A 54828-nucleotide genomic window follows, 5' to 3' on the forward strand; every position below is an offset into this window, starting at 1 on the left:
CAACCAATCCGCTTGGCGCTGCGGCGGACGCATAGGGGGAGAGAAGTGTCACCTATGTATCCGGTTCAAAGTGTTACCCATCTATCGGCTGGACAATTAAACCAGCGGCTTTAGCGCCACCCACAGCGCACCGCCGATCAGGCCGATGAAGATCAACCAGCCGACCTGGTTGTTGGATTTGAACAGCCGCAGGCATTGATCGGGATCGTCGATATCCAGAACCGCTATCTGCCGCGCCATATGGGCGCCGGCGGCGATCAGCCCGGCCAGCGCCACCACCGGCACCTGCGCCGAGGCGAAGGCGATGGCGAAGCAGACCAGCGTGCCGCCATAAAGCCCGACCAGCCAGGTCTTGGTGTTGTCGCCGAACAGCCGCGCCGTCGAGCGCACGCCGACGATTGCGTCGTCTTCCTTGTCCTGATGTGCATAGATGGTGTCGTAGCCGATCACCCACAGGATCGAGCCGATATAGAGCATGATGGCCGGGCCATCGAGATCGCCGAACTCGACCGCCCAGCCCATCAGTGCACCCCAGGAGAAGGCGAGCCCGAGCACCAATTGCGGCCAGTTGGTGAAGCGCTTCATGAAGGGATAGACGGCAACGATGACCAGCGAGACGATGCCGAGCGGAATGGCGAAGTCGTTGAACTGCAGCAGCACGACGAGGCCCAGCAAGGCCTGGATGACCAGGAACGCCCAGGCTTGGCGGCGCGTCACCTTGCCGGCCGGCAATGGCCGCGAGCGCGTGCGCTCGACCTTGTTGTCGATGTCCTGGTCGACAATGTCGTTATAGGTGCAGCCGGCGCCACGCATGGCGACGGCGCCGACAAAGAACAGGAACAGGAACCACGGCGACGGCAGCAATGTGAGCAACGGGTCGCTTGCGCGCGGATAGGCGCTGGCCGCAAGCGCTGCCGACCACCAGCAGGGCCACAGCAGCAATTGCCAGCCGATCGGCCGGTCCCAGCGCGCAAGCTGCGCGTAAGGCCACAGCCAGCGCGGCAATATCTTGTAGACCCAATGGCCGCTCGGCGCGTCGGCGACGCGGCCCTGTGCGGCTTTCGACTGGATGGTTTCCATCGTGCTGGAGTGGCAGCAGCGGCGTGCCCCGTCAAGCGGCCGCATTGTCGCTCAGGCGGTGAAAATATCGTGGCTGGCAAACCATTCCTTCGCCACCTCCGTGAAGGCCAGCGCCGCCTTCGACAGCCTTTGCCTTGTGTCATGGGTGAGGATGATGCGCTGCATCGGCAGCGGATCGGACAGCGGCTTGCAGACCAGCGGCAGCCCGTCATAACTCCTGTCGCCATAAGGCCTGGTGTAGCTCACCGCGACGCCGAAGCCGTTGGCGACCATGCTGCGCTGCAGTTCGAACGAACTCGCCGTCGATTGCGAGACCGGCGACAGGCCGCGGCTGAGGAACAGGTCCAGCATATGCTGCCAGCTGTGCGGCTGGTCGGTGGTGATCAAGGGATGGGTCGCCAGCTCCGCCAGGCTGACGCTGGCCTGGCTGGCCAGCGCGTGGCCTTGCGGCAGAAGCGCGTGTGGCCGCAGCTCATGCAGCAGGATGCGGGCGAAGTGCGAGGGCAGGCCGAGATCGTAGGTCAGGCCGAGATCGATTGCCGCATCGCCGAGCCGCCGGCCCAGCGTCTCGAAGGTCTCGTCGCGGACCACCACGGTGACCGCCGGGCAGCGTTGCGAAAAAGCGCGGATCAGCGCCGGCGCGAAATAAGGCGCCAGATCCTCGAAACAGCCGAGCACAAGTTCGCCCCCGACATCGGCGTCGCGCGTCCCGAGCCCAACCAGTTCGTCCGCTTCGGCCAGCACCTGCTTTGCCTTCGCCACCGCGCTGCGGCCGAACGAGGTCAGCGCGATGCCGCTGCCGCGCTGGCGCACGAACAGTTTCTGGCCGAGCGTCGCTTCGACATTGTCGATCGCCACCGAGATCGAGGGCTGCGAGACGTTCAGCATCCGCGCGGCCGCGGTGACGCTGCCATGCCGTGCGACGGCGACGAGGTAACGCAGCTGGGTGAGGGTCAGATTCATAGTCTAAAACTATAAGAGAGATGAGAAGTTATTATTTTACGCGATGTGCGGCGGCTGCGATAGTCGGTCATCGAAACAGGGAAGACATGAGATGGCCGCCAGACATATCGATGCCGCAGCGATTGCCGACTACCAGCGCGACGGCGCGGTCTGCATACGCGGCGCTTTCAAGGACTGGGTCGGCACCATCGGCGCCGGCATCGAGCGCAACATGCAAAACCGCAGCGCCACGGCGTCGGACATCGCCAACGGCAAGGGCAGCTTCTTCGACGATTACTGCAATTGGGAGCGCATTCCCGAATTCGTCGACGTGGTGCGCAATTCCCCGGCCGCGGAACTCGCGGCAGCGGCGATGCAGTCGCGCAGCGCCCAGTTCTTCCACGACCATGTGCTGGTCAAGGAACCGGGCACGCAAAAGCCGACGCCTTGGCACCAGGACATCCCGTATTACTTCGTCGATGGCACCCAGACCGTCAGCTTCTGGATTCCGATCGATCCGGTCAAGGAAGCGACGCTGCGGCTGATCGCCGGCTCGCACAAATGGGACAAGATGATCCTGCCGGTGCGCTGGCTCGATGACAGCAATTTCTATGCCGGCAAGGGCGATTATCTGCCCGTGCCGGATCCAGACAAGGACCCGTCGCTGAAGGTGCTCGAATGGGAGATGGAGCCGGGCGACGCCATCCTGTTCGACTTCCGCACCGCGCATGGTGCGCGCGGCAATCCGACCGCGGCGCGTCGCCGGGCGCTGTCGCTGCGCTGGGTCGGCGACGATGCGCGCTATGTCGAGCGCCCCGGCCGTACCTCGCCGCCCTATCCCGGCCATGACATGAAGCCCGGCCAGAAACTGCGCGAGGACTGGTTCCCGGTCGTCTTCCAGAGCTGATACCGGCCGGGGACGCCGTGCTCTCGGCGCGACGTTCCCGTGCGCAACCGGTATGGCGCAAGGTAAAACTCTTGACCCGCGCCGCCCGGGGCAATAGCGCAGTCCCTGTCGTGAAATGACAAGGGACATCGGCATGCGCGTTTTGTTGATCGGCTCCGGCGGCCGCGAACATGCCCTGGCCTGGAAGATCGCGGCCTCGCCGCTTTTGACCAGGCTCTATGCCGCGCCCGGCAATCCGGGCATCGCCCACGAGGCCGAACTGGTCAAGCTCGACATCGCCGACCATGCCGCTGTTGCCAGCTTCTGCAAGGACAACGCGATCGACCTCGTCGTCGTCGGGCCGGAAGGCCCGCTGGTCGCCGGCATTGCCGATGACCTGCGCGGCGAAGGCATCCGCGTCTTCGGACCGTCGAAGCGCGCCGCAAGGCTCGAAGGCTCGAAAGGTTTTACCAAGGACCTCTGCGCCAAATACGATATCCCGACCGCTGCCTATGGCCGCTTCACCGATCTGACCGCGGCAAAGGCCTACGTCGAAAAGATGGGAGCGCCGATCGTCATCAAGGCCGATGGGCTCGCTGCCGGCAAGGGCGTCACCATCGCCATGACGCTGGACGAGGCGCGCGCCGCCCTCGATGCTTGTTTCGACGGCGCATTCGGTGACGCCGGCGCTGAGGTCGTGGTCGAGGAATTCATGACCGGCGAGGAGGCGAGTTTCTTCTGCCTGTGCGACGGCACGACCGCACTTCCCTTTGGCACCGCGCAGGACCACAAGCGCGTCGGCGATGGCGATACCGGCCCCAACACCGGCGGCATGGGCGCCTATTCGCCGGCGCCGGTGATGAGCCCCGAAATTGTCGAGCGCACCATGCGCGAGATCGTCGAGCCGACCATGCGCGGCATGGCCGAGCTTGGCGCGCCGTTCGCCGGTATTCTGTTTGCCGGGCTGATGATCACCGACAAGGGGCCGAAGCTGATCGAATACAATACCCGCTTCGGCGATCCCGAGTGTCAGGTGCTGATGATGCGGCTGAAGGACGATCTGCTGGTGCTGCTCAACGCCGCCGTCGACGGCCAGTTGGCGCACAGTTCGATCCGCTGGCGCGACGATGCCGCGCTGACCGTGGTGATGGCGGCACAGGGCTATCCCGGGACGCCGGAAAAAGGCTCGGTCATTCGGGCTCTCGACGAAGCCGCTGGCGAAGGCGTTGAGATTTTCCATGCCGGCACTGCCATCAATGGCGGCGCGCTGGTCGCCAATGGCGGCCGCGTGCTCAACGTCACGGCATCAGGCAAGACGGTGGGCGAAGCGCAAAGCCGCGCTTACGCCGCGCTCGACCGTATCGACTGGCCGCAAGGCTTCTGCCGCCGCGACATAGGCTGGCAGGCGGTGGCGCGGGAAAAGGCCAGCGCCGCCACATAAGCCTCAGCGCTCGCGAACCAGTTCCGTCGAAGCGGTGCTGACCGGGTCGGCGGCCTGCGAGAAGGCGGCCTCGAGCAGAGCCTCCGAACGATACGTGGTCCGCTTCCAGGCGACATACTCGGCAATACCGAAGCGCGCGCGGCGCGGCACCGTCTTGACCACCGGCATGCGGAAGGCGGCGCGGAATGTCTGCCAGCGCGCGCCGAGCACCGCCACCATTTCCTCGACCGTCGGTGGCGTCGCCACATCGGCGTATGTGATGGTGACTTTGCCGGCGAGCCCGGCCGCGCGCGACACCGGCACCGGTATCGAGGCGAGGTAGTCGGGCGGCACGTCGATCAGGCCGCCGAAGGGCCATTGCTGGCGCAGTGCCGCCGCGTCCATCGGCGCGACGTTGACGTCGATGTCGTTGGGCGTGCCGGCGACGCGGTAGGGGCAGCGCAGGCGCCCGCAATTGGCCTGCGCCGAGAACTGCCACAGCGCATAGCCCTGCCAGTTGCCCATCGGAAAATGCACGTCGATGTCGGGCTTGTAGCGCGCATACCAGAGGGGCAGCCGCGACAGCAGACGGTATTGGTAGCGGTTGTCGGCGATGTACTGGGCGGTCTTGCCGTTGGTGTAGAGGATCGGGAAACGGCCGAGCCGCCGGTGCACCTGGCGCACGAATTCCTCGGCATCCTCGAGCGACATCCATTGCGAGGGGTCGTTGCCTTCGAGATCGAGGGCGAGCAGATCGTCAGGGGCTGGCTCGGCGCAATCGATGAAACTGTTGGCCTGCTCGAGCGGATTGCCGGGGCGGGCAAGATGATAGGCGCCCCATTTCAGGCCGAGCGCCTTGGCCACCACCTTGCGCGTCTGAAACAGCTCGCGCGTCACCGCAAAGCGTTTCCACAATGTCTTGCAGAGTTTGACCGTAGGCTCGTCGCCGTAGCAGAAATAGGGCGGCGGCAGCCCGTCGGAGGCCTTGTTGATGAAGCCGACAATGCGCTTGTCGGTGGCAAGCTGCGCCCAGTCGATGGAATTGTATTCATAGGCGTCGACCACCAGCGCGCGGTCGCCATCCCGCCAAGGCTCGGAAAAGTCCGAGGCTGTAGCCGCTGACGTCAGCGCCATCATCGCCGCGAGAGCGATCGCTGAGCGGCGAAGAAGATGCGCCGGCGTTTTCAAACAGGGGATCCCCGCTGACCAAACACCGATGGTGGACCGGTATGGTTAAGGAAGTGCTTTCGGGCAGGAGTCCTGTCGCTCTCGCGATTTCGTCATTCTATGGCGAAGCAAGGAGCGAAGCGACGCGGCGCGGACCATAGTATGCATTCCGCGACTTCGAAGCGTTGCCACGGCGCGGAATTCTGCACCGTTGCGCCCCTGGCGCGAGGTCGCGACATGGTACTCGGCATCCGCTACGCTCCCGCTCCACCTGTGGACGACGAAGTTCGATGAAAATCCGCGTGACAAAGTTTGACGTTTACGTAAAAAGAAGGTCGGAGGCCGCCCAGAGGCGGATGGTTTTGCATCGGCCCGGGTCCTAGGATCGAGCGGTCGGAGCAGCGGAGGAGAAAGCGGCATGTACAAGGCCCCGGTCGACGACATTTCGTTCACGCTCAAGCATGTCGCCGGGCTCAAGCCGGCACTCGACAGCGGCGCGTTCGGGGACCTCGGCGAAGACCTTGTCGACGCCATCCTGTCCGAGGCCGGCCGCTTCGCCAGCGAGGAAGTGGCGCCGCTCTACAAGATCGGCGACGAGCATGGCGCGGTGCTGAAGGATGCGACCGTGACCACGCCGCCCGGCTGGAAGGCGCTTTACCGCAGCTGGATCGACGGCGGCTGGAACGCGCTGTCCGGACCGGAAGAATTCGGTGGCCAGGGCCTGCCGGCCATGCTCGGCGTTGCCGCGCTCGAAATGTGGAACTCCGCCGCCATGGCCTTCGGCATCGGCCCGACGCTGACCATGGGCGCCGTCGAGGCGCTGGACAAGCATGCCTCCGAAGCGCTGAAGGCAAAGTATCTGGCAAAGCTCGTCTCCGGCGAGTGGATGGGGACGATGAACCTGACCGAGCCGCAGGCCGGTTCCGATCTCGCCGCCTTGCGCAGTCGCGCCGAGCCTGCCGGCGACGGCACCTACCGCATCTTCGGCCAGAAAATCTTCATCACCTATGGCGAGCATGATTTCACCGACAACATCATCCATCTGGTGTTGGCGCGGCTGCCCGACGCACCGGCCGGCACGCGCGGCATCTCGCTGTTTTTGGTGCCGAAATTCCTGGTCAATGATGACGGGTCGCTCGGCGCCCGCAACGACGTCTTCTGTTCGGGCCTCGAGCACAAGCTCGGCATCCATGCCTCGCCGACTTGCACCATGATCTATGGCGACGGGTTCCAGGGTGCTGCGCCCGGCGCCATCGGTTGGCTGATCGGCGAGGAGAACAAGGGGCTCGCCTGCATGTTCACCATGATGAACAACGCGAGGCTTTGCGTCGGCATGCAGGGCGTGGCAGTGGCCGAAGCCGCGACGCAGAAGGCGATCGCCTATGCCAATGAGCGCCGCCAGGGCAAGGCATCGGACTTTTCAGGCGCCGGGATGGCGCCGATCGTCCATCACCCCGACGTGCAGCGCAATCTCTTGACCATGAAGGCTTTGACCCAGATCGCCCGCGCCATCTCGTATTCCTGCGCCTATGCCATCGACCTCGCGCGAGTCTCGCCCGGCGATCAGGCCGCGCATTGGCGCGATCGCGCCAATCTGCTGACGCCGCTGGCCAAGGCCTTTTCCACCGATATCGGCGTCGACGTTGCGTCGCTGGGTGTCCAGGTCCACGGCGGCATGGGCTTCATCGAGGAGACGGGCGCGGCCGCGCTCTATCGCGACGCCCGCATTGCGCCGATCTATGAAGGCACCAACGGCATCCAGGCGATCGACCTTGTAGCCCGCAAATTGCCGCTTGGCGGCGGCGAGCATGTGCACGGCTATATCGCCGAACTGAAGGCCATCGCCGACGAGGTGCGGACCTCGAACCTGCAGGGCTTCGGCCGCACCGCCGAAGCGCTTGACCAGGCGTTCGACGATCTCACCGAGGCGACGCGCTTCCTGCAGAAGCTGCTGGCCGACGGCCGTCTGGACGAAGCGCAAGCCGGTGCGACCCCCTATCTCAGGCTGATCTCGCTTGCTGCCGGCGGCGCTTATCTGGCGCGTGGCGGACTTGCCCAGCAGAGCCGCATCGCCCTTTGCCGCTTTTTCGCCGAAAACCTGCTCGGCGAAGTCAGCGCCTTGAAGGAACGCGTCATCGATGGCGCCGAGAGCCTCGCTGACGCCGGCAAGGCGCTGATAACGGCCTGAATACCAGAGCGCTCACCAGGGAAGAATGACCGTGACAGACCATATTCTCGTCGAGCGCCAGGGCGCCATCCAGATCATCCGCATGAACCGTCCCGACAAGAAGAACGCACTGACGCGCGCCATGTACGCGACAATGTCCAAGGCGCTGGCCGATGGCGATGCCGACCCGGCGGTTCGCGTCCATATCTTCCTCGGTGTTTCTGGCGCCTTCTCTTCCGGCAACGATCTCGCCGATTTCCTGGTCATCGCCACCGGCGGTGAGGGCGGCAACGAGGTCTGGGACTTCCTGATGGCGCTGGCCAAAACGGAGAAGCCGATGGTCTCCGGCGTCGACGGCATTGCGGTCGGCATCGGCACCACGCTCAATTTGCATTGCGACCTGACTTTCGCCACGCCGCGCACGGTGTTCCGCACACCCTTCGTCGACCTCGGCCTGGTGCCGGAGGCGGGCTCCAGCCTGCTGGCGCCGCTCATCCTCGGCAGGCAGGGCGCCTTCGCCCTGCTTGGGCTCGGCGAAGGTTTTTCCGCCGAGCGCGCCAAGGCCGCCGGCCTGATCTATGAGGTGGTCGAGGAGGACGGGCTAGAAGCCGCGGTACTCGCAGCGGCCGGCGAGATCGCCGCCAAGCCGCCGCAGGCGCTGAAGATCGCGCGTGACCTGATGCGCACCCCGCGCCACGAGCTTGTCGCCCGCATCAAGGTGGAGAGCGAGCATTTCTCCGAGCGGCTGAAGTCCGACGAAGCGCGCGCCGCGTTGACCGCCTTCATGACGCGCAAGAAGGCCTGAACCTCTCCTCAGGGATAAAGCCGTGTCTTGTCCCAGCCGCCTTCGGCGTTGCGCGAAAAGACCAGCCGATCGTGCAGCCGGAATGGCCGGTCGTGCCAGAACTCGATCGCCTGCGGCACGATGCGGAAGCCCGACCAGTGCTTTGGCCGCGGGATTTCGCCGATAGGGTAGCGCGCCGTGTATTCGGCCACCGCCTTCTCCAGGGCAAAGCGGCTTTCCAGCGGCCGCGACTGTTTCGAAGCCCATGCGCCGATCCGGCTGCCGCGCGGCCGCGTCGCGTAATAGGCGTCGGCTTCAGCGTCGCTGACGATCTCCACCGGACCGCGTATGCGCACCTGGCGGCGCAGCGATTTCCAGTGGAAGCACATCGCCGCCTTCATGCTGCCAAGAATCTCGCGGCCCTTGGCGCTCTCGAAATTCGTGTAGAAGACAAAGCCGCTTTCATCGAAACCCTTGAGCAGCACCATCCGCACATCCGGCATGCCGTCGGCATCGACGGTTGCAAGTGCTACGCCGTTGGCGTCGTTGATTTCGCTTTTCTTGGCGTCCTCCAGCCACTCAGCAAAGAGCCGGAACGGCTCGGCGGCTTCGGTAAAGTCACTACTTGTTAACTCAGTGTCACTCATAGTTTTTCTCAAATTGTCTCGAGCTTCAGGAGGTTGCCGATTGTCGCGTATCGCGCAAGCTTTTGACAGCGGGCAATGGAGCGTTATCGCTTCGGCCAGTTCGAAAGCCGTGATCGTGATTATCGCACTGCCGCTTGCCGCCTGCGGCGCCGGCGGCTTCAGCCTGGAAAAGGCCGAGGTCGATCGTTCCATCGTCACCTCAAGCGCGCCGGCGAGGGTGACATCGACGGACGCCGACAGCGCTTCCGACCAGACCACGATCGGCAATGCGGTGTCTTCGGCCGACATCGAGGAGCTTCGCGGCCAGGCCGTGCCGTGGGCGAATGCCGACACCGGCTCGCGGGGCTCCATCACCGAACTCGCCGAAGTGCAGGACAACGGCCAGGCCTGCCGCAGCTTTACCGCCTCGCGCGAAAGCTTCGACGGCGTCGCTTTGTTCAAGGGGCAATTGTGCATCGCCGCGGCCGGCGGCTGGCACATGCAGGACTTCAAACCGCTCTGATTTTTCGAGGTTTGCGGGCGCTGCAATTTCAACCCTCGATAAGCCTGTGCGCCACTGGAATTTCTTCCTATGGGAGCGCATATAAAGGCCAACGTGGATTTAACTCATTTTCCAGGGCAGGACGCATGCGCGACCCCTATGAGGTGCTGGGCGTTGCCAAGAACGCATCGGCCAAGGACATAAAATCGGCCTACCGCAAGCTCGCCAAGAAGTATCATCCGGACCAGAATCCGAATGATCCCAAGGCCAAGGACCGTTTTGCCGCCGCCAATCAGGCCTATGAGGTCGTCGGCGACGAGAAGAACCGTGCGGCCTTCGACCGCGGCGAGATCGACGCCGACGGCAAGCCGAAATTCCAGGGCTTCGAGGGTGCAGCCGGCGGCGGCGATCCGTTCGGTGGCTTCCGCCGCCAGCAGGGCGCCGGCGGCTCGCGCTTCGAATTCCGATCGGGGCGTCCGGGCGGCGATCCGTTCGACGGCAACAGCGACATTTTCAGCCAGATCTTCGGCGACGCCTTTTCCGGCGCGCGTGGCGCCGGAACAGGCGACCGCCGCCAGCAGGCGACCGCCGCCGATCTCAACGTGACGCTCGACGTCACCATCGAGGAGATAGCGACCGCCGAAAAGGTGACGGCGATGTTCCCCGACGGCCGCAAGATTGCGGTCAAGCTGCCGGTCTATGTCGAGGACGGACAGACCATCCGGCTGAAGGGCCAGGGCGAGCAGGGGCCGGGACAGCCGGGCGATGCGCTGGTCAAGATCCGTATCCGCAGGCACCCGCGCTACCGCATCGAGGGCCGTGACCTGCATGCCGATCTGGAGGTAGCGCTTGCCGATGCGGTGCTGGGCGCCAAGGTGCCGGTCGACACGCCGACCGGCAGGCTGGCGGTCAACATTCCGGCCTGGTCGAGCTCCGATAAGGTGCTGCGCCTGAAGGGCAGGGGCTTGCCGGAAAAGGCGGGTGGCCATGGCGATCTCTACGCCCATGTCCGCATCATGCTGCCGGAAGGCGGCGACAGCGAACTCGAAGCGCTGATGCGCAGCCGCAAAGGCTGACGCGGCTGGACTTGTCTGGCTAGCTGCCGGGCGCTGCTTCCTCCATCCGCCGGATGGTTTCGCCGAAGCGGCGCAACGCCTGCCGCACCGGGACATGCGGGCTCTCGATCTCAAGCAGGATCATCGTCTCGCTGCCGAGGAATGCGGCGCTGACCAGGCTGGTTACTTCGGCGGCGGAGAATGGCCCGAGGCCGCCGAACCGCCGCTCCGCCTCTTGCGCCAGTCCGTCCAGCAGTTCGAACCAGCCGCGCAGGTCGCGGCGCACCGCCTTGGCGATCTCGGGGCTCGACAGGCTTGCCGCGATCATCTCGTGCAGGATCCGGACATAGCCGGACGCCAGATCATCGTCGAGGAAATCGCAAGCGCGCTCCCAGCGTTGCCACAGCGGCATAGGTGCCGCAAAAGTCTCCGCCTGGCGCTTCAGCAGGCCCTCGTTCAGATGGTCGAGCAGGGCCAGGAACAGCCGTTCCTTGGAGCCGAAATGGTAATGGATCTGGCTGAGCGGAACGCCGGCGATCTCGGCAACGCGGCGCGTCGACAGATCGGCATAACCGCCTCGATGGAGGCATAACTCGGCGGCCGAAATCAGTTCGGCGCGCGTGTCGCGCTTTTGCTTGTTCTGCGGCGGGGTAACGGCTTCGGCAGCGTCCGTCATGCGGCGTGGCTGCCGCTGTTAGCGGTGCAATCTGGGCGGATCATAGCTTCTCCTGTCCGGGGCTGGACGTCCCTCCACTCTATCTCGGTCGAGCGACCGATCAAGTTGACTCGCTAGAAAATTTATGGTTTTTGACGCTGAATTCGGTCGACCGACCGAATCCTGATGCTTGCATGGAGGGCACTCATGGCGGGCGTAATCACCCTTATCTACGGCGTTGCCGCATACCTGATTTTTCTCGGTTCGTTTCTCTATGCGGTCGGTTTCGTCGGCAACATGGTTGTGCCGAAATCGATCGATTCCGGAGTCGCTGGAAGTCCGGTCGAAGCCGTCATCGGCAATGCACTGCTGCTCGGCCTTTTCGCCGCCCAGCACAGCATCATGGCGCGGCCGGTTTTCAAGCGCTGGTGGACACGGATTGTCCCGCACGCGGCCGAACGCAGCACCTATGTGCTTTTGGCCAGCCTCATCCTGCTGCTGCTCTACTGGCAATGGCGGCCGATTCCCGGTCTCGTCTGGACGGTCGAGAACCCGGTCTGGGTCGCCGTCATCCATGGCGTGTTCTGGCTCGGCTGGGCGGTATTGTTGACCAGCACCTTTCTGATCAACCATTTCGAACTGTTCGGCCTGCGCCAGGTTCTCGCCGCTTTGCGCAAGAGCGAACCGGCGCCGCCCGTGTTCAGGACGCCGCTGTTCTACAAATGGGTCCGGCACCCGCTCTATGTCGGCTTTCTCCTGGCCTTCTGGGCGACGCCGTCGATGACATGGGGCCATCTTCTGTTCGCGGCGGGCAGCACCGGCTACATCCTGCTCGGCATCTTCCTCGAGGAACGCGATCTCGTCGCGATGTTTGGCGATCAGTACCGCCTCTACCGCAAGCAGGTGGGAATGCTCATTCCCTGGCGCAAAATGGCTGGATAGGGCCGATGCGTTGCCGACCAGCCGATTCGGCTGGTCGGCCGGGCCTGGGCCATCAAGGCGCGCTGGCCGCAGTGAGGTGTTCAAATCTCACAACAACGTTATTATCCCCCATTCGTTGTCACGCCGAGTGTCTGAATTGAACGCGCGCCCCGTCTGCGCTTGATGCGCCTTTCTGCCTGTGCGATAGGCACTCCAAAGCAGAAAATCTTTCGGAGAGCGCTGACATGGCGGGTGGACAGGGCCTTATGGCCGGCAAGCGCGGCCTTATACTGGGCGTCGCCAACAACAGATCGATTGCCTACGGCATCGCCAAGGCCTGCGTCGACCATGGCGCCGAGATCGCGCTGACCTATCAGGGCGAGGCGTTCAAGAAGCGCGTCGAGCCGCTGGCTGCGGAATTGGGCGCCTTTGTCGCCGGTCATTGCGATGTCACTGATCCGGCGAGCCTCGACGAGGTGTTTGCCAATGTCGCCAAGCATTGGGGCGGCAAGCTCGACTTCCTCGTCCATGCCATCGCCTTTTCCGACAAGGACGAGCTGACCGGACGCTATGTCGAGACGACGCGCGACAATTTCCTGCGCACCATGGACATTTCGGTCTATTCCTTCACCACCATCGCCAAGCGCGCCGAAGCGCTGATGACCGACGGCGGCTCGCTGCTGACGCTGACATATTACGGCGCCGAAAAGGTCATGCCGCATTACAACGTCATGGGTGTCGCCAAGGCCGCGCTCGAAGCCAGCGTGCGCTATCTCGCCGTCGACCTCGGCGGCAAGAAGATCCGCGTCAACGCCATCTCGGCCGGGCCGATCAAGACCTTGGCTGCTTCGGGCATCGGCGACTTCCGCTACATCCTCAAGTGGAACGAATACAATTCGCCGCTGAAGCAGACCGTCACCCAGGAAGAAGTCGGCGATTCCGCCGTCTATTTCCTGTCGGACCTGTCGCGTGGCGTCACCGGCGAGGTGCACCATGTCGATTCCGGCTATCACGTCGTCGGCATGAAGGCGGTCGACGCGCCGGATATTTCGACCGTCAAGGAATAGTTCTGCCGCGGTTTCCGCCCGCCTGTCCTGATTTCCGGAAGACCTGATGGTTCCGCTCGTCTACATCGTGCGCCATGGCCAGACGCAGTGGAATGCCGAGTCGCGGCTGCAGGGCCAGGCCGACACCGATCTCAACGCGCTCGGCCGCGAGCAGGCGACCCGCAATGGACGGCGGCTGGCCGAACTGATCCAGAACCCTGAGGATTTCGACTTTGTCGCCAGCCCGATGAAGCGGACGCGCGAGACGATGCAGCGGCTGCGCTTGGCGATGCAGCTCGATCCCGATGGCTACCGCACCGACCCGCGTCTGGTCGAGGTGCACTTTGGCGACTGGCAGGGCTTTACCTATGCCGAACTCGATGCGCGGATGCCGGGCTCGGCGAAGGCGCGACGACGCAACAAATGGAATTTCCAGCCGCCGGGCGAGGGCGCCGAAAGCTACCAGATGCTGCTCGAACGGGTGAAGCCGTGGTTCGACGCGCTCGACCACCAGACGGTCTGCGTCACGCATGGTGGCGTCGTGCGGACCCTGTTTCGGATGGTCAAGGGTGTTTCCGAACACGAAGCGGCAAACCTGGAAGTGCGGCAGGACCGGGTGCTCAGGCTGCAGGACGGGCGTCTGGATTGGCTTTAGGTTCGAGCAGATAAACAGGACGACTGTCCTGTTTATCCGTGCAGGGCTCCGCCGAGCGGCAAGACCCTGTTCGGCGTCGGTCTTATTCGGTGTCGGGCAATTCCATGTCGGTGACGACGTTCTCGCCATTCGTCACGTCATAGGCAATCACGACATCCATGCCCGGCTTCAGCGAATCGAGATCGGTCTCGGCGTTGAGCTTGAAGGACTTGCCGTCCTCCAGCGTCAGCGTCAGTGCGTCCTTGTCGACCTTCTTGATCAGGCCTTCGGTCTGGCCGGCATAGGCGGCGGTGGAAATCAGCAACATGGCGGCAGCAGCGCCAATCAGGGTACGCATCGTCGTCCTCTTTGTCATTGCGCCTGCACGGATGGCGGCGAGCTTTCAACGGGCGGATGGAAGAGAGCAGAAACCAACCGAATGTGTCAAAACTAAAACCGCCGGATCACAGTTTGACCGCTGTGGAAAACGCCAATAGAACGCACCTTTGATCCGGTCCGCTGCCGGGCAGGGCTAAAATTCATGTCTCACAACACGTTCGGCCATCTCTTCCGCGTCACCACCTGGGGCGAAAGCCATGGCCCGTCGCTCGGCTGTGTCGTCGACGGCTGCCCGCCCGGCATCCGCTTCACACGGGCCGAAATTCAGGCCGAACTCGACAAGCGCCGCCCCGGCCAGTCACGTTTTGTGACGCAGCGCCGCGAACCGGACGAGGTGAAGGTGCTGTCCGGCTTCATCCTCGACGAGGACGGCGAGTCGATGATCACCACCGGCACGCCCGTCTCGATGCTGATCGAGAATGTCGACCAGCGCTCCAAGGACTATGGCGAGATCGCCCGCCAGTACCGTCCCGGCCACGCCGACTACACCTATGACGTCAAATACGGCCTGCGCGACCATCGCGGCGGCGGCCGTTCTTCGGCCCGCGAGACCGCCGCTCGCGTGGCGGCCGGCGCCTTGGCGCGCAAGGTGGTGCCCGGAATGGTGGTGCGCGGCGCGCTGGTCTCGATGGGCGAAAAATCGATCGACCGCGCCAACTGGAACTGGAATTTCATCGGTGACGCCGAAAACCCGTTCTTCACCCCCGATCCGGCCTCGGTTCCGGTCTTCACCAGCTATCTCGACGGCATCCGCAAATCCGGCTCCTCGGTGGGCGCGGTTATTGAAATCATCGCCGACGGCGTGCCAGCCGGCCTTGGCGCGCCGATCTATGCCAAGCTCGACCAGGACATCGCGTCCGGCCTGATGTCGATCAACGCCGTCAAGGGCGTCGAGATCGGCAACGGTTTCGAAGCCGCGCGCATCACCGGCGAACAGAATGCCGACGAGATGCGCATCGGCAATGACGGCAAGCCGGTCTTCCTGTCCAACAATGCCGGCGGCATTCTGGGCGGCATCTCGACCGGCCAGGCGATCGTCGCCCGCTTCGCCGTCAAGCCGACCTCGTCGATCCTGACGCCGCGAAAATCCATCGACAAGGACGGCAACGACGTCGACGTCATGACCAAGGGCCGCCACGACCCCTGCGTCGGCATCCGCGCCGTGCCGATCGGCGAAGCCATGGTTGCCTGCGCCATCGCCGACCATTATCTGCGGCACCGGGGACAGACAGGCCGGGGATTAGGCAGTAGGGATTAGGCAATAAGCCAGCCCGTACTTCCTTCCCTAACTCCTACTGCCCAACCCCTATTCCCTGCGAGCGAAGCGAGCCAATGCCATACGATCAGAAGAAAATCGTCGAAGCCATCCGCGCCTTCGAGCGCGGCGAGATCGTCGTCGTCATGGACGATGACGGGCGTGAGAACGAGGGCGACCTGATCGTTGCCGCCGTGCATTGCAGCCCGGAGAAAATGGCCTTCATCATCCGTCACACCTCCGGCATCGTCTGCACGCCGATGCCGCGCGAGGAGGCCAAGCGGCTCAATCTGCAGCCAATGGTCGCCGACAATGATTCCGCCCACACCACGGCCTTTACCGTCAGCGTCGATTTCAAGCATGGCACCACCACCGGCATTTCGGCCGAGGACCGCACGCTGACCGTGCGCAACCTGGCCAACGGCAATGTCGGCGGTTCGGATTTCGTTCGCCCCGGCCACATCTTCCCGCTGATCGCTAGGGAAGGCGGCGTGCTGATGCGTTCGGGCCATACCGAAGCCGCGGTCGATCTCTGCAAGCTTGCCGGCCTGCCGCCGGTTGGCGTGATCTCGGAGTTGGTCAATGACGACGGCACCGTCAAGCGCGGCCCGCAGGTGGCGAGCTTTGCCGAGGAACATGGCCTCAAGCAGGTTTCGGTCGCCGACCTCATCGCCTACCGGCAGCGCAAGGAAACGCTGGTCGAACGCGTCGCCTGCTCCGAAATCGACACACTCGGCGGCAAGGCACAGGTCTTCACCTACACGCTGCCCTGGGATTCCATGCACCATGTCGCGGTCGTTTTCGGCGACATCCGTGACGGCGAGGACGTGCCGGTGCGGCTGCATTCGGAGGATGTGGTGACCGACGTGTTCGGCACCAGCCACCGGCTCGACGCCATTATGAAGGCGATGGGCGAACGCAAGCGCGGCGTCATCGTTTACCTCCGAGAGGGTTCGGTCGGCGTCGCCCATCAGGAGCGCAACCGGCCGATGAGTGCCGACCGTGAGGACCACGAAGAGGCCCGCCGCCGTGAGAACGAGTGGCGAGAAATCGGCCTCGGCGCGCAGATTCTCAAGGATCTCGGCATCTCCTCGATCAATTTGATCGCCTCGCGCGAACGCCACTATGTCGGGCTTGAGGGCTTTGGCATTCATATCGCCAAGACCGAGATTTTCTAGGGGACAGGGGGCGGTCGGATGAGCTTCGAGGCCTATCTCAATTGCTTTGAAGATGGAAAGAGAGCTACTTCCCCACATCGATCGTCGAGGATGCCTTCGCGCCGTTCGTCACCAGGCGTGAACCTGAATTCACCTGCTGGGTCGTCGCCTATGACGATGCGTCGTCGGCCGACCTCTATCTCAATTTCGACCCCGGCGATGCCTCGCGATGTTCAGGCTTCACCGTCGCGCGGCCGCCCGACGATCCGCGCCTCTACGAAGCGCTGTGGAAAATCCTGCGTGTCACCAGCTCGGTCGTGTATTGCGCCGGAGAATGTCCGCCGATGGTCGGGCGCGCTGAAACAATACCCCATCTGAACCCGGATATGGTCGAGACACTGGGAAGTCCCGTCGTCGTTGTTGATGGGGACGAGATTCGCAACAGGTTTGAACACTCCTAGGAAGCCCGGCTTCTTCAAGGTGAACGGCGTCCGTTCCGTGAGCTGAACCGGACGCTTGTGCTCCTATTCCGCGGGAACGGCGGCCGCGTCGCATCCGTCCAGCTCGCATTCATGGGTGGCCAGGCTGCGCTGGCCGGCGAGCACCGTGACCAGTGCGATAGTGCCGGCCGCCACCGAGACCCAGAACCCGTTCTGAGCTCCAAAGGCGTCCACGACGGCGCCGGCGGCAAACGAGCCCAGCGCCATGCCGATGCCAATCCCGGTCATCACCCAGGTGATCCCCTCGGTCAGCATCGCTTCCGGCACGTGCCGCTCGATCAGGCCGAAGGCGGTGATGAAGGTCGGCGAAATCGCCACGCCGCTGATGAACACGGCCAGCGCCAAGAGCGGCACGGTGCCGGCCGTTAGGGGCAGCAATGTGCCGAGCGCGACAAGAGCGACCGCGATGGCCAGTTGGCGCTGCAACGGTGCTTTCAGATTGAGCGCGCCGACAACGAGGCCGAGCACGAACGATCCCAGCGCATAGACCCCGATAACGAGGCTGGCGGCGCCCGGTTGGCCGAGTTCCTTGGTGATCGCCACCGTGCTCACTTCCGTCGTCGCGAAGGTGGTGCCGACGAAGATCAGGGCGAAGGTGATGATCTGCACTGGGCGCAGCCGGATTGCCGAGCCGCTTGTGACACGATCCACCGGCCGCACTTGCGGCTCGGTCGAGCGCTGCAGGATGAAAGCTGTCGAGCCGATGGCGAGGAACAGCGTGCTCACCAGAACACCAGCTTCGGGGAAGAGGGCGGCGCTCAAGCCCACCGACAGCGATGCGCCTGCGATGTAGACGAGTTCGTCCGCAGCCGACTCGAAGGCGAAAGCGGTGTTCATCTGCGGCCGGCCGCGGAAAATCTCGGTCCAACGCGCGCGCACCATGGCCGGCATGCTGGGCATGGCGGCAGCCGCCAATGCCGACACGAACAATGTCCATAGCGGCCAGTCCTGATTGGCTGCCGCAATCAGCACCGCAAAGGCGATCACGGTGACAATGGTGGTGGGAACAACGATACGCGTCTGGCCGAGCCGGTCGACCAGCCTTGAGATTTGCGGCGCCACGAAAGCATTGCTCAGCGCGAAGGTCGCCGCGACGGCGCCGGCCAGCCAGTATTCGCCATGCGTTTGCGACAGCATCGCCACGAGTCCGATCGGCGCCATGGCGATCGGCAGGCGCGCCAGGAAGCCGGCGCTGGCAAAGCCCTTGGCTCCGGGGGCACGAAAGATTTCGGCGTAGGGGTTTTGCATTGCGGGCTCCTCGACAAAGGCCAATTCAACAATTACATACGATGCGTATGATTGTAAGATAGTGCATACGCGGCGTATGTCAATTGGCATACGATGCGTATGTGAATAAGGCCAGAACCATGCACAGACCCCGCAAGGAGATGATCGCCGAAACGCGCGCCAAGCTGATCACGGCGGCCCGCCATGCCTTCGGTACGATCGGCTATGCCGAGGCGTCGATGGACGATTTCACCGCCTCGGCCGGGCTGACGCGCGGCGCGCTCTACCATCATTTCGGCGACAAGAAGGGGCTGCTGCAGGCGGTCATCGCCGAAATCGATGGCGAGATGGCGGTTCGCATAAATGAGATCGCGTCGAAAGCGCCGACCCGCTGGCAGCATTTCGTCGACGAATGCACGACCTATATCGAAATGGCGCTGGAGCCCGAAATCCAGCGCATCATGTTCAGGGATGGCCCGGCCGTGCTGGGGGATCCGGCGCAATGGCCGAATGCCAATGCCTGCGTCGGTTCAATGACCGATCATCTGACCGCTCTGCAGCAGGAGGGGGTGGTCGTCCCCGGTGTCGACCCCGAAACCGCCGCGCGGCTGATCAACGGCGCCAGCAGCCAGGCGGCGCAGCGCATCGCCAATTCGAGCGACCCCGAAGCGACGTCGAAGACCGTGGTGGCGGCCTTCAAACAGTTGCTCGAAGGGTTGCTGAAGAAGCAGGGTCCTCAGCCGGTCTGAAATCTCACCGCCGAGACCCGGCATTTTGGCAGTGGATCAGTTTGAGATTGCGGACATCGTTGCGCTGATCGAGGCGAAGGAAGCTGAGAAGCCGATGGTGCGGGCACCTATAGAAAGCGTGGAGAATTGCCCCTATGAGAGCACAATACAAGGGTCACCGAGTTGTAGAGACCAAAGCTGGCACATTCGCCCTTGACACGTGGAAGCCGCGCGATCCCACCGACTTTTCCATTACTATAGATTTCTACGCGGGCCCAGAAGGAGATGCGAGCGCCGACGCATTTACGGCGACAGTCTGCTCTCCGAACTATTTTCTTCGCTCGCAAAGCGGCAACGTGTTTTCTGGAGACAGCGTAATTTTCATGCTCAGATTCGACTACGCTGAACTGGAAAAGTTTCTCATAGATCGTTGCGCAGCTACCGAGGGCGATACATGGGACGCGATAGCTGCGCAACTAACGAGGCTGGGACGCTGGGAGTTCGACTATCACCTTCAGATTTCAAACTGACCCACGACTCGGGATTTGCCGATGTTGACAATTCCAGGCCCGGGATCATCCTCGCCGTCCATTCTCTGAGGGGAGATTCGGGCGCATGTGGGATTTCGAAATCGGCAGGTCGGTGTCCATCATGATCAGGACATGGCCGTTCATCGTCTTTCGCATGATCGTCTATTTCGGCATCACGCTGGCTTATATCGTGGCGACCGGCAGCGGCGCCTCGGTCGGCTATGGCGTCGGCCACATCTCCACCGATCCCGACGGGCCGCTGTCCTTTGCACTCTGGGGCGGCATCGTCGGCATTGGCGTCGTTTCGATCGCGCTTTACTGGATCCGCGAATACATCCTCTACGTCGTCAAAGCCGGCCATATCGCCGTCATGGTCCATCTGATCGACGGTAGGGACGTTCCCAATGGCCAGGACCAGATCGCCTACGCCAAGGATGTTGTGAAGGAGCGTTTCGCCGAGGCCAACATCCTTTTCGTGCTCGACCAGCTGGTCAAGGGCGCCATCCGCGCCATCACCGGCCTGATCGGCGGCATCGCCGCCTTCCTGCCCATTCCGGGCCTCGGCGGCCTGGTCGCTTTCATCAACACAGTCATCCGCCTGTCGCTGACCTATGTCGACGAGATCATCCTCGGCTACAACATCCGCATCAACTCGTCCTCGCCCTTCGAGACGGCGCGGCAAGGCGTCGTGCTCTATGCCCAGAACGGCAAGACCATGGTCAAGAACGCCGTCTGGCTGGCGGTGATCATGTGGGGCGTGTCCTTCGTCATCTTCCTGCTGATGCTGGCGCCGGCCGCCGCCATCATGTGGTTCATCCCGGGGCAGCTCGGCGGCTGGGCCTTCGTGCTGGCGATCCTGCTGGCCTGGGCCTTCAAGGCGGCATTCATCGAACCCTTCGCCATCGCCTGCCTGATGCAGGTCTATTTTAGGACGATTGAAGGCCAGGTGCCGAACGCCGAATGGGACCAGCGGCTGGCCGAGGCGTCGTCCAAGTTCCGGGAGCTCAGGGACAAGGCGCTGGCCTCATTCGGCGGCTCGCGCTGGACGCAGCCGAGCACCTAAACCCTGTTGAACGTCGGGGCGGCGCGGCGTCAAACCATGGTCAAAGCGGCCGGGCGCGCCTATATCGGGTCATGGTCACAAGGCTCTACACCCATCCGATCTTCCTCGAACATCTGACGCCGCCCGGTCATCCGGAGCGACCCGACCGCTTGCGCGCCATCGAGCGCGTGCTCGATGACGAGGCCTTTGCGGCGCTCGATCGGGTCACGGCGCCGCAAGGCGACGAGGCGACGATCCTCTATGCCCACCCTGAGGATTTCGTGGCTCGGGTCCGCGCCGCGATCCCTGAAAGCGGCATTGCCCCGATCGACGCCGACACCAGCGCCAGCCCGAAAAGCTGGCAGGCGGTGGTGACCGCCATCGGCGCGGCCAATGCCGCCGTAGACGATGTCTTCGAGGGCCGTGTCGCCAACGCCTTCGTCGCCGCGCGTCCGCCCGGCCACCATGCCGAAAAGACCACGGCGATGGGCTTTTGCCTGTTCAACACCGCGGCCATCGCCGCGCGTTATGCGCAGAAGAAACACGGCGCTGAGCGCGTCGCCATCGTCGACTGGGACGTCCATCACGGCAACGGCACGCAGGACATCTTCTGGGACGATCCGTCGGTGCTCTATTGTTCGACGCACCAGATGCCGCTCTATCCCGGCACGGGGGCCAAGACCGAAACCGGCGCCGGTAACATCGTCAACGCGCCGCTGGCGCCACAGACCGGCTCAGAGGTCTTTCGCGATGCCTTGCTGTCGCGCGTCCTGCCGGCGCTCGACAATTTCGCGCCCGATCTGATCATCATTTCCGCCGGTTTCGACGCCCACCATCGCGATCCGCTGGCCGAGATCAACCTCAACGAGGGCGATTTCGACTGGGCGACCGGCCAACTGCTGGAGCGCGCCGGGCGCCACAGCGGCAACCGGCTCGTCAGCCTGCTCGAGGGCGGCTACGATCTGCAAGGACTGGCATTTTCGGTGGCCGCCCATGTCGGGCGGCTGATGAAGGGGTAAAGTATGGCTGGCGAAGCAAATGAAGACGTCAAGGCGATGAGCTTCGAGCAGGCACTCGACGCGCTGGAGAAGATCGTCGATGATCTCGAACGCGGCGACGTGCCGCTCGACCAGTCGATCAAGATCTATGAGCGCGGCGAGGCGCTGAAGGCCCATTGCGACCGGCTGCTGAAGGCGGCCGAAGACAAGGTCGAGAAGATCAGGCTGTCGCGTGATGGCAAACCGGTGGGAACGGAGCCGCTCGACGCGGAGTAGTGGAATGGGGCGGGCATAAAGCAGATAGGAGTTCAAGCATGTGCAGAAACATCAAGACCCTGTTCAATTTCGAGCCGCCGGCGACCCATGACGAGATCCGCGACGCCGCGCTTCAATTCGTGCGCAAACTGAGCGGAACGACGCGCCCCTCGCAGCGCAACCAGGTGGCCTTCGACCGTGCCGTCGAGGCGATCGCCGAATCGGCGCATGAATTGCTGCATTCGCTGGAAACCACGCATCATCCGCGCAATCGCGAAGAGGTGGCGGCCAAGGCGAAAGCCAAATCGGCGCTCCGCTTCGCCTGAGGACATCCAGATGAGTTTCTTCCCCGGCAAGGACCCTGAGCCTGGCGACGCCTTCGCCAGCGACCAGATCGAGTTGATGGTCATTCCGAATGCCAAGGATATTGGCGGCTTCCAGGTTCGCCGCGCTCTGCCGACGGCAAAGCGGCGGTTGGTCGGTCCCTTCATCTTCTTCGACCGCATGGGGCCGGCGATCTTGCGTGCCGGCCAGGCGATGGATGTGCGCCCGCACCCGCATATCGGGCTTTCCACCGTCACCTATCTGTTCGACGGCAATATCAGGCACCGCGATTCGCTCGGCACCGAGATGGTCATCCAGCCGGGCGACGTGAATTTGATGACCGCCGGCCGCGGTATCGTCCATTCCGAGCGCACGCCCGAAGAACTGCGCGGCGCGCCGATGTCGGTCTCCGGCCTGCAGACATGGCTGGCTTTGCCCGACGGCAAGGAGGAAGTGGCGCCGGTGTTCGAGAACACGGCCGCGCTCCTTCTGCCCGAGATCGACGCCGAAGGTGTTTCCGGCCGCGTGGTGATCGGCGATTTCCAGGGACTGCGCTCGCCGGTAAGAGCCGACACCGAGACGCTCTACGCCGATCTGAGGCTGGCGCCCGGCGCCAGCGTCAAAATTCCCGCCGACGCCGAGGAACGCGCCATCTACACGCTGGACGGCGATGTCTCGGTTTCGGGCGACCGTTTTCCGGCCGAACGGCTGCTGGTGTTCCGGCCTGGTGACGAGATCGTCGTGTCGTCCGAGCGCGGCGCCCATTTCATGCTCTTCGGCGGCGCTTCGCTCGGCTCTCCGCGCCACATCTGGTGGAACTTCGTCTCGTCGTCGAAGGAACGCATCGAACAGGCCAAGCAGGAATGGAAGACGGGCCGCTTCGATATCGTTCCTGGAGATGAGGAAGAGTTCATTCCGTTACCGGACAATTAACGTCAGCATCACCCGCGTCACTGACACGCATTTACATTCCGGCGACGCAGGCATATTTCGCCATGATCGACGCGCATCATAGCTGAGCAGGCCCTTTAACAGTGAACGCAACGCTGCATACGCCGCTTCTCGACAAGGTCCGCATTCCAGCCGACCTGAAGAAGCTTGACGAAAGCGAGCTGCCGCAGCTGGCCTCGGAGCTGCGCGCCGAGCTGATCGATGCCGTCTCGCATACGGGCGGGCATCTCGGCGCCGGCCTCGGTGTCGTCGAACTGACGGTGGCGCTGCACTATGTCTTCAACACGCCGGAAGACCGCGTGATCTGGGATGTCGGCCACCAGGCCTATCCACACAAGATCCTGACCGGCCGCCGCGACCGCATCCGAACGCTCAGGCAAGAAGGCGGCCTGTCCGGCTTCACCCGTCGCGCCGAGAGCGAATACGACCCGTTCGGCGCCGCGCACTCTTCGACCTCCATTTCCGCCGGCCTCGGCATGGCCATGGCGCGCGACCTCTCGGGCGGCCACAACAATGTCATTGCCGTCATCGGCGACGGCGCCATGTCCGCCGGCATGGCCTATGAAGCCATGAACAATGCCGGCGCGCTCGATGCCCGGCTGATCGTCATCCTCAACGACAACGACATGTCTATCGCGCCGCCGACCGGCGCCATGAGCGCCTATCTGGCGCGGCTCGCGTCGGGCAAGACCTATCTTGGCCTGCGCGATTTCGGCAAGAAGCTGACCTCCTATCTCGGCAAGCGCGCCGACCGCGCCATCAAGCGGGCGGTCGAGCATGCGCGCGGCTACGTCACCGGCGGCACGCTGTTCGAGGAGCTTGGCTTCTACCATATCGGCCCGATCGACGGCCACAATCTCGAGCATCTGATCCCGGTGCTGAAGAACGTTCGCGACCATGCCGACGGCCCGGTGCTGATCCATGTCGTGACCCAGAAGGGCAAGGGCTACGCGCCGGCCGAGGCCGCGGCCGACAAATATCACGGCGTCAACAAGTTCGACGTCATCACCGGCGCGCAGACCAAGGCCCCGGCCAATGCGCCGGCCTACACCAAGGTGTTCGCCGAGAGCCTGGTCCAGGAGGCCCGCCTGGACGACCGCATCGTCGCCGTCACCGCCGCCATGCCGAACGGCACCGGCCTCGATTTGTTCGGCGAAGCGTTTCCGACCCGGACCTTCGATGTCGGCATTGCCGAGCAACATGCCGTGACCTTCGCCGCCGGCCTCGCCAGCGAGGGCTACAAGCCCTTCGCCGCCATCTATTCGACCTTCCTGCAGCGCGCCTACGATCAGGTCGTCCATGATGTGGCGATCCAGAAACTGCCCGTGCGTTTCCCGATCGACCGCGCCGGTTTCGTCGGCGCCGACGGCGCCACCCATTGCGGCGCCTTCGACACCACCTTCCTGGCGACGCTGCCGGGCTTCGTGGTGATGGCGGCCGCCGACGAGGCGGAGCTTCGCCACATGGTGCGCACCGCCGCCTATTATGACGAAGGCCCGATCGCCTTCCGCTATCCGCGCGGCAATGGCGTCGGCGTCGACATGCCGGAGCGCGGCTCGGTGCTCGAAATCGGCAAGGGCCGCATCGTCAGGGAAGGCACCAAGGTGGCGCTTCTGTCCTTTGGCACAAGACTGCAGGACTGTCTGCTGGCGGCCGAGGAACTCGGCGCGGCAGGGCTTTCGACGACGGTTGCGGACGCCCGTTTCGCCAAGCCGCTGGACGAGGATTTGATCCGCCGTCTCGCCCGCTCGCACGAAGTGCTGGTGACGGTGGAAGAGGGCGCTGTCGGCGGTTTCGCCAGCCACGTGCTGCAGTTCCTCGCCCATGAAGGCTTGCTGGAAAGCGGTCTGAAAGTTCGGCCGCTTGTGCTGCCGGACGAGTTCACCGACCACGCCAAGCCGGAAAAAATGTATACCGATGCCGGGCTCGACGCGGCCGGCATCGTGCGCACCGTGTTCGTCGCGCTCGGCCATTCCGCGCGCGCGCAACGCGCCTGAATCAAAACCTCACGCCTCTGAAGCGGTTGTCGGCAGCAACCCTAACGCTGTGTTAACGCTTCCTTTTGGCGTTTTGCTTACCGTGTCTTTTGGCCGTTTTTCAACGCCCCCCTGCTAGAACGAGAGCCAGGCAGGGAGTTAAAAACAATGCGAACGCTTCTGTGCGGCGCGGCCCTTTTGGCCGTCATCGCCGCGCCGGCCATGGCCGAGACGCGCTATGACCGCAAGCTCGAACAGGCGGTGGCAGGCATCGTTGCCGGCAAGATGGGCGATATCAGGGGCGCTTTTTCCTACAAGCAGGTGCCGCAGCTTGTCGTCATGCCGGACGCACCAGTCGTTGCTGTCGAGCGCCCTCGCAAGCAGGCTTCAGATGACGGAAGCGACGGCCTGATGCCGGCCGTTGAACGGCAGGTCTCACGGACGATCTTCTAAAACCACATATCGCGCACGCAGCGTCCATCGCGCGGCAGGTCGTCATAAGTTTCCAGCCCGTCGAAATGATCGATCGGCAGGTCGGCGACCGCCTCCGGCGGCGCCAGCCTGACATTGACGGCGATCCGCGTGCGGCCGCTGTCGCTGCGGCGCAAACCGCGCCAGGCAAGCACACAGGCACATGTCGGGCAAAACAGGATTTCTAGCGACGGCGTCTCCTTCCCGGCGCGGGTGTAGGACTGCACAGGCCCCGCAAGCCGGATACGCTCGTCGACAAAGTCATAGGCCCAGAGCGTGCCATAGCGGCGGCAAAGCGTGCAATTGCAGGCCGTGATCGGGCCGGGATCGCCTTCCAGGGTCCAGTGGGCGACGCCGCAATGGCAGGTTCCCGTCAGCATTCGTCTTCCTCCGCATTGCCTGAGCCTCTACATCTTGCCGGACTGGCTGCGATATTCAACCGGGCGGACTGGCTTGCGGCCCGGGTCTCGACGTCCTCCCATGCCAATGTCCTTGCCTTCGCGGCCGGCTTTCGCCATGAAGGCCGATGAACTCCCCTCTGCCAGCCAGCACACGCCAGCGGCTCGACGAATTGCTCGTCCAGCGCGGCCTGTTTGCGAGCCGCTCGCGCGCCCGCGACGCGGTCGAGCGCGGCACCGTGACGGTCGACGGCGTGGTCGCCCGCAAGCCCGGCCAGACGGTTCTGCCGCACTGTCTCATCGTCATCGACGATCCGGCGCAGGGTTATGTCTCACGCGCGGCGCTGAAGCTGATCGCCGGGCTCGACCATTTCAGTCTCGATCCCGCGGGTAGTGAAGCTCTCGATATCGGCGCCTCGACCGGCGGCTTCACCCAGGTGCTGCTCGAACGCGGCGCGGCCCATGTCACGGCCATCGATGTCGGCCACGGCCAGATGCATCCCGACATTGCGGGCGACCCGCGCGTGACGGTCATCGAGGGCCTCAACGCTCGCGAGCTCACGGCTGCCGATCTCGGCGGCCGCATCCCGGATTTCATCGTCTCCGATGTAAGCTTCATCTCGTTGAAACTGGCGATGCCACCGGCGTTGGCATTGGCACGGGACGGCGCTCGTGCGGTGTTTCTGGTCAAGCCGCAATTCGAGGCCGGCCGCGAGGCGATCGGCAAGGGCGGTCTTTTGAAAGACCCTTATGACGCCGCCCGTGTGGCCGGCTTGCTGCAGGAATGGCTCGAAGGCGTCCCTGGCTGGCGTACATTGGGCTTGCACATGTCGCCGATCGAAGGCGGGGACGGCAATCGCGAATTCCTGCTTGCCGGGATCAAGGATGCCGGGACCAAGGATGCCGGGACCAAGGACCGATGAGCACGGGCTTCACCATCAAGAGACTGGGTTCGCAGGGCGACGGCGTCGCCGAGACGGAAACCGGCGAGCTGTTCATTCCCTTCACCCTGCCCGGCGAGACCGTCACCGCCGCGCGCGAGAGGGATCGCGCCATGCTGATGGCGGTATTGGAGACGTCGCCGCTGCGTATCGATCCGGCCTGCCGGCATTTCACCGAATGTGGCGGCTGCGCCGTCCAGCATCTGCAAGCCGACGCTTACCAGCAATGGAAACGCGACAAGGTCGTGCATGCCTTGAAAGGCATTGCCGGCGACATCGGCGCCCTGGTGCCGTGTGCGCCACACACACGCCGCCGCGTCGTGCTTGCCGCCAGGCGCGCCGACACAGGCATGCTGCTTGGCTTCCATCGCCATCTGTCGCCGGAAATCATCCCCATCGAGGAATGTCCGATCTCGCTGCCGGAGATCGTTGCCGCGCTCGATCGCTTGAGGTCGGTCGCCGACCTGGTTTGCGCCACCACCAAATCGTTCCGGATGGCGGTCACTGTGACGGGCTCGGGGCTTGACGTCGCTGTCTATGAGTCGGGCAAGCTGGGCGAGAACCAGCGCCGGGTCGCCTCCAACTTCATCATGGCCAATGGCTTTGCCCGGCTTTCGATCGACGACGAGATTGTCATCGAGCCGAAAAAGCCGGTGGTCATGTTCGGCACCGTCGCTGTCGCCATACCGCCTGGCGCCTTCCTGCAGGCAACGCAAGCCGCCGAACAGACGATGGCCGATCTCGTTGGCGGACATCTGAAGCGTGCCAGGAAAGTCGCGGATCTTTTCGCCGGCTGCGGCAGCTTTGCGCTTCGGCTGGCGGCCAAATCCGAAGTCCACGCGGTCGAAGGCGACGCGGCAGCCCTTTCGGCGCTCGACCGCGGATCGCGCTTCGCCACCGGCCTGAAGCGGGTAACCGGCGAACGCCGCGACCTGTTCCGGCGGCCGCTGACGTTCAAGGAGCTGAATGCTTTCGATGGCGTCGTCTTCGACCCGCCGCGCGCCGGCGCCGAGGACCAGTCGAAGCAGATCGCCCGCTCGGATGTGCCGTTCGTCGCCGCCGTCTCCTGCAATCCGGTGACGCTGGCACGAGACCTGCGCATCCTGATTGACGGCGGCTACATCTTGAAGAGCGTCACGCCCATCGACCAGTTCCTGTGGTCGCCGCATGTCGAGGCCGTGGCGCTGCTGGAGAAGCCGAAACGGCGACGTTAATCCGCCGATTTTCACAAGGCCGTGCTTGAGTTTGCCGCCCCCCGCAAGACGTAGCCGGCTGGCAAACTAGCCTTCGCGAACGCTTTCGTACCCGGCCGCTTGTGCGGCCTTGATGAACTTACGGTCGAAGGACACAAATGCTGAGCAGTGCGAGGACTTGCCCAGATGGAGCGCATCGGCGAAATCCATTCCCGTCTCGGCTAGATCGACCGCGGAAGAGACCATCGCAGCATCCTCTATCTCGACAGTGGGAAGCCCGCCGAACACCCGCAGTGCATTGACGATCGAGGCCTGATCATAACCATAGCCGCTGCGCAGCACCCACTCAGCCTCCAGGATCACCGTGACGGCGACGAAAACGGGCTGACCGTCGATCAGCCGCCGGGCTCGCGGGGACTGCTCGGGATCGTCGTTCGTCAGATACCTGACGACAACGTTGGTATCAATCGCGAGCATGGCGCCGCCGTGCTTCAGCAAGGACGGCCGCGTCCATTTCCTCCAAGGTCTTCGGTCTGCCACTGTGCGGCAGGACACCAAAGACATCTTCTGGTCGTGTCGGGGCAAAGGCAGGCGCCGGTCTCAAAAGTACACCGTCCGGTGTGTCTTCGACCTGCAGGCGCGTGCCCGCGCCCCAGTCCCTCCGTTTGCGGATAGCGCTGGGCAGGATGACTTGTCCCTTGGTCGAGACGGTCGTTATAAGCTTTTCTATTGCACCCATTGCGGTATTACCCTTGTGTAAGACAAAGGTAAGATATCCCTGTGAGGGGAGCTATTCAAGCCCGCCGACGTCTCCTCGCTCAAACCCTGGTGCCGCCGACCGTCATCTGGTTCATCCTGAGATGCGGCTGGCCGACGCCGACCGGCACGCCTTGTCCGGCCTTGCCGCACATGCCGATGCCGGTGTCGAGTTTCATGTCGTTGCCGATCATCGACACACGGTGCATGGCGTCCGGTCCGTTGCCGATCAGCATGGCGCCCTTGATCGGCTGCGTCACCTTGCCGTTTTCGATCATGTAGGCCTCGGTGCAGCCGAACACGAACTTGCCTGAGGTGATGTCGACCTGGCCGCCGCCGAAGGATACGGCATAGATGCCGTTCTTGACCGAGGCGATGATCTCATCCGGCTCCATGTCGCCCGCCGTCATATAGGTGTTGGTCATGCGCGGCATCGGCTGGTGCGCATAGCCTTCGCGCCGGCCGTTTCCCGTGGCTTTCATGCCCATCAGCCGGGCGTTCTGGCGGTCCTGCATGTAGCCGACAAGCTTGCCGTCCTCGATCAGCACATTGCGGGCCGAAGGCGTGCCTTCATCGTCGACGGTCAGCGAACCTCGCCGCTCCGGCATGGTGCCGTCATCGACCACGGTAACGCCCTTGGCGGCGACCTGCTGGCCGAGCAGGCCGGCAAAGGCGGAGGTCTTCTTGCGGTTGAAGTCGCCCTCCAGCCCATGGCCGACGGCTTCGTGCAGCATCACGCCTGGCCAGCCGCTGGACAAAACGATGTCGAACGTTCCGGCCGGCGCGGGAATGGCTTCGAGATTGACCAGCGCCTGCCTGAGCGCCTCCCTGGCCGCATGCTTCCAGGCGTCCTCGACCAGGAACTCGCCGAACGCCTTGCGCCCGCCCATGCCATAGGAGCCGCTTTCCTGGCGGTCGCCGTCGCCGACGACGACGGAAACGTTGATGCGGACCAGCGGGCGGATGTCGCGCACGATCTGGCCGTCGGCGCGCACGATCTCGACATGCTGCCAGGACGCCGCGAGCGAGGCCGTCACCTGGCGCACGCGCGGGTCCTCGGCGCGCAGCCATGCGTCGATTTCCTGCAACAGCTTGGCCTTGACCTCGAAGGAGGGCGAGGGGATCGGGTTCTCCTCGCCATAGAGATGGCGGTTGGTGCGCGCGGGTGCCGCGGCAAGCGTGCCGGAATAGCCGCCCCTGACTGTCGAGACGGCGTCGGCGGCGCGCAGCAGCGACGCCTCCGAAAGATCGCTGGAATGAGCGTAGCCGCTGGCCTCGCCGGCCACGGCGCGCAGGCCAAAACCCTGGTCGGTGTTGAAATTGGCGGTCTTCAGCCTGCCATTGTCGAACATCAGCGCTTCGCTCTCGCTGTATTCGAGGAACAGTTCGCCGTCGTCGGCGCCGTTCAGTGTGTCGGCGACGATCCGCTTGATGCGATCATCTGAAATGTCGAATTGGCCGGTCAGGCTGTTCATGGCAGGTCCGCTCACAGGAGGAATGGTGTTGCCACGATGTAGGCGCGAAGACGCGCCTGCACAATCCGCAATGACGATCCGCAGCAGGTAGGAGCGGGTAGCCCCGCCCCTGAACATGACATCCATCTTGAAGTTCGACCCGTCACCCGAAAAGGCCTTCACCCAGCGATATTTCTTGTTCCATTCATTGGCCTGGTCGGCCGTGAAGGGGTCGGTATAGCCCGAGGAGAACTGGATCGACTTGCACTTCTCATGGTTTTCGCAGCCATAGAAGTAGATGACATATTTCATGCCCTGAAGCCGGCCCGAGACCATCGGATCGCCCCGTCGTCCTTGTCCATCTTGGCCGAGCCATAGCCTTTCGCAAGCTCGAAAATGACGGCCGGATCGGGCGCCGTGATGATTTCGGAATCCTCGGCAAAGGCGACGGAAGCGGCGCCGGTCAGGATTAGACCGGTCGACAAAAGCAAAGAACAAGCACGCATGATGACCCCCACAGCCAAAGATCAAACCCGTGGGAATTGTGAGGAAAGACGGTTTCGCAAGCATCAAGCTCAGGGCAGGGCGGCAAAACCGTCGGCGAAGCCCTTGAGGTCGACGGGGATGCCGATGCCTTCTTCCGGCGTCTGGAAGACGATGAAGGTGGCCGACGTCCCGGTCTTCAGCGTATCGAGCAGCGGCTTTTCGAGAATGACCTCGGCATAGCAGCCGTCCTGGAAGCAGCGCACGAAATAGGCGCGGCCAATATCCTTGCCGTCGACATTGAGGCCCAGGCCATTGGGCAGCAGAACGCCGAGCGGGGCCAGCACGCGCAGGATCTCGGCCTTGTTGTCGGCGGTGCGCAGGACGACGACGGACAGTCCCATTTCCGGGCGATCCTCGGCAACGACGTTCTGCATCATCACGCATTGTTCCGAGGTGGCGCCGGCCGGCGTGTCGCAGATGATCGACCACGCGCCATGCGTTGACTTGACCGTGCCGCTGGGCTGCGCTGCATTGGCGACGCCGGTTGCGGACGAGCCGATACCGATCAGGGCGGCGAGAAAAACGACCTTCGCCCCGCTTCTCGAAAGCCAAGCGCTTTTCGAATGCCAGGCGCTCTTCGAATGCCAGGCGTTTCTCGAAAGCCAAGAGGTCATGACGGCTCCATTGCGAATCACGGCACTTTAAGCCGCGCCAAGGCCAAGTAAAGGATAGGGCGACCGCCGGTCAGCCCCGGCTGGCGCAATAATGCGCTTTTCCCTAGCAAATTCGCCCGAATTGCGACCGTCGGGCGCATTCCGGACACAAGCCCGCATAGCCTGTCTGTCGACGACCCGCGCGGGCCACGAGGCCGTCGAAACAGCGCGGCAGCACTTGCGCGCAAAAATGCCGCACGGTTTCGCCCGCTCCTTTCTTGCGGAGGGAAATAGAGTATGGTTTGAACCACCCTTGGGACTGTCCGGGATTCCCATCCCGGCATTGTTCGATATTCTTGCGTCGCGATCGCGAGGAACCGGGAGATGAAGAGGGCGATGAGAAAATTCCCAGCAAGCGCCAAATTGATGGCAACGGCAGGCGCCGCCGCCGCATTTTTCGCCGGTGCCTCCGCCCATGCGGCCCAGCCGCAGCCGTGGGAGATGACTTTTCAGCCGCCGGCGACAGACATGATGCGGCAGATCGAGTGGTTCGGGAACTACACGATGTGGTTCGTCGTCCCGATCACTGCTTTGGTTCTGGCGCTTCTCGCCTGGTGCATCTTCAGGTTCCGCGCCAGCAAAAACCCGGTTCCGTCCAAGACCAGCCACAACACGCTGATCGAGATCATCTGGACAGTCGGGCCGGTCGTCGTCCTGCTGTTCATCGCCATTCCCTCGTTCCAGTTGCTGACGGCGCAGTACACGCCGCCGGAAGAGGCCAAGCTGACCGTCAAGGTAACGGGCAATCAGTGGAACTGGGACTATGAGTACCAGACCGAGAACACGCTCTCCTTCAACTCGGCCATCCTGCAGGACGCCGACCGAGCCGCGATCGGCAAGGAAGACCGCAAGGTCTATCCGCGCCTGCTGGCGGTCGACAACGAGCTGGTCGTGCCGGTCAACACCATGACGCGCGTCCTGGTTACCGCAGCCGACGTGATCCATTCTTTTGCCGTTCCGGCCTTCGGCATCAAGATGGACGCGGTTCCCGGCCGCACCAACGAGACGTGGTTCAAGGCGGAAAAGGAAGGCATCTATTACGGCCAGTGCTCGCAGCTCTGCGGCAAGGACCATGCCTTCATGCCGATCGCCGTCCGCGTCGTATCCGATGCGCAGTACAAGACCTGGCTGGCAGCAGCCAAGACCGACCTCCCCGGCGCCAACAAGGCGCTGATGGCCGAGGTCGACGGTACCAACAAGGTAGCGGCCGCCGGCAATTGATGCCGCGGGTTAGCAAGAATTAGGGAACGGAGCCGACCATGGCAGAAGCTGCAGCTCACGACGACCACGACCACAAGCCCTATCATGGCTGGGTCCGGTGGGTGTACTCCACCAACCACAAGGACATCGGCACGCTCTACCTGATCTTCGCGATCTTCGCGGGCATCGTCGGCGGCGCGCTTTCGGTCGTCATCCGCATGGAGCTGCAGGAGCCGGGCATCCAGATCTTCACCGGTCTGGCGCAGATGGTCTATGGCATGAACGGCGATGCCGCCATCGACGGCGGCAAGAGCATGTACAACGCCTTCGGCACCGCGCACGCGCTGATCATGATCTTCTTCATGGTCATGCCGGCGCTGATCGGCGGCTTCGCCAACTGGATGGTGCCGATCATGATCGGCGCGCCTGACATGGCCTTCCCGCGCATGAACAACATCTCGTTCTGGCTGCTGCCGCCGGCCTTCCTGCTGCTCATCGCTTCGGCTTTCATGCCGAGCGCGCCCGGCGCCTATGGCGTTGGCGGCGGCTGGACGCTCTATCCGCCGCTGTCGACCTCCGGCCAGCCCGGGCCGGCCATGGATCTGGCGATCCTGTCGATCCACATTGCCGGCGCGTCCTCGATCCTCGGCGCCATCAACTTCATCACCACCATTTTCAACATGCGCGCGCCGGGCATGACGCTGCACAAAATGCCGCTATTTGCCTGGTCGGTTCTGATCACCGCCTTCCTGCTGCTCTTGTCGCTTCCGGTTCTGGCCGGTGGCATCACCATGCTGCTTACCGACCGCAATTTCGGCACCACCTTCTTCGCCCCGGATGGCGGCGGCGATCCGATCCTGTTCCAGCATCTGTTCTGGTTCTTTGGTCACCCCGAAGTGTACATCCTGATCCTGCCGGGCTTCGGCATCATCAGCCACATCGTCTCGACCTTCTCGAAGAAGCCGGTGTTCGGCTATCTCGGCATGGCCTACGCCATGGTCGCGATCGGCGCCGTCGGCTTCATCGTCTGGGCGCACCACATGTACACGACCGGCCTGTCGCTCGACACGCAGCGCTACTTCGTCTTCGCCACCATGGTCATCGCCGTACCGACAGGCGTGAAGATCTTCTCTTGGATCGCGACGATGTGGGGCGGCTCGATCTCGTTCAAGACGCCGATGCTGTGGGCGCTGGGCTTCATCTTCCTGTTCACGGTCGGCGGCGTCACCGGCGTCCAGCTCGCCAACGCCGGCCTCGACCGCTCGCTGCATGACACCTATTTCGTCATTGCCCACTTCCACTATGTGCTGTCGCTTGGCGCGGTCTTCGCCATCTTCGCCGGCTGGTACTACTGGTTCCCCAAGATGACCGGCTACATGTACTCGCCGGTGATCGCCAACACCCACTTCTGGGTCACCTTCGTCGGCGTCAATTTGATCTTCTTCCCGCAGCATTTCCTCGGCCTGGCCGGCATGCCGCGCCGCACCATCGACTATCCCGACGCGTTCGCCGGCTGGAACATGGTGTCGTCCTACGGCTCCTATATATCGGCCGTCGGCGTGGTGATCTTCCTCTATGGCGTGTTCGAGGCCTTCCAGAAGAAGCGCGTCGCCGGCGCCAACCCGTGGGGCGAGGGTGCAACGACGCTCGAATGGCAGCTGCCTTCGCCGCCGCCTTTCCACCAGTGGGAACAGCTGCCGAAGATCAAGTAAGGCAGCCCGAATACGAAACCGCCGGCCCGCCGGCGGTTTTCGGCCAACGGAATGATTGGACTTATGTACGCATGGCCCTTGTCGACGACCCAATGATTGACGAAGCGGGCTTTCGCATGTCGGAAGCCACGTCGGGCGATTTCTTCGCCCTGCTGAAGCCGCGCGTCATGTCGCTGGTGGTGTTCACGGCCTTTGTCGGCATGGTCGCTGCGCCCGTGACCATCAACCCGCTGCTGGCGGTGATCGCCATCCTGGCCATTGCCATCGGCGCCGGCGCCTCGGGTGCGCTCAACATGTGGTACGACGCCGACATCGATGCGGTGATGAGCCGGACCGCCGGCCGCCCGGTACCCTCCGGCCGCATCCTGCCCGGCGAAGCCCTGAGCTTCGGCCTTGTGCTTTCGGTGCTGTCGGTGATGACGCTGGGCGTGCTGGTCAACTGGCTGTCGGCGGCGCTGCTTGCCTTCACCATCTTCTTCTACGCCGTCGTCTACACGATGTGGCTGAAGCGCTCGACGCCGCAGAACATCGTGATCGGCGGTGCCGCCGGCGCCATCCCGCCGGTCATCGGCTGGGCCGCGGTGACCGGAACGGTGAGCCTGGAAAGCCTCGTCCTGTTCCTGATCATCTTCCTGTGGACGCCGCCGCACTTCTGGGCGCTGGCGCTGTTCAAGTCCGACGACTACGCCAAGGCCGGCATCCCGATGATGCCGAACGTTGCCGGCCAGGCCTCGACCCGCCGCCAGATCTTTGCCTACGCCCTGATCCTGGCGCCGATCGGCGTGCTGCCCTGGGTGCTCGGTTTCACTACCGCCTTCTATGGCGTCGCATCAGTGGCTCTCGGCGCCGGCTTCGTCTGGTATGCCTGGAAAGTGCTGTGCATGACCGATAGCGACCGCGTCATGAAGCCGGCCAAGGCTCTGTTCGCCTATTCGCTGCTCTACCTCTTCGCCATCTTCGCCATCTATCTTGCCGACTGTGTCGTCGGTCGCGCTTTGGCCATCGGTGGAGCATGACCATGATCGACAAGAAGCTTGAACTGGTCACGCTGACCGAAAGCCAGAAGAAGGCGCGGCGCAACCGTTCGGCGGCGATCGGCGTCGCGCTGGCGATTCTGGTCGTCATCTTCTACGTCGCGACCATCGTGAAATTCGGCCATACCGGATGAGGCCGATGATGACCCGCCAGACCGTGACCGATCCCAGGAAGAAGAACACCAACCGCGTCGTCGCCGCCGTCTGCGTCGCCTTCTTCGGCGGCATGATCGGCATGGCCTACGCCGCGGTGCCGCTCTACAAGATGTTCTGCCAGGCCACCGGCTATGGCGGCACCACGCAGCGCGCCGAAAAGCAATATGCCGGCCGCATCCTCGACCGTGACATCACCGTGCGCTTCGACGCCAACACCAACGGCATTCCGTGGCAGTTCCAGCCGGTCGCCCGTTCGGTCACCATCAAGATCGGCGAGACCACGCAGGCGCATTACAGCGCCACCAACAAGTTCGACCGCGCCGTTACCGGCCGCGCCACCTTCAACGTGCAGCCGGAACTGGCAGGCCCCTACTTCAACAAGGTCGAGTGTTTCTGCTTCACCGACACGACGCTGAAGCCCGGCGAGACGCTGGACATGCCGGTCGTGTTCTATGTGGATCCCGATATCGTCAACGTGCCGGAACTGAAGGACTTGAACACGATCACCCTGTCCTACACCATGTTCCCGGTCCAAAAGAACAAGCCGGTGGCGTCATCGACGCCGAACAGCAGCAGCAAAGTTTCAGATACCGAAGCAAATCTCGGGGGTTGATATGGCAGACGCGCACGCAAAACCACAACACGACTACCATCTCGTCAACCCGAGCCCGTGGCCCTTCCTGGGGTCGATCGGCGCGCTGGTGACTGCAGTCGGCGGCGTCGCCCTGATGCAGTATCTCAAGAACGGCGATTTTCCGATTTTCGGCCACAACATCGCCAATCCATGGCTGTTCTTCATCGGCCTGGTCATCGTCCTCTACACGATGTTTGCCTGGTGGTCGGACACCATCAAGGAAGCGCATGAGGGCCACCACACGCGCGTCGTGTCGCTGCATCTGCGCTACGGCATGATCATGTTCATCGCTTCGGAAGTGATGTTCTTCGTTGCCTGGTTCTGGGCCTATTTCGATGCCAGCCTGTTTCCGAGCGAAGTGCAGAATTACGCCCGCACCGCTTTCACTGGCGGCGTCTGGCCGCCGAAGGGTCTCGAAGTCCTCGATCCGTTCCATCTGCCGCTCTACAACACCATCATCCTGCTTCTGTCGGGCACCACGGTGACATGGGCGCACCATTCGCTCATCCATGGCGACCGCAAGGGCCTGATCAACGGCCTGGTGCTGACCGTCGGCCTCGGCATGCTGTTCACCATGGTGCAGGCCTACGAGTACATGCACGCTCCGTTCGGCTTCAAGGATTCCATCTACGGCGCCACCTTCTTCATGGCGACCGGCTTCCATGGCTTCCACGTCATCATCGGCACCATCTTCCTGCTGGTCTGCCTGATCCGCGCCTGGAAAGGCGACTTCACGCCCAAGCAGCATTTCGGCTTCGAGGCGGCTGCCTGGTACTGGCACTTCGTCGACGTGGTCTGGCTGTTCCTGTTCGCATCGATCTACGTCTGGGGATCGGTCGGCGCGGTGATCGAAGGCCACTGACGGCTTTCACCGAACCGACAAATCAGAAGGGCGGTCGCGGCAACGCGGTCGCCTTTCTTCTTTTCGGCGCCCATCAATGGCCAACGGATTCGGCTGGTCGGGCTGGCTGCTTCAATTGGTCGACTGGACCGATGGCTGCATTGGGGTTACCGACTGCGACATGGACGAAATCTGGACTATGGTGCCGGATGGAACGCTGATCGAAATCGAGCCATAAAGCATGACTATCCATGAGTGAAGACAGGGCGATCTGGCCACCCATCGAGCCGATCTCGGCCGGCCTGCACGGACGCTGCCCGCGCTGCGGCGAAGGACGGCTGTTTTCCGGCTTCCTCACCGTCGGCAAGCGCTGCAACAATTGCGGCCTCGACTATTCCTACGCCGATGCCGGCGACGGCCCGGCGGTGTTCGTCATCCTGATCATCGGCTTCATCGTCGTTGGGCTGGCGCTGTGGGTGGAGGTGAAGCTGAGCCCGCCGCTGTGGCTGCATTTCATCATCTGGATACCGCTGGCCGTGGCGCTGTGCCTGACGGCGCTGAGGCTGATCAAGGGGGTGCTGCTGACGCTTCAATACGCCAACAAGGCGGCCGAAGGCCGCCTGGACCAGGGGCAATGAACGAGGCGCTGACGAAGCCCGCCGGCCGCTCGCGGCCGAAGACGGCATTGCTGCTCGGCCTCGGCCTGGTGGTGTTCGTCATCCTGCTCGGGCTTGGCACATGGCAGGTGCAGCGCCTGTACTGGAAGGAAGCCCTTCTGCAGACCATCGACCAGCGCACCCATTCAGCGCCGCAGCCGCTGGCGGACGTCGAGAAGGAATTCGCTGCCACCGGTGATGTCGACTACACGCCGGTCACCGTCAGCGGGACGTTCCTGCACTCCGGCGAGCGGCATTTCTACGCCACATGGGAGGGCGACGCCGGCTTCAACGTCTATACCCCGCTGGCCCTCGACGATGGCCGCTATGTCCTGATCAACCGCGGCTTCGTTCCCTATGATCTCAAGGATGCCGCCAAGCGCCCGCAAGGGCAGGTGACCGGCAAGGTCACGGTCACCGGCCTGGCGCGCAACCCGCTGCCGGCCAAGCCGTCGATGATGCTGCCCGACAATGACGTGGCCAAGAACATCTTCTATTGGAAGGACCGCGATGCCATGGCGGCGAGTGCCGGCCTGCCGGCGCGTGCCGTGCTGGTGCCGATCTTCATCGACGCCGACAAGACGCCGAACCCGGGCGGGCTGCCGGTCGGCGGCGTCACCATCATCGACCTGCCGAACTCTCATCTGCAATATGCCTTCACCTGGTTTGGCCTGGCGGCGGCTCTTGCCGCGGTTCTGATCGTCAGGCTGCGCCGTCCGGCAAAGACTGAATGATCCAGAGCATGATCCCGAAAACTGGGAACCGGTTTTTCGGACAAGATCATGCTCCAGCAAAGAGTTGGATCAGGTTGACCATTCAACCTGATCTCAACTGCCCTTGACAGGGCAGGGGTGCACACCTCATTTCGCGTCACGATACGATCAACCGATCTGGAATCATGCTGCAGACCGCCACAAAACCACCGCTGACGATCCGGCTCTGCCAGCCGCGCGGCTTTTGCGCCGGCGTCGACCGCGCGATCCAGATTGTCGTGCTGGCGTTGAAGAAATACGGCGCGCCGGTTTATGTCCGCCACGAGATCGTTCACAACCGCTATGTCGTCGAAGGCCTGCAAAGCCTTGGCGCGGTTTTCATCGAGGAACTCTCGGAAATCCCGGCCGAGCACCGCAAGTCGCCGGTTGTCTTCTCGGCCCACGGCGTGCCGAAATCGGTGCCGGCCGACGCCAAGGCACGCGAGCTCTTCTATCTCGACGCCACCTGCCCGCTGGTGTCCAAGGTGCACAAGCAGGCGATGCGCCATCAGCGGCTCGGCCGCCATGTGCTTTTGATCGGCCATGCCGGCCATCCCGAAGTGATCGGCACCATGGGCCAGCTGACGGAAGGCGCCGTCACGCTGATCGAGACCGAAGCCGACGCTGGGACCTTTGCCCCCGCCGACCCGGAAGCGCTCGGCTTCGTAAGCCAGACAACGTTGTCGGTCGAAGACACTGCCGGCATATTGCGGGTGCTGCAGGAGCGCTTCCCGCAACTGCATGCACCGGCCGCCGAATCGATCTGCTACGCCACCACCAACCGCCAGGAAGCGGTCAAGGAAACCGCCGCCGGCGCCGATCTCTATCTGATCGTCGGTGCGCCCAATTCCTCCAATTCGCGCCGTCTTGTCGAAGTGGCGGAGCGCGCCGGCGCCACCATGTCGCTTCTCGTACAGCGCGCCGCCGAAATTCCGTGGAATGACTTCACAAACATCTCGACGCTCGGCCTGTCTGCCGGCGCGTCGGCGCCGGAGATCATCGTCGACGAGATCATCGACGCCTTCCGCCAGCGCTTCGAGGTGACCATCGACCTGGCGATCACGGCCACCGAAACGGAGGATTTTCCAGTCATGCGGGTTCTGCGCGATGTCGAACTGACGCGGGCCGACATGGCCTTCGTCAACGGAGCCGCGTGAAGAGCCCATGGCGGTCTACACCGACGTCAATGAGGGCGAACTCGGCGCGTTCCTGAGGGCATATCCTGTCGGCGAACTCTTGTCCTACAAGGGTATCGCCGAAGGCACGGAGAATTCGAATTTCCTGCTGCACACCTCAAGCGGCTCTTACATACTGACGCTCTACGAGAAGCGCGTCGACAAGGCCGACCTGCCGTTCTTCCTCGGCCTGATGGGCCATCTCGCCCGCAAAGGCATTTCCTGCCCGCTGCCGGTGACCGCGCATGACGGCACCGTCATCGGCACGCTGGCCGGCCGTCCCGCGGTCATCATCACCTTCCTCGAAGGCCTGTCGCTGCGGCGGCCGACAGCGGCGCATTGCGCCGAGGTCGGCAAGGCGCTCGCCGCCCTGCATTTGGCCGGGCAGGATTTTGCGATGACGCGTGACAACGCACTGGCCATCGAGGGCTGGCGCAAATTGTGGAACGCCTCGCGCGACCGAGCCGACGAGGTCGAGCCGGGACTGGCGGCCGAGGTCGACGCCGATTTCGCGGATTTCGAACGCCATTGGCCGCAGGGCCTTCCTGCCGGCATCATCCATGCCGATCTGTTTCCCGACAATGTCTTCTTCCTCGGCGAGAAACTGTCCGGCCTCATCGACTTCTATTTCGCCTGCCACGACCTCTACGCCTATGACGTCGCCACCTGTCTCAACGCCTGGTGTTTCGAGAAGGATTTCTCCTTCAACCTGACCAAAGGCACGGCGCTGCTGGCCGGCTATCGGAGCGTGCGGCCTTTGAGCGATGGCGAGAAAGCAGCGCTGCCGATGCTTTCGCGCGGTTCGGCGCTGCGCTTCATGCTGACCCGGCTCTATGACTGGCTGACGGTTCCAGAGGGCGGGCTGGTCATGAAGCGCGATCCGACCGAATATATCCGCCGCATGCGCTTCCACCGCGCGATCAGGTCGCCTTCGGAATACGGACTGACATGACCAAGCAGGTTGAAATCTTCACCGACGGCGCCTGCTCGGGCAATCCCGGTCCCGGCGGCTGGGGCGCCATCCTGCGCTTCAACGGCAAGACCAGGGAATTGTCGGGCGGCGAGGCCGAGACGACCAATAACCGCATGGAGCTGCTGGCCGCCATCTCGGCGCTGAATGCGCTGAAGGAGCCGTGCGCCGTCGAGCTTCACACCGACAGCAAATATGTCATGGACGGTATCTCCAAATGGATCCATGGCTGGAAGAAAAACGGCTGGAAGACCGCTGACAAGAAGCCGGTCAAGAACGGTGAACTGTGGCAGGCGCTGGATGAGGCCAATCGGCGCCACAAGGTGACCTGGAACTGGGTCAAGGGCCATGCCGGCCACACCGAGAACGAACGCGCCGACGAACTCGCAAGGGAAGGCATGGCGCCGTTCAAGAGGGGCTCAGCCAAACCTGCGGCGCCGAAAGTGGCGCTGAAGCCGGGGGCATCCGAGAAGCAGCCGGCGCCACGGGCACGGCGCTCGACCCAAAGCTATTGAGCTCAAGCTATCGGCAGCGGATCTCACTCATGCCGATCGTATACTACATCACCCATCCCCAGGTTCAGATCGATGCCAACGTTCCCGTGCCGCACTGGGGGCTGTCCGAGATCGGACGAGCGCGAGCATCAGCTAAGCTCGATCAGCCATGGGTCGGATCGATCCGCCGTGTCGTCTCGTCGGCCGAGCGCAAGGCGATCGAAACCGCCGAGATCCTTGGCAAACACCTCGGCCTCGCGGTCGAGGTGAAGGAGCGCATGCATGAGAACGATCGGTCGGCAACCGGCTTCCTGCCGCCGCCGGAGTTCGAGGCGGTCGCCGACCAGTTCTTCGCCAATCCGCACAAAAGCATTCGCGGCTGGGAACGGGCCATCGACGCCCAGCAACGCATTGTCAGCGAGGTCGAAACGGTGCTGGGTGCTGCCGACGGCGGCGACATTGCCTTCGTCGGCCATGGCGGCGTCGGAACGCTCTTGCTGCTCTCGCTCAGCGGCCGCGCAATCAGCCGCGCGGCGGATCAGCCGGCCGGCGGCGGCAATTACTTCGCCTATGATGTCGGCACGCGCCGCGTCGTCCACGGATGGCGGCCGATAGACAGTCTGGCGCCGCGCTAAAGCGGATGTCAGGAGATCATCGATACCGTAGCCGCGATGAAGCCGCTGGCGACCAGCGGATAGAACCTGTCCTCAGCGGATCAGCAGGGCCGTGCCGTAGAGGCCGAGCGCGAACACCGTGTGCGAGATCACGTTGAAGGCGCGGATCTGCATCGCGTTGGGGCGCTTTGACGCAGCCCAGCCGGCGCCCATGCCGGGCGCCAGCAGGAACCAGCCGGCGCCGATGGTGACCATGCCGAGGATGAAGGCCGGCAGGAAGGTCGGCGCGTCCAGCCATGCCGTGCCCGCCAGCGCCACCAGGATGAAGCCGTAGACGATGCCGGTGACATAATGGAAGGCCCAGCCCAGCGCCTGCTCATGCGCATAGGGTGCGGCATGGGCGATATCGTCGTGGAAAACCTTGCCTTCCCTAAGGTGCCAGACCCAGCGGCCGGGCGGCCCCCAGTTCGGCCGCGGCTGGCTGAGCGCCAGATGCAGGAACAGCGCCCAAAGATCCATCAGCACCGTGGCGCCGATGCCAATCGCAATGCTGCGCCAGATGATGTCAAACATCGTCGATGTCCCCCAAAGCAGGCAATCCGGCTGGAAGCGCGTGGTCGTCAGGCCATCGCGTTCATGAGCCGAGGCGGCCGCCGCGGTTTAGAGCTGGCTCAGAATGTGAGCGGCACCCGACGTGTCGACTCCTGGCTTGGTCTCGACGTTGAGCGCGGTGACCTTGCCGTTGTCGACGATCATCGAGAAGCGCTTCGAGCGCAATCCCATGCCGCCGCTGGAATAGTCGGAGTCGAGGCCGATCGACTTGGCGAAGTCGCCATTGCCGTCGGCGAGATAGAGGATCTTGCCTTGACCGCCGGTGAAATTGGCCCAGGCACCCATGACATGGACGTCGTTGACCGACACGACGGCGATGGTGTCGACGCCGCGGGCCAGGATGGCATCGTGGTTCTCAAGATAGCCCGGCAGGTGGTTGTTGCTGCAGGTCGGCGTGAACGCGCCGGGAACACCGAACAGCACCACTTTCTTGCCCGCAAAAATCTCGGCCGAGGTGATCACCTTGGCGCCGTCGGCGGTCATTTCCTTGAAGGTCGCATCGGGCAGTTTGTCGCCAACGGCAATCGTCATGATGGTCCTCGTGTGAAAAGCAGGGAAGGTTTCTTGCGATAGCGAAATCGGGCATCTCCCGCAACCGCCGACAAGGCCTGGATCAAGGGAAAGCCTGGATCGGGTTCCGTATCAGGGGAACGGCAGAACGCCCTCGACCGCGCCTTCGGCACTTGTCAGGGTGTAATACAACCCGCCATCGGTCGGTGTCGTCGACGGCCGGTCGAGGATCGGAATGGTAAACACCAGCCGGCCGTCCTTTTCGCTGCGTGCAGGCGCCCCGAACATATAGTCGCGTCCCCCGGCGACGAATAAATCCGCCGCCTCCGGATCGCCGGGAAAAGTCGCCTCGACGATCAGCGTCTCATGGTCGCCCGGCAGCACCTTGATCCCGAAATCGGGCTTGGCAGGCGCGGGCAAGGTGGCGAGTGCAGCCTTCACCAGCGCCGCATCCTCGGCATTGTCGGGATCGGCGGCGGGATCGACGCTCAGCCGCGTCTGCACCGGAATACAGATCGTCTCGCAGATGCCAAGAAAGATGTCGGCGTCGATGACGGCCGCATCCCCAGGCGACGACAAAGTGAACGTCACCGGCAGCGAGACCGGATGGTTGTAGCCGGCCCATTTGCCGTAGCCGTCGTCATGGCGCTGCGGCGGCGGGAAGGATAACGCCGCATCGGTGATGTTGGTGCTGGCCGAAACGTCGATCTGCGGCGGCACGCCGGCGTCGCCCGGATCACGCCAGTAGGTCTTCCAGCCGGGCTTGAGCGCAATGTCGAGCACGCCATGGATGCGACCGGCCTCGTCGGCCTTGCCTGATGTCACCAGCCGCACCTTACCGCCTTCGCTGTTGTACCAGTCGGAAGAGGACGCGGCGGCGGGAATAGCTGCTCCGCATCCAATGGCGGCGCCGAGCAGCAGGATTTTCAATCTTTGCATGGCGTTGATTTGATCGTCAGTTCATGGCCGCGCAATGTTTTCATGGCGCTCTGCGTATCATATTTGCGTGACCTTCGGGCAAGGAACAGTTGGGTTCAAGCAATCGGCCGAGCGAAGTTCGCACTCAAGATTCAGTTGTTCCAACCATTGGGCTTTGGCCGAATCCCACGCGGCGCATCTTTTCGGCGTACCGGAAACGCGTTACGCTCCCGTCCATGGACTTGTTGCGCCACAAAAAGACGGCCGGTGGACGCGGCTTTCTTGACGACCAGTTTCTGATTGCCATGCCCGGCATGAAGGACGATCGCTTCACGCGCTCGGTCATCTACATCTGTGCGCACAGCGATGAAGGCGCCATGGGCCTGATCATCAACCAGACGCAACAGATGCTGTTTCCCGATCTTCTGGTGCAGCTCGGCATCATGAACGAGCAGGAGGCGATCAGGCTGCCGGCGCAGGCTCGCGACTTCGTCGTGCGCAATGGCGGCCCCGTCGACCGTAGCCGCGGCTTCGTCCTGCACTCGGGCGACTACCGGGTGGAATCCTCGCTCACCGTCTCCGACGATATCTGCCTGACCGCGACGGTCGACATATTGCGCGCCATCTCGTCCGGCCGCGGCCCGCGGCGCGCATTGATGGCGCTCGGCTATTCCGGCTGGGGCGCCGGCCAGCTGGAAACCGAGATCGCCGAGAATGGCTGGCTGACCTGTCCGGCCACGCCGGAGCTGCTGTTCGACGCCGACATCGAGCGGAAGTACGACCGCATCCTGGCATCGATCGGGATTGATCTGGCGCATTTGAGCCTGGCCGCGGGGCACGCCTGAAGCCTCGCCTTCGCCGACGTTCCGCCGAACCTTCGCGACTAGCCGAAGCCGCCCGCCACTTTCGTCATCCTAGGGTCTGCGCCGCGTCGCTGCGCTCCTTGCTTCGCCCTAGGATGACGAAGGCGCGGTCGCTTCAGCTAATTTTCGGGGTTCATTCCAATGTAACCACGCGCCTGCACGACGCATGCCTCACCCATCACGCCTGCGTCATCGGGTACTGCTCTTTCAACGCCTTCAGCACCTGGTCGCCTGGCATCGGCGCGCCGAACATGAAGCTTTGCACATATTCGCAGCCCATCTGGCGCAATTCCAGCGCATCGCTTTCGTCGGAAATGCCCTCGGCCACCACCGACAGGCCGAGTTCATGCGCCATGTTGACCATGGATTTGAGCAGCACCGCCCGCTTCGGCGTCGCGTCGTCGACGAAGCTCTTGTCGATCTTGATGGTGTCGAAGGGGAAGCGGGTCAGATAGGCGAGCGAGGAATAGCCGGTGCCGAAATCGTCCAGCGACAGGCCGATGCCGAGCTGCTTGAGTTTGGTCAGCACATGCGAGGTCTGCTCTGGATTGTCCATGACCAGCGATTCGGTAAGTTCGAGCCGGAAGCAGCGCGGCTTCAGATTGGCGCGGGCGATGACCGAGCGGACATCGCTGACCAGGTCGCGGCGGATCAGCTGGCGGCTGGACAGATTGACCGACACCGACAGCGGGGTGTCGCCGATCTGCTTTTGCCAGCCGGCGAGGTCTTCGGCCGCCTGCTGCATGGCAAACAGCCCAAGCTGCACGATCAGGGCACAGCTTTCGGCGACCGGAATGAAATCGCCGGGCGGGATCATGCCGCGGCGCGGATGGTCCCAACGCAGCAGCGCTTCGAAGCCGGCAATGCTGCCGTCCTCCAGCCGCACGATCGGCTGGTAGGCAAGGGTGAATTCGCGCCGCTCGATGGCGCGGCGCAGATCGGATTCGAATTGCAGCCGGTCGGTGCCGACGGTGCGGAAGGCCGGCCGGAACGGCTCGATCCTGTCGCCGCCGAAGCGCTTGGCCTGGTGCATGGCAAGCTCGGCGTCCTTGACCATGTCTTCTGCCGAAGTCTGCGCCGAGGTCCAGGTGATCAGGCCGATCGAGGCGGTCAGCACGATCTCGCGCTTGGCGAAGGTGATCGGGTTGTTGATCGCGTGCTTGATGGCGTCTGCCACCGCCGCGATGCGGGAGGGTTCCTGTTCGGAGAGCAGCATCAGGGCGAACTGGTCACCGGCAAAGCGCGACAGCGAATCCTTCGGTTTCAACAGCCGGTGCAAGCGGCGCGCAATGGTGAGCAGGATGGTGTCGCCGGCCGAGATGCCAAGCCCGTCATTGACCTGCTTGAAACGGTCGATGTCGATGACGAAGACGGTGGGGCGCACCTTCTCTTCGGTGCGCGCGATCGAGATGATGGCTTCCAGCCGGTTCATCAGAAGTTCGCGGTTGGGCAGGCCGGTCAGATTGTCGTGAACGGCATCGTGCAGCAGCCTTTCCTCGGACTTTTTCTGCTCGGTGACGTCGACCATGGTGCCGACGCAGCGAATCACTTCGCCATCCGAGCCGATCACCGGCCGCGCCCGAAGCAAGAACCAGTGGTAGTGCCCGTCGGCGCCGCGCAGGCGGAAATTCTGCGAGACCCGGCCGCGCCGATGTTCGAGCACCACGTCGAGGGTGGTGCGGAACGTGTCGCGGTCGTCGGCATGCAGCACCGGCAGCCAGTTGCGGGCCGCACCCCCCAGGCTGTTGGGCGCCAGGCCAAGCTGGATGCTGACGTCGGGCTTGGTGACGACGCGGTCGCGCAGCACGTCCCAGTCCCACACCGTGTCGCCGGAGCCGGCGACGGCCAGCGCCTGGCGCTCAAGATCGGAGAACAGGCCCTGATGCAGCGCGCCGCCGGCAAAGGCATGCTGCATGACGGTGAAGCCGATCAAAAGGATGATCAGGATCAGCCCGCCGCCCAATGCCGGCTGGGCGATGTCGTTGTCGAGCATGCCGGTGATCGCCATCCACGACCCGCACAGCCATAGCAGCACCATCACCCAACTGGGCACCAGCATGATCGCACGGTCGTAACCACGAAGACCGAGCAGGATGATGAGGCCGAGCCCGGTCAGCGCGGTGGCGGCAAAGGACAGCCGGGCAATACCGGCGGCGACGGCCGGATCGATGATGGCCACACCCGCAATCAGCACCAGACCGAGGATCCAGACCAGCGCGCCATAGCTGAAATGGCCGTGCCACCGGTTGAGGTTGAGATAGGCGAACAGGAACACCACGAAGGTCGCCGCAAGCGCCACCTCCGTTCCCGCCCGCCACATCTGCTCGTTCCCGGGCGATATCTCTATGATCTTGTTTAGAAAGCCGAAATCGACGCAGATATAGGCAAGTACCGCCCACGCAAGTGCGGCTGTCGCCGGAAACATCGAGGTTCCCTTGACGACGAAAAGGATGGTCAGGAAGAGCGCCAGCAGCCCGGCGATGCCGATGACGATGCCGCGGAACAGCGTATAGGAATTGACCGAGTCCTTGTAGGCTTCCGGCTCCCATAGATAGACCTGCGGCAGCTTCGGCGAGGCGAGTTCGGCGATGAAGGTGATCACCGTTCCCGGGTTCAGCGTCACCCGGAACACGTCGGCGTCGGAGCTTGACTGGCGGTCGAGCGCGAAGCCCTCGCTGGGGGTGATCGCGGCGATGCGGGTGGCGCCGAGATCGGGCCAGAAGATGCCGGAATTCACCAGCCGGAAATGCGGCGCCACGATCAGCCGGTCGAGCTGCTGGTCGGTGGTGTTGGCGAGCGCGAACACCGCCCAGTCGCCGCTCGAGCGCGCGTCATTGGCCTCGACCTCGATGCGCCGCACGATGCCGTCGGGACCGGGCGCGGTCGACACCTGGAAGTTTTCGCCCTGATTGACGTAGATCTGGACGGCGCGCGACAGGTCGAGCGCTACGTCGTCGCGGGCAATCTTGATCGGTTCGACGGCGAAGGCCGGTAGCGCCGCGCAAAGCGTGACGACAGCCGCCAGAACAAAGGCCAACAGCGACCCGTTTCGCAGGAAATTCGTCAAAAATCAGTCCTTCGTTCCAGCGCCCGGTGGATCGTCCGCGATCCGGGCGTAGAGGTAGTGGTCCTGCCAGATGCCGTTGATCCTGAGGTAGGATCGCAGAAGTCCTTCGCGCCGGAATCCGGCTTTTTCAAGCACGCGGATCGACCGGACATTGTCGGGAATACAGGCAGCTTCGATCCGGTGCAACCTCAGCGTATCGAAGGCGAAGCGGCAGACCACCTTGACCGCGTCGGTCATCAGGCCGCGGCCGCCAAACCGCTCCCCGATCCAGTACCCGACATGGCCGCTTTGCGAGACGCCGTGGCGTATATTGCCGAGCGTAATGCCGCCGGCAAGCTTGCCGCTCGCCTTCTCGAAGATGAAGAAGGCGATGGCTGTCCCCTGCGCATAGTCTTCGCGGTAGCGGCCGATGCGCAGCCGCCAGGCGGTGCGGTCGAGTTCATCGCGCGTCCAGCGCGGCTCCCACGGTTCGAGGAAGGCACGGCTTTCGCCGCGCACCGCTGACCATTCGCGATAGTCGTTGGTGTAGGGCACGCGCAGCATGACCCGGTCGCCTTTCAGTGCCGGCAGGTCACGGCGAAAGAAAGGGAGCGCGAACACCGGCGCTTGAAGGCTTAGACGGCGAGCTTGCGGGCCGTGGTGTGCGTGCCCGCAAGCGAATCGAGAATCGCCTCATAGGGCGCGAGCGTACCCACCGGTCCAACCGCAGTCAGCGTCGGCTTGGTCGAAAACAGCCGGGACGAAAGGTCGGTCAGCCGCTCGACGGTCAGCGCCGACAGCCGTTCCATCAATTCCTCCTTGGCGATCGGCCGGCCGAACAGAAGCAGCTGCCTGGCGATCTGCGAGGCGCGGCTGGCCGGGCTTTCAGCCGACATGATCAGGCCGGCGCGGTATTGCGCGCGGGCGCGGTCGAGCTCTTCCTGAAGGATATTCTCGCCGGCCTTCTGCAGCTCGTCGATAATGACCGGAACCAGTTCGGCAATGTCGCTCTGCCCGGTCGCGGCATGAACGCCGAAGATGCCGGTATCGGAAAAACCCCAGTGGAAGGCATAGACCGAATAGCACAGGCCACGCTTTTCGCGGACCTCCTGGAACAGCCGGGACGACATGCCGCCGCCGAGGATCATCGACAGCACCTGCGAAGCGTAGAAATCGCGCACATGATAGGCTCGGCCTTCGAAGCCGAGCACGATCTGCGCGTCCATCAGGTCGCGATCCTCGCGGAAATCGCCGCCGACATACTGCGCATATTGCGGCATCGTGCTGTCGGACTTGCTGCGGAAACCGCCGAGCTGCTTTTCGACCTCGCGCACGAAATTGTCGTGCTTAATGTCGCCTGCCGCCACGATCACCATCTTCTCGGCGCCATATTGGCGCTCGATGAAATCATGCAGCTGTTTGGAGGTGAAGGATTTGACGGTTTCCGGCGTGCCGAGGATCGAGCGGCCGATCGTCTGGTGGCGGAAGGCGGTCTCGGTGAAACGGTCGAAGACGATGTCGTCGGGCGTGTCGTGCGCGGCGCCGATCTCCTGCAGGATCACATGCTGCTCGCGCTCCAGTTCCTCTGGGTCGAATTCGGACTCCTGCAGGATATCGGCAAGGATATCCACCGCCAGCGGCACATCGTCGGACAGCACCCTGGCGTAATAGGACGTCGTCTCGACTGATGTGGCGGCATTGATCTCGCCGCCGACATCCTCGATTTCCGAGGCGATCTCGAAGGCCGTCCGCCTTTTCGTACCCTTGAAGGCCATATGCTCGAGCAGATGGGCCATTCCGTGCTCGTCGTCACGCTCATTGCGGGCGCCGGACTTGACCCAGGCGCCAAGGGCAACGGATTCGAGGCTTGGAAGGGTTTCGGTGGCGACTGTCAGGCCGTTCGACAGACGGCTTACCTCAACACCCATATGGCAAGTACTCCCTAACGCGCTGCCCTTGAGTGGCGGCTCACGTAATCTTCCACCATTTTCAGGTCGGATGGAAGTACCGTGTACTTTTCGTCGGCTGACATCAAGGACCCCAGGCATGCGGGCAGGGCCGGCGACACGCCGCAGGCGGCTTCGACCGCGGCCGGGAACTTGGCCGGGTGCGCCGTGCCCAGCACCACCATCGGCACTGCACCGTCAGCCTTGCCGGCGGCGACATGCACGGCCGCGGCCGTGTGCGGATCGAGCAGATAATTGCTGGATTCGAGCGTTGAACGGATGGTGGCGGCAACCTCGTCCATATCAGCGCGTCCGGCGTCGAATTCGGACCGCACCCGGTCGATTTCTGCGGTTTCGATGGTGAAGGCGCCGGATTGCTTGAGGCCGGCCATGTAACGCCGCACCGTCTCTGCGTTACGGTCGCAGGCCTCGAACAGCAGTCGCTCGAAGTTCGACGATACCTGGATGTCCATCGATGGCGACGTCGTCGCAAACACACCCTTGGTGCGGTATTCACCGGTCGCGAAAGTGCGCGCCAATATGTCGTTGTCGTTGGTGGCGACGATCAGCCGCTCGATCGGCAGGCCCATCTTCTTGGCGGCGTAACCGGCGAAAATATCGCCGAAATTGCCGGTCGGCACGGTAAAGGAGACCGGCCTGTCCGGCGCGCCGAGCGAAAGCGCCGAGGAAAAATAATAGACGATCTGGGCCATGATGCGGGCCCAGTTGATCGAATTGACGCCCGATAGCGACACGCGATCACGAAAACGATGATCGTTGAACATATCCTTCAGCAGGCCCTGGCAATCGTCGAAATTGCCTTCGATGGCCAGCGCCTGGACGTTGGTGGCCGTCGATGTCGTCATCTGCCGCTGCTGCACCGGCGAGACGCGGCCATGCGGAAACATCACGAAAATGTCAGTTCGGTCGCGGCCGGCGAAGGCATCGATGGCGGCGCCGCCGGTGTCACCCGAGGTCGCGCCGACGATGGTTGCGCGCTGGCCGCGCTCAGTCAGTACATGGTCCATCAGCCGGGCAAGCAGCTGCATGGCAACGTCTTTGAAGGCCAGCGTCGGACCGTGGAAGAGTTCAAGGATGAACGTGTTGGCGCCGGTCTGCACCAGCGGGCAGACGGCCTGGTGGCGGAAGGTGGCATAGGCTTCTCGCACCAGGCGCTCGAAGACGGGTGCGGCGATCTCGCCGCCGAGGAACGGCGTCAGCACGCGGATGGCGAGGTCCGCATAGGGCAGGCCGCGCATGGCGCGGATCTCGGCTGCCGAAAACTGCGGCCATGTCTGCGGCACATAAAGCCCGCCGTCGCGGGCCAGCCCCGCCAGCACCGCGTCGGCAAATCCAAGCACGGGTGCATCCCCGCGGGTACTCACATAGCGCATCGTCAAGGTCCATTGCTGCCGCCGGTTCATCCACGGCAATTGGTTAATTTTCCGAGCCGGCTCAGTCGCATTTTTGCCGTGGCGTTGCTATACGTCACCAACTTTGCGAGAGGGAAGTGCAGTTTCATGGCGTTTCACAAGTTCAACCGTCGCTTTGTCGCGGGTCTGGCGCTCACCGGCTTTATGCTTGCCGCCGCCGGTTGCCAATCGAGCGACAATGGCATCCTCAATCTCGGTTTCGGCAAGAAGACCGACCCGAATGCGCCAATACCGCCGCAGGATCCCAAGGTTCTCGCCAGCCAGTTGCAGGCCTACTGCCCGAAAGTGACGGTGCGCGATGGCACCGCCTACTTCAATACCTACGCCAAGGGCGCGCCGCAGCCGAGAAAGAAAAAGGCTGATGCGGCACAGGATGCCGAGGCCGCTGCCGCCGCGCAGACGGCGCCTGACGGCTCCATCGTCGATCCGAACAAGGATCCGGCCAAGATCATCTACCAGGCCTCGATCAGCGATGTGAGCCGCGATTGCAGCCGTGCCAACGGCCAGTTGACGATGAAGGTTGGGGTTGCCGGCAAGATCGTGCCGGGACCGCTGTTCGCCCCCGGCACCATCACCATGCCGATCCGCATTGCCGTCATGCACGGCCCCGACGTACTTTATTCGCAGATCCACCCCTATCAGATCCAGGTCAGCGATCCCTCGACCGCCACCCAGTTCGTGTTCACCGATCCCAACGTCGTCGTGCCCGAACCCTCCGCCCGGGATTACACTGTCTATGCCGGCTATGACGACACCGCGCCGGCGGCGGCGGACAAGAAGTCCGGCAAGAAAAAGAAGCGCGCTCCGGCGACGAACTAAGCGCCTGGGCGCCGTCGCTGCTGCGACGGTGCCGGTCAACTCTTTGAAAGATCCAAACGATCCGATCGTAATCCTGCAGGCGTGCGCCTGCGGCAGGTCGCGTCTGCGCTTTAATCTCGATCCATTCCGCCAGCGCACTTGACTCATCCATATCCCGGCGGTTATACGTCAATCAATAGCTCGCAGGTTATTGATCCCGATGCCGGACGCCCACGATACTTTGTTCAGAACGCTTGCCGACCCGACCCGGCGGGCCATCTTCGAGCGCTTGTGCCGCCAAGGTGAGCAGACCGTGGGGGCGCTGACGGCGCAGTCCGGGGTCTCGCAACCGGCGGTGTCGAAGCATCTCGGCGTCCTGAAGCTGGCCGGCCTGGTGCGTGACCGCCACGCCGGACGCCAGACCCACTACAGCGCGCAGCCCGAGGCACTTGGTCCGCTGACCAACTGGACAGTTCAAATGACAGGATTCTGGGAGAGCCGCTTCGATGATCTCGAGAACCTGCTGAAAAGGATGGACCAGTGAGCAATCCCGAGCTGCGCACCGTCGTCGTCGAACGTGAAATATCCTGGCCGGCGGAGAAGATCTGGCGCGCGTTGACGCAGCCGCATCTGATGGAGGAATGGCTCATGAAGAACGATTTCAAGCCTGTCGTCGGCCACAGCTTCAATCTTCGCGGCGACTGGGGCGGCGTGCTCGATTGCGAGGTGCTGGCCATCGAGCAAGGCAGGACGCTGTCCTACAGCTGGGATTTTTCGCATGAGGATGCCGCCTACAATCTGAAGAGCGTGGTGACGTTCACGCTCACGCCCACCAGCACGGGGACCCATCTGCGCGTCGAGCAGTCGGGTTTCCATCCGAGCCAGAAGCAGGCCTATGGCGGCGCCAGGGCCGGGTGGCAGCAATTCCTCACCAAGCTGGAGCAGGTCCTGGCGAAGCCGGATTGAAGCCTGCCGGTACCATGCCCTGATCGCGGGGCACCGAATGCAAAAAGGAGGAAATCGATGAAGATCAAGCTGACCAGCGTCTATGTGGACAACCAGGACAACGCACTGCGCTTCTACACCGACGTGCTGGGCTTTGCTGTGAAGGCCGACTTCAGCAATGGGCCTTTTCGTTGGCTGACCGTCATCTCACCCGATGAGCCCGAGGGAGCCGAGCTACAGCTGGCGCTCAACGACAACCCGGCCGCCAAGGCCTACCAGCAGGCCATCTTCAAGCAGGGGCAGCCCGCGCTCATGCTGTTCACCGACGACGTCAAGGGTGATTACGAGCGCATCAAGGGACGCGGCGGTGCGTTCGCCATGGCGCCGACAGAAGTGACCGGCTCGACCATCGCCCAGCTCAACGACAGCTGCGGCAATCTCATCCAGATCACCCAACTGGCGCGTTGGTAGGCGCTGGTTTCAAGAGGAAGTTGCAATGAACTTGAGCAAATGGATACGTCAAACCCATCGTTGGCTGTCGATCATCTTCACGCTGACCGTGGCAGCCAATTTCATCACCATGGCGTTCGGGCAACCTCCGGCCTGGGTGGTCTATTCGCCGCTGCTGCCGCTATTCCTGCTGCTGTTCAGCGGCCTCTACATGTTCGTGCTGCCTTACGTCGCGAGATCGCGTGGCGAGCAGGGCGCGCAAGGGTAGGACATGGCCAAGGCGCCGGGAAAATCGAAGGTCGCAAAACCGGCCCCAGACAAGCCGGAAAAGCCGGTCCTGCTTTCGGGCGGCAACCCGCAGATCCCGAAGGCCTATGGGGACGCTCCGGTGCAGGCATATATTGCTGCCATGCCGGGCTGGAAAAGCGATGTCGGGCGCCGGATCGACGCACTTATCGTCAGCGCCGTCCCCGGCGTCTACAAGGCGGTGAAGTGGAACTCACCGTTCTATGGCATCGAGGGCGACGGTTGGTTCCTCAGCCTGCATTGCTTCACCAGATACGTCAAAGTCGCCTTCTTTCGCGGCACGTCGCTCGATCCTGTGCCTCCCGGCCGTTCCAGGCAAAAGGAAGTGCGCTATCTCGACATCCATGAAGGCGAAGAGATCGACGAAGCCCGCTTCGCCTCCTGGGTGAAGCAGGCCAGCCGATTGCCCGGCGAGAAGATGTGAACGGAGGCAGACCATGAAGATCAGCATGTCGAGCAAGGACGAGGGAGGCGCCTCTGCCTCCGAGCGGATAGATGCCCGAATCCGGGAGCTGGACGATTGGCGGGGCAAGACGTTGGCCAGCCTGCGCAAGACCATCCTCGACGCCGACCCGGAAATCATCGAGGAGTGGAAGTGGATGGGCAGCCCGGTATGGTCACGCGACGGCATGATCGCCGTCGGCAACGCTCACAAGGACAAGGTGAAGCTGACCTTTTCTCACGGCGCCAGCCTGCCGGATCCCGACAGGCTGTTCAACAATGGGCTCAACGGCAAGGTGTGGCGCGCCATCGATGTGTCGGAGGGCGACGTGATCGATGCGGATGCGCTGAAAGCGCTCGTCCGCGCCGCGATTGCCTACAACAGGGCTAAGAAGAAACCGGCTAAGTCGGCCAAAGCCAAGGACTGATCGGTTCAGGCGTCCGACCACTCCGACAGAGCGGCAATCACACTTTTCAGTTCGGCCCAGCGGCGGATGACGGTTTCGGCGCCGGCTTCGGTCAGCACATCGGCATGGCCGGGATAGCTGTGCGCGGCGCCGGTGAAGCCGATCACGCGCATGCCAGCGGCCCTGGCGCCGGTGACGCCGTGCACCGAATCCTCGATGACGAAGGTGTTTGCCGGATCGGCGTTGAGTTGCTCCGCCGCAATCAGGAACACATCC

The 54828-nt window shown here is 63.3% G+C and carries 64 protein-coding genes (1 of these 64 only partly in view); 43 read left to right on the forward strand and 21 right to left on the reverse strand.

Going from position 1 to position 54828, the window contains the following annotated elements:
- Positions 1-96: 96 nt before the first annotated feature.
- Entirely contained in the window at positions 97-1080 is a 984-nt protein-coding gene (gene ubiA / locus NKI05_RS29320) for a 4-hydroxybenzoate octaprenyltransferase (protein ID WP_023816800.1), read from the reverse strand.
- 51 nt (positions 1081-1131) lie between these two features.
- Positions 1132-2043 (reverse strand): LysR family transcriptional regulator, encoded by a 912-nt coding sequence (locus tag NKI05_RS29325; RefSeq protein WP_023668455.1) that lies wholly within the window; start codon positions 2041-2043, stop codon positions 1132-1134.
- 91 nt (positions 2044-2134) lie between these two features.
- On the opposite strand from NKI05_RS29325, the gene NKI05_RS29330 reads away from it, so the two are divergent.
- Positions 2135-2929, forward strand: coding sequence for a phytanoyl-CoA dioxygenase family protein (locus NKI05_RS29330; protein WP_352793846.1), 795 nt, complete (start codon positions 2135-2137; stop codon positions 2927-2929).
- A gap of 133 nt (positions 2930-3062) precedes the next feature.
- Positions 3063-4349 carry a phosphoribosylamine--glycine ligase gene (gene purD, locus NKI05_RS29335; protein ID WP_023727498.1) on the forward strand — a complete coding sequence of 429 codons (1287 nt, stop codon included), beginning with the start codon at positions 3063-3065 and terminating at the stop codon, positions 4347-4349.
- A gap of 3 nt (positions 4350-4352) precedes the next feature.
- On the opposite strand, the gene NKI05_RS29340 is transcribed toward purD, so the two are convergent.
- Positions 4353-5465 (reverse strand): glycoside hydrolase family 25 protein, encoded by a 1113-nt coding sequence (locus NKI05_RS29340; protein ID WP_032894811.1) that lies wholly within the window; start codon positions 5463-5465, stop codon positions 4353-4355.
- Between the two features lie 448 nt (positions 5466-5913).
- Between NKI05_RS29340 and NKI05_RS29345 the strand changes: the two genes are divergently transcribed.
- Positions 5914-7683 (forward strand): acyl-CoA dehydrogenase family protein, encoded by a 1770-nt coding sequence (locus NKI05_RS29345; protein ID WP_352793848.1) that lies wholly within the window; start codon positions 5914-5916, stop codon positions 7681-7683.
- 31 nt (positions 7684-7714) lie between these two features.
- Positions 7715-8467: a crotonase/enoyl-CoA hydratase family protein gene (locus tag NKI05_RS29350; RefSeq protein WP_031206165.1), complete on the forward strand. Its 753-nt coding sequence runs from the start codon at positions 7715-7717 to the stop codon at positions 8465-8467.
- Positions 8468-8475: 8 nt separating this feature from the next.
- Here NKI05_RS29350 and pdxH read toward each other — a convergent pair whose 3' ends face one another.
- Positions 8476-9105 carry a pyridoxamine 5'-phosphate oxidase gene (gene pdxH, locus NKI05_RS29355; protein ID WP_081725434.1) on the reverse strand — a complete coding sequence of 210 codons (630 nt, stop codon included), beginning with the start codon at positions 9103-9105 and terminating at the stop codon, positions 8476-8478.
- Between the two features lie 28 nt (positions 9106-9133).
- Between pdxH and NKI05_RS29360 the strand changes: the two genes are divergently transcribed.
- Complete coding sequence (locus NKI05_RS29360; RefSeq protein ID WP_023687129.1) at positions 9134-9595, forward strand: RT0821/Lpp0805 family surface protein; 462 nt, start codon at positions 9134-9136, stop codon at positions 9593-9595.
- Positions 9596-9720: 125 nt separating this feature from the next.
- A complete protein-coding gene (locus NKI05_RS29365) occupies positions 9721-10650 on the forward strand; it encodes a DnaJ C-terminal domain-containing protein (protein ID WP_023692090.1) in 930 nt (309 codons plus the stop codon).
- Between the two features lie 19 nt (positions 10651-10669).
- Here the strand turns inward: NKI05_RS29365 and NKI05_RS29370 are convergent, their stop codons facing one another.
- Positions 10670-11305 carry a TetR/AcrR family transcriptional regulator gene (locus NKI05_RS29370; protein ID WP_023692089.1) on the reverse strand — a complete coding sequence of 212 codons (636 nt, stop codon included), beginning with the start codon at positions 11303-11305 and terminating at the stop codon, positions 10670-10672.
- Between the two features lie 186 nt (positions 11306-11491).
- Here NKI05_RS29370 and mddA point away from each other — a divergent pair, with 186 nt between their 5' ends.
- The 3 genes from mddA to NKI05_RS29385 all read left to right on the forward strand — a co-directional run bounded on the left by mddA (position 11492) and on the right by NKI05_RS29385 (position 13906).
- Positions 11492-12226 (forward strand): methanethiol S-methyltransferase, encoded by a 735-nt coding sequence (mddA, locus tag NKI05_RS29375; protein WP_023723279.1) that lies wholly within the window; start codon positions 11492-11494, stop codon positions 12224-12226.
- 224 nt (positions 12227-12450) lie between these two features.
- The gene (gene fabI, locus NKI05_RS29380) at positions 12451-13272 is read left to right on the forward strand and encodes an enoyl-ACP reductase FabI (RefSeq protein ID WP_023727494.1); all 822 of its coding nucleotides are present in this window, start codon (positions 12451-12453) and stop codon (positions 13270-13272) included.
- Between the two features lie 46 nt (positions 13273-13318).
- Positions 13319-13906: a histidine phosphatase family protein gene (locus NKI05_RS29385; RefSeq protein ID WP_023692086.1), complete on the forward strand. Its 588-nt coding sequence runs from the start codon at positions 13319-13321 to the stop codon at positions 13904-13906.
- Positions 13907-13988: 82 nt separating this feature from the next.
- Here the strand turns inward: NKI05_RS29385 and NKI05_RS29390 are convergent, their stop codons facing one another.
- Positions 13989-14243: a DUF1344 domain-containing protein gene (locus tag NKI05_RS29390; RefSeq protein ID WP_023687135.1), complete on the reverse strand. Its 255-nt coding sequence runs from the start codon at positions 14241-14243 to the stop codon at positions 13989-13991.
- Between the two features lie 183 nt (positions 14244-14426).
- Between NKI05_RS29390 and aroC the strand changes: the two genes are divergently transcribed.
- Both aroC and ribB read left to right on the forward strand, forming a co-directional pair.
- Positions 14427-15542, forward strand: coding sequence for a chorismate synthase (gene aroC / locus NKI05_RS29395; protein WP_023807497.1), 1116 nt, complete (start codon positions 14427-14429; stop codon positions 15540-15542).
- Between the two features lie 74 nt (positions 15543-15616).
- Positions 15617-16717, forward strand: a complete 1101-nt coding sequence (gene ribB, locus NKI05_RS29400; RefSeq protein ID WP_023685407.1) for a 3,4-dihydroxy-2-butanone-4-phosphate synthase — start codon at positions 15617-15619, stop codon at positions 16715-16717.
- 503 nt (positions 16718-17220) lie between these two features.
- Here the strand turns inward: ribB and NKI05_RS29405 are convergent.
- On the reverse strand, positions 17221-18444 hold the full coding sequence (locus NKI05_RS29405; protein WP_023692084.1) for an MFS transporter: 1224 nt from the start codon (positions 18442-18444) through the stop codon (positions 17221-17223).
- Positions 18445-18563: 119 nt separating this feature from the next.
- Between NKI05_RS29405 and NKI05_RS29410 the strand changes: the two genes are divergently transcribed.
- The 9 genes from NKI05_RS29410 (at position 18564) to NKI05_RS29450 (ending at position 25680) form a co-directional block, all read left to right on the forward strand.
- Positions 18564-19172: a TetR/AcrR family transcriptional regulator gene (locus NKI05_RS29410; RefSeq protein ID WP_023692083.1), complete on the forward strand. Its 609-nt coding sequence runs from the start codon at positions 18564-18566 to the stop codon at positions 19170-19172.
- A 134-nt stretch (positions 19173-19306) separates the two neighbouring features.
- On the forward strand, positions 19307-19681 hold the full coding sequence (locus tag NKI05_RS29415) for an Imm8 family immunity protein (protein WP_023692082.1): 375 nt from the start codon (positions 19307-19309) through the stop codon (positions 19679-19681).
- Positions 19682-19766: 85 nt separating this feature from the next.
- On the forward strand, positions 19767-20744 hold the full coding sequence (locus NKI05_RS29420) for a hypothetical protein (RefSeq protein ID WP_023692081.1): 978 nt from the start codon (positions 19767-19769) through the stop codon (positions 20742-20744).
- A 71-nt stretch (positions 20745-20815) separates the two neighbouring features.
- A complete protein-coding gene (locus NKI05_RS29425) occupies positions 20816-21742 on the forward strand; it encodes a histone deacetylase family protein (RefSeq protein WP_023692080.1) in 927 nt (308 codons plus the stop codon).
- Between the two features lie 3 nt (positions 21743-21745).
- Positions 21746-21997: an exodeoxyribonuclease VII small subunit gene (locus NKI05_RS29430; RefSeq protein ID WP_023668433.1), complete on the forward strand. Its 252-nt coding sequence runs from the start codon at positions 21746-21748 to the stop codon at positions 21995-21997.
- Positions 21998-22035: 38 nt separating this feature from the next.
- A complete protein-coding gene (locus NKI05_RS29435; protein ID WP_023816791.1) occupies positions 22036-22302 on the forward strand; it encodes a DUF2277 domain-containing protein in 267 nt (88 codons plus the stop codon).
- Positions 22303-22312: 10 nt separating this feature from the next.
- Positions 22313-23233, forward strand: coding sequence for a pirin family protein (locus tag NKI05_RS29440; protein ID WP_023687141.1), 921 nt, complete (start codon positions 22313-22315; stop codon positions 23231-23233).
- 101 nt (positions 23234-23334) lie between these two features.
- Positions 23335-25248, forward strand: a complete 1914-nt coding sequence (dxs, locus tag NKI05_RS29445; RefSeq protein WP_023816790.1) for a 1-deoxy-D-xylulose-5-phosphate synthase — start codon at positions 23335-23337, stop codon at positions 25246-25248.
- A 147-nt stretch (positions 25249-25395) separates the two neighbouring features.
- On the forward strand, positions 25396-25680 hold the full coding sequence (locus tag NKI05_RS29450) for a hypothetical protein (protein ID WP_031206164.1): 285 nt from the start codon (positions 25396-25398) through the stop codon (positions 25678-25680).
- On the opposite strand, the gene NKI05_RS29455 is transcribed toward NKI05_RS29450, so the two are convergent.
- A complete protein-coding gene (locus NKI05_RS29455) occupies positions 25677-26078 on the reverse strand; it encodes a GFA family protein (RefSeq protein ID WP_023816788.1) in 402 nt (133 codons plus the stop codon). The genes NKI05_RS29450 and NKI05_RS29455 overlap by 4 nt on opposite strands.
- A gap of 146 nt (positions 26079-26224) precedes the next feature.
- On the opposite strand from NKI05_RS29455, the gene NKI05_RS29460 reads away from it, so the two are divergent.
- Complete coding sequence (locus tag NKI05_RS29460) at positions 26225-27019, forward strand: TlyA family RNA methyltransferase (protein WP_023816787.1); 795 nt, start codon at positions 26225-26227, stop codon at positions 27017-27019.
- Complete coding sequence (locus NKI05_RS29465) at positions 27016-28251, forward strand: class I SAM-dependent RNA methyltransferase (protein ID WP_023668426.1); 1236 nt, start codon at positions 27016-27018, stop codon at positions 28249-28251. The genes NKI05_RS29460 and NKI05_RS29465 overlap by 4 nt, the downstream gene beginning before the upstream one ends.
- Positions 28252-28317: 66 nt before the next feature.
- Here NKI05_RS29465 and NKI05_RS29470 read toward each other — a convergent pair whose 3' ends face one another.
- From NKI05_RS29470 to NKI05_RS29490, 5 genes are all read right to left on the reverse strand, one after another.
- Positions 28318-28707, reverse strand: coding sequence for a type II toxin-antitoxin system VapC family toxin (locus NKI05_RS29470; RefSeq protein ID WP_023687145.1), 390 nt, complete (start codon positions 28705-28707; stop codon positions 28318-28320).
- Positions 28694-28969 (reverse strand): AbrB/MazE/SpoVT family DNA-binding domain-containing protein, encoded by a 276-nt coding sequence (locus NKI05_RS29475; protein ID WP_081725433.1) that lies wholly within the window; start codon positions 28967-28969, stop codon positions 28694-28696. The genes NKI05_RS29470 and NKI05_RS29475 overlap by 14 nt, the downstream gene beginning before the upstream one ends.
- A gap of 79 nt (positions 28970-29048) precedes the next feature.
- On the reverse strand, positions 29049-30752 hold the full coding sequence (gene tldD, locus NKI05_RS29480; RefSeq protein WP_023816786.1) for a metalloprotease TldD: 1704 nt from the start codon (positions 30750-30752) through the stop codon (positions 29049-29051).
- Positions 30749-30946 (reverse strand): hypothetical protein, encoded by a 198-nt coding sequence (locus tag NKI05_RS29485; protein ID WP_023687147.1) that lies wholly within the window; start codon positions 30944-30946, stop codon positions 30749-30751. The genes tldD and NKI05_RS29485 overlap by 4 nt, the downstream gene beginning before the upstream one ends.
- Before the next feature lie 69 nt (positions 30947-31015).
- The gene (locus NKI05_RS29490; protein ID WP_023668422.1) at positions 31016-31600 is read right to left on the reverse strand and encodes an invasion associated locus B family protein; all 585 of its coding nucleotides are present in this window, start codon (positions 31598-31600) and stop codon (positions 31016-31018) included.
- Between the two features lie 363 nt (positions 31601-31963).
- Between NKI05_RS29490 and coxB the strand changes: the two genes are divergently transcribed.
- The 13 genes from coxB (at position 31964) to NKI05_RS29555 (ending at position 41898) form a co-directional block, all read left to right on the forward strand.
- Positions 31964-32860 carry a cytochrome c oxidase subunit II gene (coxB, locus tag NKI05_RS29495; RefSeq protein ID WP_050485823.1) on the forward strand — a complete coding sequence of 299 codons (897 nt, stop codon included), beginning with the start codon at positions 31964-31966 and terminating at the stop codon, positions 32858-32860.
- A gap of 38 nt (positions 32861-32898) precedes the next feature.
- Positions 32899-34551 carry a cytochrome c oxidase subunit I gene (ctaD, locus tag NKI05_RS29500; RefSeq protein ID WP_023668420.1) on the forward strand — a complete coding sequence of 551 codons (1653 nt, stop codon included), beginning with the start codon at positions 32899-32901 and terminating at the stop codon, positions 34549-34551.
- Between the two features lie 71 nt (positions 34552-34622).
- Complete coding sequence (locus NKI05_RS29505) at positions 34623-35567, forward strand: heme o synthase (protein ID WP_023668419.1); 945 nt, start codon at positions 34623-34625, stop codon at positions 35565-35567.
- Positions 35564-35719, forward strand: a complete 156-nt coding sequence (locus NKI05_RS29510) for a cytochrome c oxidase system small membrane protein (protein WP_023668418.1) — start codon at positions 35564-35566, stop codon at positions 35717-35719. Before NKI05_RS29505 ends, NKI05_RS29510 begins: the two co-directional genes overlap by 4 nt.
- Positions 35720-35727: 8 nt before the next feature.
- The gene (locus NKI05_RS29515) at positions 35728-36354 is read left to right on the forward strand and encodes a cytochrome c oxidase assembly protein (RefSeq protein WP_023740706.1); all 627 of its coding nucleotides are present in this window, start codon (positions 35728-35730) and stop codon (positions 36352-36354) included.
- A 1-nt stretch (position 36355) separates the two neighbouring features.
- On the forward strand, positions 36356-37237 hold the full coding sequence (locus tag NKI05_RS29520; RefSeq protein WP_023668416.1) for a cytochrome c oxidase subunit 3: 882 nt from the start codon (positions 36356-36358) through the stop codon (positions 37235-37237).
- Positions 37238-37313: 76 nt separating this feature from the next.
- Complete coding sequence (locus NKI05_RS29525; RefSeq protein ID WP_023668415.1) at positions 37314-37454, forward strand: L,D-transpeptidase family protein; 141 nt, start codon at positions 37314-37316, stop codon at positions 37452-37454.
- 13 nt (positions 37455-37467) lie between these two features.
- Positions 37468-37854: a DUF983 domain-containing protein gene (locus NKI05_RS29530; protein WP_023740707.1), complete on the forward strand. Its 387-nt coding sequence runs from the start codon at positions 37468-37470 to the stop codon at positions 37852-37854.
- Entirely contained in the window at positions 37851-38606 is a 756-nt protein-coding gene (locus tag NKI05_RS29535; RefSeq protein WP_023740708.1) for an SURF1 family protein, read from the forward strand. The genes NKI05_RS29530 and NKI05_RS29535 overlap by 4 nt, the downstream gene beginning before the upstream one ends.
- Positions 38607-38770: 164 nt before the next feature.
- A complete protein-coding gene (gene ispH, locus NKI05_RS29540; RefSeq protein WP_023732092.1) occupies positions 38771-39781 on the forward strand; it encodes a 4-hydroxy-3-methylbut-2-enyl diphosphate reductase in 1011 nt (336 codons plus the stop codon).
- Between the two features lie 7 nt (positions 39782-39788).
- A complete protein-coding gene (locus tag NKI05_RS29545; protein WP_023747543.1) occupies positions 39789-40751 on the forward strand; it encodes a homoserine kinase in 963 nt (320 codons plus the stop codon).
- Entirely contained in the window at positions 40748-41284 is a 537-nt protein-coding gene (gene rnhA / locus NKI05_RS29550; protein ID WP_023668410.1) for a ribonuclease HI, read from the forward strand. Before NKI05_RS29545 ends, rnhA begins: the two co-directional genes overlap by 4 nt.
- A 29-nt stretch (positions 41285-41313) precedes the next feature.
- The gene (locus NKI05_RS29555; protein ID WP_023816783.1) at positions 41314-41898 is read left to right on the forward strand and encodes a histidine phosphatase family protein; all 585 of its coding nucleotides are present in this window, start codon (positions 41314-41316) and stop codon (positions 41896-41898) included.
- Between the two features lie 72 nt (positions 41899-41970).
- Here the strand turns inward: NKI05_RS29555 and NKI05_RS29560 are convergent, their stop codons facing one another.
- The 3 genes from NKI05_RS29560 to NKI05_RS29570 form a co-directional block, all read right to left on the reverse strand.
- Complete coding sequence (locus tag NKI05_RS29560) at positions 41971-42450, reverse strand: DUF2938 domain-containing protein (RefSeq protein ID WP_023816782.1); 480 nt, start codon at positions 42448-42450, stop codon at positions 41971-41973.
- A gap of 87 nt (positions 42451-42537) precedes the next feature.
- Positions 42538-43020: a peroxiredoxin gene (locus NKI05_RS29565; protein WP_023668407.1), complete on the reverse strand. Its 483-nt coding sequence runs from the start codon at positions 43018-43020 to the stop codon at positions 42538-42540.
- Between the two features lie 111 nt (positions 43021-43131).
- Positions 43132-43938, reverse strand: a complete 807-nt coding sequence (locus NKI05_RS29570; RefSeq protein WP_352793858.1) for a protein-disulfide reductase DsbD domain-containing protein — start codon at positions 43936-43938, stop codon at positions 43132-43134.
- Positions 43939-44153: 215 nt separating this feature from the next.
- Between NKI05_RS29570 and NKI05_RS29575 the strand changes: the two genes are divergently transcribed.
- The gene (locus NKI05_RS29575) at positions 44154-44762 is read left to right on the forward strand and encodes a YqgE/AlgH family protein (RefSeq protein WP_023668405.1); all 609 of its coding nucleotides are present in this window, start codon (positions 44154-44156) and stop codon (positions 44760-44762) included.
- A 196-nt stretch (positions 44763-44958) separates the two neighbouring features.
- Here the strand turns inward: NKI05_RS29575 and NKI05_RS29580 are convergent, their stop codons facing one another.
- From NKI05_RS29580 to thrC, 4 genes are read right to left on the reverse strand one after another with little or no spacing between them, the layout of a single operon-like run.
- On the reverse strand, positions 44959-47847 hold the full coding sequence (locus NKI05_RS29580) for an EAL domain-containing protein (protein ID WP_352793860.1): 2889 nt from the start codon (positions 47845-47847) through the stop codon (positions 44959-44961).
- Between the two features lie 3 nt (positions 47848-47850).
- Positions 47851-48447: a GNAT family N-acetyltransferase gene (locus NKI05_RS29585; RefSeq protein WP_023816780.1), complete on the reverse strand. Its 597-nt coding sequence runs from the start codon at positions 48445-48447 to the stop codon at positions 47851-47853.
- 14 nt (positions 48448-48461) lie between these two features.
- A complete protein-coding gene (locus tag NKI05_RS29590) occupies positions 48462-49754 on the reverse strand; it encodes a M16 family metallopeptidase (protein ID WP_023668402.1) in 1293 nt (430 codons plus the stop codon).
- 14 nt (positions 49755-49768) lie between these two features.
- On the reverse strand, positions 49769-51166 hold the full coding sequence (thrC, locus tag NKI05_RS29595; RefSeq protein ID WP_023834465.1) for a threonine synthase: 1398 nt from the start codon (positions 51164-51166) through the stop codon (positions 49769-49771).
- 126 nt (positions 51167-51292) lie between these two features.
- On the opposite strand from thrC, the gene NKI05_RS29600 reads away from it, so the two are divergent.
- The 7 genes from NKI05_RS29600 (at position 51293) to NKI05_RS29630 (ending at position 54573) form a co-directional block, all read left to right on the forward strand.
- Complete coding sequence (locus NKI05_RS29600) at positions 51293-52024, forward strand: hypothetical protein (RefSeq protein WP_023668400.1); 732 nt, start codon at positions 51293-51295, stop codon at positions 52022-52024.
- Positions 52025-52223: 199 nt separating this feature from the next.
- Positions 52224-52547, forward strand: coding sequence for an ArsR/SmtB family transcription factor (locus tag NKI05_RS29605; RefSeq protein ID WP_023698528.1), 324 nt, complete (start codon positions 52224-52226; stop codon positions 52545-52547).
- On the forward strand, positions 52544-52969 hold the full coding sequence (locus tag NKI05_RS29610; protein WP_023816778.1) for an SRPBCC family protein: 426 nt from the start codon (positions 52544-52546) through the stop codon (positions 52967-52969). Before NKI05_RS29605 ends, NKI05_RS29610 begins: the two co-directional genes overlap by 4 nt.
- A 57-nt stretch (positions 52970-53026) precedes the next feature.
- Positions 53027-53419 (forward strand): VOC family protein, encoded by a 393-nt coding sequence (locus NKI05_RS29615; RefSeq protein WP_023668397.1) that lies wholly within the window; start codon positions 53027-53029, stop codon positions 53417-53419.
- A gap of 25 nt (positions 53420-53444) precedes the next feature.
- Complete coding sequence (locus NKI05_RS29620; protein WP_023668396.1) at positions 53445-53666, forward strand: hypothetical protein; 222 nt, start codon at positions 53445-53447, stop codon at positions 53664-53666.
- 3 nt (positions 53667-53669) lie between these two features.
- Complete coding sequence (locus tag NKI05_RS29625) at positions 53670-54128, forward strand: DUF1801 domain-containing protein (RefSeq protein WP_023732088.1); 459 nt, start codon at positions 53670-53672, stop codon at positions 54126-54128.
- Between the two features lie 13 nt (positions 54129-54141).
- Positions 54142-54573: a DUF1801 domain-containing protein gene (locus tag NKI05_RS29630; RefSeq protein WP_023816775.1), complete on the forward strand. Its 432-nt coding sequence runs from the start codon at positions 54142-54144 to the stop codon at positions 54571-54573.
- Positions 54574-54578: 5 nt separating this feature from the next.
- Here NKI05_RS29630 and NKI05_RS29635 read toward each other — a convergent pair whose 3' ends face one another.
- On the reverse strand, positions 54579-54828 hold the 3' end of the coding sequence (locus NKI05_RS29635; protein WP_023732087.1) for an HAD family hydrolase. The gene runs 437 nt beyond the window's last position; the window shows 250 of its 687 coding nt (coding positions 438-687); its start codon lies beyond the right edge, outside the window — the gene reads right to left on this strand; it ends in the stop codon at positions 54579-54581.

Source organism: Mesorhizobium sp. M0771, assembly GCF_040320155.1.
GTDB lineage: Bacteria > Pseudomonadota > Alphaproteobacteria > Rhizobiales > Rhizobiaceae > Mesorhizobium.

Coding starts and splice junctions, on each gene's coding strand:
- NKI05_RS29630 (WP_023816775.1), top strand. CDS start 54,142: ATGAAGATCAGCATGTCGAGCAAGGACGAGGGAGGCGCCTCTGCCTCC.
- NKI05_RS29425 (WP_023692080.1), top strand. CDS start 20,816: ATGGTCACAAGGCTCTACACCCATCCGATCTTCCTCGAACATCTGACG.
- NKI05_RS29340 (WP_032894811.1), bottom strand. CDS start 5,465: ATGATGGCGCTGACGTCAGCGGCTACAGCCTCGGACTTTTCCGAGCCT.
- NKI05_RS29365 (WP_023692090.1), top strand. CDS start 9,721: ATGCGCGACCCCTATGAGGTGCTGGGCGTTGCCAAGAACGCATCGGCC.
- NKI05_RS29525 (WP_023668415.1), top strand. CDS start 37,314: ATGGCCAACGGATTCGGCTGGTCGGGCTGGCTGCTTCAATTGGTCGAC.
- NKI05_RS29410 (WP_023692083.1), top strand. CDS start 18,564: ATGCACAGACCCCGCAAGGAGATGATCGCCGAAACGCGCGCCAAGCTG.
- NKI05_RS29440 (WP_023687141.1), top strand. CDS start 22,313: ATGAGTTTCTTCCCCGGCAAGGACCCTGAGCCTGGCGACGCCTTCGCC.
- NKI05_RS29485 (WP_023687147.1), bottom strand. CDS start 30,946: ATGCGTGCTTGTTCTTTGCTTTTGTCGACCGGTCTAATCCTGACCGGC.
- ispH (WP_023732092.1), top strand. CDS start 38,771: ATGCTGCAGACCGCCACAAAACCACCGCTGACGATCCGGCTCTGCCAG.
- ubiA (WP_023816800.1), bottom strand. CDS start 1,080: ATGGAAACCATCCAGTCGAAAGCCGCACAGGGCCGCGTCGCCGACGCG.
- NKI05_RS29435 (WP_023816791.1), top strand. CDS start 22,036: ATGTGCAGAAACATCAAGACCCTGTTCAATTTCGAGCCGCCGGCGACC.
- NKI05_RS29515 (WP_023740706.1), top strand. CDS start 35,728: ATGACCCGCCAGACCGTGACCGATCCCAGGAAGAAGAACACCAACCGC.
- NKI05_RS29565 (WP_023668407.1), bottom strand. CDS start 43,020: ATGACGATTGCCGTTGGCGACAAACTGCCCGATGCGACCTTCAAGGAA.
- NKI05_RS29330 (WP_352793846.1), top strand. CDS start 2,135: ATGGCCGCCAGACATATCGATGCCGCAGCGATTGCCGACTACCAGCGC.
- NKI05_RS29490 (WP_023668422.1), bottom strand. CDS start 31,600: ATGACCTCTTGGCTTTCGAGAAACGCCTGGCATTCGAAGAGCGCCTGG.
- NKI05_RS29325 (WP_023668455.1), bottom strand. CDS start 2,043: ATGAATCTGACCCTCACCCAGCTGCGTTACCTCGTCGCCGTCGCACGG.
- aroC (WP_023807497.1), top strand. CDS start 14,427: ATGTCTCACAACACGTTCGGCCATCTCTTCCGCGTCACCACCTGGGGC.
- NKI05_RS29560 (WP_023816782.1), bottom strand. CDS start 42,450: ATGTTTGACATCATCTGGCGCAGCATTGCGATTGGCATCGGCGCCACG.
- purD (WP_023727498.1), top strand. CDS start 3,063: ATGCGCGTTTTGTTGATCGGCTCCGGCGGCCGCGAACATGCCCTGGCC.
- coxB (WP_050485823.1), top strand. CDS start 31,964: ATGAAGAGGGCGATGAGAAAATTCCCAGCAAGCGCCAAATTGATGGCA.
- NKI05_RS29345 (WP_352793848.1), top strand. CDS start 5,914: ATGTACAAGGCCCCGGTCGACGACATTTCGTTCACGCTCAAGCATGTC.
- NKI05_RS29465 (WP_023668426.1), top strand. CDS start 27,016: ATGAGCACGGGCTTCACCATCAAGAGACTGGGTTCGCAGGGCGACGGC.
- NKI05_RS29535 (WP_023740708.1), top strand. CDS start 37,851: ATGAACGAGGCGCTGACGAAGCCCGCCGGCCGCTCGCGGCCGAAGACG.
- NKI05_RS29590 (WP_023668402.1), bottom strand. CDS start 49,754: ATGGGTGTTGAGGTAAGCCGTCTGTCGAACGGCCTGACAGTCGCCACC.
- NKI05_RS29600 (WP_023668400.1), top strand. CDS start 51,293: ATGGCGTTTCACAAGTTCAACCGTCGCTTTGTCGCGGGTCTGGCGCTC.
- NKI05_RS29370 (WP_023692089.1), bottom strand. CDS start 11,305: ATGACGGACGCTGCCGAAGCCGTTACCCCGCCGCAGAACAAGCAAAAG.
- NKI05_RS29625 (WP_023732088.1), top strand. CDS start 53,670: ATGGCCAAGGCGCCGGGAAAATCGAAGGTCGCAAAACCGGCCCCAGAC.
- NKI05_RS29575 (WP_023668405.1), top strand. CDS start 44,154: ATGGACTTGTTGCGCCACAAAAAGACGGCCGGTGGACGCGGCTTTCTT.
- NKI05_RS29470 (WP_023687145.1), bottom strand. CDS start 28,707: ATGCTCGCGATTGATACCAACGTTGTCGTCAGGTATCTGACGAACGAC.
- NKI05_RS29385 (WP_023692086.1), top strand. CDS start 13,319: ATGGTTCCGCTCGTCTACATCGTGCGCCATGGCCAGACGCAGTGGAAT.
- NKI05_RS29570 (WP_352793858.1), bottom strand. CDS start 43,938: ATGCAAAGATTGAAAATCCTGCTGCTCGGCGCCGCCATTGGATGCGGA.
- rnhA (WP_023668410.1), top strand. CDS start 40,748: ATGACCAAGCAGGTTGAAATCTTCACCGACGGCGCCTGCTCGGGCAAT.
- NKI05_RS29450 (WP_031206164.1), top strand. CDS start 25,396: ATGCGAACGCTTCTGTGCGGCGCGGCCCTTTTGGCCGTCATCGCCGCG.
- NKI05_RS29420 (WP_023692081.1), top strand. CDS start 19,767: ATGTGGGATTTCGAAATCGGCAGGTCGGTGTCCATCATGATCAGGACA.
- NKI05_RS29510 (WP_023668418.1), top strand. CDS start 35,564: ATGACCATGATCGACAAGAAGCTTGAACTGGTCACGCTGACCGAAAGC.
- NKI05_RS29520 (WP_023668416.1), top strand. CDS start 36,356: ATGGCAGACGCGCACGCAAAACCACAACACGACTACCATCTCGTCAAC.
- ctaD (WP_023668420.1), top strand. CDS start 32,899: ATGGCAGAAGCTGCAGCTCACGACGACCACGACCACAAGCCCTATCAT.
- ribB (WP_023685407.1), top strand. CDS start 15,617: ATGCCATACGATCAGAAGAAAATCGTCGAAGCCATCCGCGCCTTCGAG.
- NKI05_RS29605 (WP_023698528.1), top strand. CDS start 52,224: ATGCCGGACGCCCACGATACTTTGTTCAGAACGCTTGCCGACCCGACC.
- NKI05_RS29460 (WP_023816787.1), top strand. CDS start 26,225: ATGAACTCCCCTCTGCCAGCCAGCACACGCCAGCGGCTCGACGAATTG.
- NKI05_RS29405 (WP_023692084.1), bottom strand. CDS start 18,444: ATGCAAAACCCCTACGCCGAAATCTTTCGTGCCCCCGGAGCCAAGGGC.
- thrC (WP_023834465.1), bottom strand. CDS start 51,166: ATGCGCTATGTGAGTACCCGCGGGGATGCACCCGTGCTTGGATTTGCC.
- fabI (WP_023727494.1), top strand. CDS start 12,451: ATGGCGGGTGGACAGGGCCTTATGGCCGGCAAGCGCGGCCTTATACTG.
- NKI05_RS29455 (WP_023816788.1), bottom strand. CDS start 26,078: ATGCTGACGGGAACCTGCCATTGCGGCGTCGCCCACTGGACCCTGGAA.
- mddA (WP_023723279.1), top strand. CDS start 11,492: ATGGCGGGCGTAATCACCCTTATCTACGGCGTTGCCGCATACCTGATT.
- NKI05_RS29530 (WP_023740707.1), top strand. CDS start 37,468: ATGAGTGAAGACAGGGCGATCTGGCCACCCATCGAGCCGATCTCGGCC.
- NKI05_RS29555 (WP_023816783.1), top strand. CDS start 41,314: ATGCCGATCGTATACTACATCACCCATCCCCAGGTTCAGATCGATGCC.
- NKI05_RS29390 (WP_023687135.1), bottom strand. CDS start 14,243: ATGCGTACCCTGATTGGCGCTGCTGCCGCCATGTTGCTGATTTCCACC.
- NKI05_RS29620 (WP_023668396.1), top strand. CDS start 53,445: ATGAACTTGAGCAAATGGATACGTCAAACCCATCGTTGGCTGTCGATC.
- NKI05_RS29545 (WP_023747543.1), top strand. CDS start 39,789: ATGGCGGTCTACACCGACGTCAATGAGGGCGAACTCGGCGCGTTCCTG.
- NKI05_RS29615 (WP_023668397.1), top strand. CDS start 53,027: ATGAAGATCAAGCTGACCAGCGTCTATGTGGACAACCAGGACAACGCA.
- NKI05_RS29415 (WP_023692082.1), top strand. CDS start 19,307: ATGAGAGCACAATACAAGGGTCACCGAGTTGTAGAGACCAAAGCTGGC.
- NKI05_RS29430 (WP_023668433.1), top strand. CDS start 21,746: ATGGCTGGCGAAGCAAATGAAGACGTCAAGGCGATGAGCTTCGAGCAG.
- NKI05_RS29505 (WP_023668419.1), top strand. CDS start 34,623: ATGGCCCTTGTCGACGACCCAATGATTGACGAAGCGGGCTTTCGCATG.
- tldD (WP_023816786.1), bottom strand. CDS start 30,752: ATGAAATATGTCATCTACTTCTATGGCTGCGAAAACCATGAGAAGTGC.
- NKI05_RS29475 (WP_081725433.1), bottom strand. CDS start 28,969: ATGGGTGCAATAGAAAAGCTTATAACGACCGTCTCGACCAAGGGACAA.